62 protein-coding genes (2 of these 62 only partly in view) are annotated in these 55,344 nt (G+C 61.8%); 55 read left to right on the plus strand and 7 right to left on the minus strand.

From position 1 onward, the window contains the following. Nucleotides 1-4,976, minus strand: partial view of an RHS repeat-associated core domain-containing protein gene (locus tag AC6H4Z_RS20915; RefSeq protein WP_497547071.1) — the 5' portion only. The gene continues 2,746 nt to the left of window position 1, outside the view; 4,976 of the gene's 7,722 nt are visible here — the first part of the coding sequence; it begins with the start codon at nucleotides 4,974-4,976; its stop codon lies off the left edge, out of view. 186 nt (nucleotides 4,977-5,162) lie between these two features. Between AC6H4Z_RS20915 and AC6H4Z_RS20920 the strand changes: the two genes are divergently transcribed. Next, nucleotides 5,163-5,696 carry a hypothetical protein gene (locus AC6H4Z_RS20920; protein ID WP_497543907.1) on the plus strand — a complete coding sequence of 178 codons (534 nt, stop codon included), beginning with the start codon at nucleotides 5,163-5,165 and terminating at the stop codon, nucleotides 5,694-5,696. A 45-nt stretch (nucleotides 5,697-5,741) separates the two neighbouring features. Here AC6H4Z_RS20920 and AC6H4Z_RS20925 read toward each other — a convergent pair whose 3' ends face one another. Continuing rightward, nucleotides 5,742-6,029 (minus strand): 4a-hydroxytetrahydrobiopterin dehydratase, encoded by a 288-nt coding sequence (locus tag AC6H4Z_RS20925; RefSeq protein WP_497543908.1) that lies wholly within the window; start codon nucleotides 6,027-6,029, stop codon nucleotides 5,742-5,744. Here AC6H4Z_RS20925 and AC6H4Z_RS20930 point away from each other — a divergent pair. From AC6H4Z_RS20930 to AC6H4Z_RS21050, 25 genes are all read left to right on the plus strand, one after another. Next, nucleotides 6,028-6,648, plus strand: a complete 621-nt coding sequence (locus AC6H4Z_RS20930; protein WP_497543909.1) for a hypothetical protein — start codon at nucleotides 6,028-6,030, stop codon at nucleotides 6,646-6,648. The genes AC6H4Z_RS20925 and AC6H4Z_RS20930 overlap by 2 nt on opposite strands. 62 nt (nucleotides 6,649-6,710) lie before the next feature. After that, a complete protein-coding gene (locus AC6H4Z_RS20935; protein ID WP_497543910.1) occupies nucleotides 6,711-7,814 on the plus strand; it encodes an SPL family radical SAM protein in 1,104 nt (367 codons plus the stop codon). A gap of 144 nt (nucleotides 7,815-7,958) precedes the next feature. Then, a complete protein-coding gene (locus tag AC6H4Z_RS20940) occupies nucleotides 7,959-8,657 on the plus strand; it encodes a hypothetical protein (protein WP_497543911.1) in 699 nt (232 codons plus the stop codon). Beyond that, nucleotides 8,599-9,882, plus strand: coding sequence for a DinB/UmuC family translesion DNA polymerase (locus tag AC6H4Z_RS20945; RefSeq protein ID WP_497543912.1), 1,284 nt, complete (start codon nucleotides 8,599-8,601; stop codon nucleotides 9,880-9,882). The genes AC6H4Z_RS20940 and AC6H4Z_RS20945 overlap by 59 nt, the downstream gene beginning before the upstream one ends. A 2-nt stretch (nucleotides 9,883-9,884) precedes the next feature. Further along, nucleotides 9,885-10,298 (plus strand): DUF3224 domain-containing protein, encoded by a 414-nt coding sequence (locus tag AC6H4Z_RS20950; RefSeq protein ID WP_497543913.1) that lies wholly within the window; start codon nucleotides 9,885-9,887, stop codon nucleotides 10,296-10,298. A gap of 55 nt (nucleotides 10,299-10,353) precedes the next feature. Next, nucleotides 10,354-13,536: a DNA polymerase III subunit alpha gene (locus AC6H4Z_RS20955; protein ID WP_497543914.1), complete on the plus strand. Its 3,183-nt coding sequence runs from the start codon at nucleotides 10,354-10,356 to the stop codon at nucleotides 13,534-13,536. Continuing rightward, a complete protein-coding gene (locus AC6H4Z_RS20960) occupies nucleotides 13,533-14,000 on the plus strand; it encodes an SRPBCC family protein (RefSeq protein WP_497543915.1) in 468 nt (155 codons plus the stop codon). Before AC6H4Z_RS20955 ends, AC6H4Z_RS20960 begins: the two co-directional genes overlap by 4 nt. A gap of 9 nt (nucleotides 14,001-14,009) precedes the next feature. Continuing rightward, nucleotides 14,010-14,642, plus strand: coding sequence for an HAD-IA family hydrolase (locus AC6H4Z_RS20965; protein ID WP_497543916.1), 633 nt, complete (start codon nucleotides 14,010-14,012; stop codon nucleotides 14,640-14,642). Nucleotides 14,643-15,250: 608 nt separating this feature from the next. Then, complete coding sequence (locus AC6H4Z_RS20970) at nucleotides 15,251-15,469, plus strand: hypothetical protein (RefSeq protein WP_497543917.1); 219 nt, start codon at nucleotides 15,251-15,253, stop codon at nucleotides 15,467-15,469. 65 nt (nucleotides 15,470-15,534) lie between these two features. Continuing rightward, nucleotides 15,535-15,729 (plus strand): hypothetical protein, encoded by a 195-nt coding sequence (locus AC6H4Z_RS20975; RefSeq protein ID WP_497543918.1) that lies wholly within the window; start codon nucleotides 15,535-15,537, stop codon nucleotides 15,727-15,729. Nucleotides 15,730-15,826: 97 nt separating this feature from the next. Further along, nucleotides 15,827-16,660 (plus strand): MBL fold metallo-hydrolase, encoded by an 834-nt coding sequence (locus AC6H4Z_RS20980; RefSeq protein WP_497547072.1) that lies wholly within the window; start codon nucleotides 15,827-15,829, stop codon nucleotides 16,658-16,660. 66 nt (nucleotides 16,661-16,726) lie between these two features. Beyond that, nucleotides 16,727-17,305 carry an AAA family ATPase gene (locus AC6H4Z_RS20985; protein WP_497543919.1) on the plus strand — a complete coding sequence of 193 codons (579 nt, stop codon included), beginning with the start codon at nucleotides 16,727-16,729 and terminating at the stop codon, nucleotides 17,303-17,305. Nucleotides 17,306-17,473: 168 nt separating this feature from the next. Beyond that, entirely contained in the window at nucleotides 17,474-17,851 is a 378-nt protein-coding gene (locus AC6H4Z_RS20990; RefSeq protein ID WP_497543920.1) for a YciI family protein, read from the plus strand. 135 nt (nucleotides 17,852-17,986) lie between these two features. Continuing rightward, nucleotides 17,987-18,508, plus strand: coding sequence for a hypothetical protein (locus AC6H4Z_RS20995; RefSeq protein ID WP_497543921.1), 522 nt, complete (start codon nucleotides 17,987-17,989; stop codon nucleotides 18,506-18,508). A 700-nt stretch (nucleotides 18,509-19,208) separates the two neighbouring features. Beyond that, nucleotides 19,209-19,724 (plus strand): hypothetical protein, encoded by a 516-nt coding sequence (locus tag AC6H4Z_RS21000; RefSeq protein WP_497543922.1) that lies wholly within the window; start codon nucleotides 19,209-19,211, stop codon nucleotides 19,722-19,724. 106 nt (nucleotides 19,725-19,830) lie between these two features. Continuing rightward, the gene (locus AC6H4Z_RS21005) at nucleotides 19,831-20,328 is read left to right on the plus strand and encodes a YxiG-like protein (protein WP_497543923.1); all 498 of its coding nucleotides are present in this window, start codon (nucleotides 19,831-19,833) and stop codon (nucleotides 20,326-20,328) included. Between the two features lie 133 nt (nucleotides 20,329-20,461). Further along, entirely contained in the window at nucleotides 20,462-21,328 is an 867-nt protein-coding gene (locus AC6H4Z_RS21010) for a tetratricopeptide repeat protein (protein ID WP_497543924.1), read from the plus strand. 111 nt (nucleotides 21,329-21,439) lie between these two features. Further along, complete coding sequence (locus tag AC6H4Z_RS21015; RefSeq protein ID WP_497543925.1) at nucleotides 21,440-21,814, plus strand: hypothetical protein; 375 nt, start codon at nucleotides 21,440-21,442, stop codon at nucleotides 21,812-21,814. 127 nt (nucleotides 21,815-21,941) lie between these two features. Then, the gene (locus AC6H4Z_RS21020) at nucleotides 21,942-22,247 is read left to right on the plus strand and encodes a hypothetical protein (protein WP_497543926.1); all 306 of its coding nucleotides are present in this window, start codon (nucleotides 21,942-21,944) and stop codon (nucleotides 22,245-22,247) included. Nucleotides 22,248-23,246: 999 nt separating this feature from the next. Beyond that, nucleotides 23,247-23,627, plus strand: a complete 381-nt coding sequence (locus AC6H4Z_RS21025) for a hypothetical protein (RefSeq protein WP_497543927.1) — start codon at nucleotides 23,247-23,249, stop codon at nucleotides 23,625-23,627. A gap of 334 nt (nucleotides 23,628-23,961) precedes the next feature. Then, entirely contained in the window at nucleotides 23,962-24,285 is a 324-nt protein-coding gene (locus AC6H4Z_RS21030) for a hypothetical protein (RefSeq protein ID WP_497543928.1), read from the plus strand. A gap of 742 nt (nucleotides 24,286-25,027) precedes the next feature. Beyond that, on the plus strand, nucleotides 25,028-25,426 hold the full coding sequence (locus AC6H4Z_RS21035; protein ID WP_497543929.1) for a hypothetical protein: 399 nt from the start codon (nucleotides 25,028-25,030) through the stop codon (nucleotides 25,424-25,426). A 140-nt stretch (nucleotides 25,427-25,566) separates the two neighbouring features. Further along, nucleotides 25,567-26,310: a hypothetical protein gene (locus AC6H4Z_RS21040; protein WP_497543930.1), complete on the plus strand. Its 744-nt coding sequence runs from the start codon at nucleotides 25,567-25,569 to the stop codon at nucleotides 26,308-26,310. 51 nt (nucleotides 26,311-26,361) lie between these two features. Continuing rightward, entirely contained in the window at nucleotides 26,362-26,550 is a 189-nt protein-coding gene (locus AC6H4Z_RS21045) for a DUF7832 domain-containing protein (RefSeq protein ID WP_497543931.1), read from the plus strand. Between the two features lie 136 nt (nucleotides 26,551-26,686). Next, on the plus strand, nucleotides 26,687-27,184 hold the full coding sequence (locus AC6H4Z_RS21050) for a DUF1579 domain-containing protein (protein ID WP_497543932.1): 498 nt from the start codon (nucleotides 26,687-26,689) through the stop codon (nucleotides 27,182-27,184). A gap of 140 nt (nucleotides 27,185-27,324) precedes the next feature. Here the strand turns inward: AC6H4Z_RS21050 and AC6H4Z_RS21055 are convergent, their stop codons facing one another. After that, nucleotides 27,325-27,465 carry a hypothetical protein gene (locus tag AC6H4Z_RS21055; RefSeq protein WP_497543933.1) on the minus strand — a complete coding sequence of 47 codons (141 nt, stop codon included), beginning with the start codon at nucleotides 27,463-27,465 and terminating at the stop codon, nucleotides 27,325-27,327. Between the two features lie 423 nt (nucleotides 27,466-27,888). Between AC6H4Z_RS21055 and AC6H4Z_RS21060 the strand changes: the two genes are divergently transcribed. From AC6H4Z_RS21060 to AC6H4Z_RS21085, 6 genes are all read left to right on the plus strand, one after another. Further along, on the plus strand, nucleotides 27,889-28,278 hold the full coding sequence (locus AC6H4Z_RS21060) for a DUF6632 domain-containing protein (RefSeq protein ID WP_497543934.1): 390 nt from the start codon (nucleotides 27,889-27,891) through the stop codon (nucleotides 28,276-28,278). Nucleotides 28,279-28,630: 352 nt separating this feature from the next. Further along, entirely contained in the window at nucleotides 28,631-29,050 is a 420-nt protein-coding gene (locus AC6H4Z_RS21065) for a hypothetical protein (protein WP_497543935.1), read from the plus strand. A 39-nt stretch (nucleotides 29,051-29,089) separates the two neighbouring features. Continuing rightward, the gene (locus AC6H4Z_RS21070) at nucleotides 29,090-29,593 is read left to right on the plus strand and encodes a hypothetical protein (protein WP_497543936.1); all 504 of its coding nucleotides are present in this window, start codon (nucleotides 29,090-29,092) and stop codon (nucleotides 29,591-29,593) included. Between the two features lie 121 nt (nucleotides 29,594-29,714). Further along, nucleotides 29,715-29,885: a hypothetical protein gene (locus AC6H4Z_RS21075; protein ID WP_497543937.1), complete on the plus strand. Its 171-nt coding sequence runs from the start codon at nucleotides 29,715-29,717 to the stop codon at nucleotides 29,883-29,885. A gap of 423 nt (nucleotides 29,886-30,308) precedes the next feature. Further along, on the plus strand, nucleotides 30,309-33,089 hold the full coding sequence (locus AC6H4Z_RS21080; RefSeq protein WP_497543938.1) for a protein kinase domain-containing protein: 2,781 nt from the start codon (nucleotides 30,309-30,311) through the stop codon (nucleotides 33,087-33,089). 56 nt (nucleotides 33,090-33,145) lie between these two features. Further along, entirely contained in the window at nucleotides 33,146-33,451 is a 306-nt protein-coding gene (locus AC6H4Z_RS21085) for an HXXEE domain-containing protein (RefSeq protein ID WP_497543939.1), read from the plus strand. A gap of 23 nt (nucleotides 33,452-33,474) precedes the next feature. On the opposite strand, the gene AC6H4Z_RS21090 is transcribed toward AC6H4Z_RS21085, so the two are convergent. Beyond that, nucleotides 33,475-34,101: a DinB family protein gene (locus tag AC6H4Z_RS21090; RefSeq protein WP_497543940.1), complete on the minus strand. Its 627-nt coding sequence runs from the start codon at nucleotides 34,099-34,101 to the stop codon at nucleotides 33,475-33,477. Between the two features lie 235 nt (nucleotides 34,102-34,336). Here AC6H4Z_RS21090 and AC6H4Z_RS21095 point away from each other — a divergent pair, with 235 nt between their 5' ends. The 4 genes from AC6H4Z_RS21095 (at nucleotide 34,337) to AC6H4Z_RS21110 (ending at nucleotide 36,454) form a co-directional block, all read left to right on the plus strand. Next, nucleotides 34,337-34,921: a cupin domain-containing protein gene (locus AC6H4Z_RS21095; RefSeq protein ID WP_497543941.1), complete on the plus strand. Its 585-nt coding sequence runs from the start codon at nucleotides 34,337-34,339 to the stop codon at nucleotides 34,919-34,921. Nucleotides 34,922-34,966: 45 nt separating this feature from the next. Then, on the plus strand, nucleotides 34,967-35,515 hold the full coding sequence (locus AC6H4Z_RS21100; RefSeq protein ID WP_497543942.1) for a dihydrofolate reductase family protein: 549 nt from the start codon (nucleotides 34,967-34,969) through the stop codon (nucleotides 35,513-35,515). 237 nt (nucleotides 35,516-35,752) lie between these two features. After that, a complete protein-coding gene (locus AC6H4Z_RS21105) occupies nucleotides 35,753-36,013 on the plus strand; it encodes a hypothetical protein (protein WP_497543943.1) in 261 nt (86 codons plus the stop codon). A gap of 120 nt (nucleotides 36,014-36,133) precedes the next feature. Continuing rightward, nucleotides 36,134-36,454 carry a DUF4431 domain-containing protein gene (locus AC6H4Z_RS21110; RefSeq protein ID WP_497543944.1) on the plus strand — a complete coding sequence of 107 codons (321 nt, stop codon included), beginning with the start codon at nucleotides 36,134-36,136 and terminating at the stop codon, nucleotides 36,452-36,454. Nucleotides 36,455-36,534: 80 nt separating this feature from the next. On the opposite strand, the gene AC6H4Z_RS21115 is transcribed toward AC6H4Z_RS21110, so the two are convergent. Next, nucleotides 36,535-37,866 carry a glycoside hydrolase family 2 gene (locus AC6H4Z_RS21115; RefSeq protein ID WP_497543945.1) on the minus strand — a complete coding sequence of 444 codons (1,332 nt, stop codon included), beginning with the start codon at nucleotides 37,864-37,866 and terminating at the stop codon, nucleotides 36,535-36,537. Between the two features lie 59 nt (nucleotides 37,867-37,925). Here AC6H4Z_RS21115 and AC6H4Z_RS21120 point away from each other — a divergent pair, with 59 nt between their 5' ends. Further along, entirely contained in the window at nucleotides 37,926-38,525 is a 600-nt protein-coding gene (locus AC6H4Z_RS21120; protein WP_497543946.1) for a CGNR zinc finger domain-containing protein, read from the plus strand. Between the two features lie 57 nt (nucleotides 38,526-38,582). On the opposite strand, the gene AC6H4Z_RS21125 is transcribed toward AC6H4Z_RS21120, so the two are convergent. Further along, nucleotides 38,583-41,003 carry an ADOP family duplicated permease gene (locus AC6H4Z_RS21125; RefSeq protein ID WP_497543947.1) on the minus strand — a complete coding sequence of 807 codons (2,421 nt, stop codon included), beginning with the start codon at nucleotides 41,001-41,003 and terminating at the stop codon, nucleotides 38,583-38,585. 355 nt (nucleotides 41,004-41,358) lie between these two features. Between AC6H4Z_RS21125 and AC6H4Z_RS21130 the strand changes: the two genes are divergently transcribed. From AC6H4Z_RS21130 to AC6H4Z_RS21175, 10 genes are all read left to right on the plus strand, one after another. Next, entirely contained in the window at nucleotides 41,359-41,880 is a 522-nt protein-coding gene (locus AC6H4Z_RS21130) for a mycothiol transferase (protein ID WP_497543948.1), read from the plus strand. Next, complete coding sequence (locus tag AC6H4Z_RS21135) at nucleotides 41,877-43,439, plus strand: amidase (protein WP_497543949.1); 1,563 nt, start codon at nucleotides 41,877-41,879, stop codon at nucleotides 43,437-43,439. Before AC6H4Z_RS21130 ends, AC6H4Z_RS21135 begins: the two co-directional genes overlap by 4 nt. Before the next feature lie 85 nt (nucleotides 43,440-43,524). Continuing rightward, a complete protein-coding gene (locus AC6H4Z_RS21140) occupies nucleotides 43,525-43,932 on the plus strand; it encodes a hypothetical protein (protein ID WP_497543950.1) in 408 nt (135 codons plus the stop codon). A gap of 45 nt (nucleotides 43,933-43,977) precedes the next feature. Beyond that, complete coding sequence (locus AC6H4Z_RS21145; RefSeq protein WP_497543951.1) at nucleotides 43,978-44,262, plus strand: hypothetical protein; 285 nt, start codon at nucleotides 43,978-43,980, stop codon at nucleotides 44,260-44,262. A 107-nt stretch (nucleotides 44,263-44,369) separates the two neighbouring features. Next, entirely contained in the window at nucleotides 44,370-45,104 is a 735-nt protein-coding gene (locus tag AC6H4Z_RS21150) for a BPL-N domain-containing protein (RefSeq protein ID WP_497543952.1), read from the plus strand. Between the two features lie 221 nt (nucleotides 45,105-45,325). After that, nucleotides 45,326-46,315 carry an alpha/beta fold hydrolase gene (locus AC6H4Z_RS21155; RefSeq protein WP_497543953.1) on the plus strand — a complete coding sequence of 330 codons (990 nt, stop codon included), beginning with the start codon at nucleotides 45,326-45,328 and terminating at the stop codon, nucleotides 46,313-46,315. 80 nt (nucleotides 46,316-46,395) lie between these two features. Continuing rightward, nucleotides 46,396-46,809: a VOC family protein gene (locus AC6H4Z_RS21160; RefSeq protein WP_497543954.1), complete on the plus strand. Its 414-nt coding sequence runs from the start codon at nucleotides 46,396-46,398 to the stop codon at nucleotides 46,807-46,809. 28 nt (nucleotides 46,810-46,837) lie between these two features. Beyond that, nucleotides 46,838-47,323 carry a VOC family protein gene (locus AC6H4Z_RS21165; protein WP_497543955.1) on the plus strand — a complete coding sequence of 162 codons (486 nt, stop codon included), beginning with the start codon at nucleotides 46,838-46,840 and terminating at the stop codon, nucleotides 47,321-47,323. Nucleotides 47,324-47,353: 30 nt separating this feature from the next. Continuing rightward, nucleotides 47,354-47,758, plus strand: a complete 405-nt coding sequence (locus AC6H4Z_RS21170; protein WP_497543956.1) for a DUF1801 domain-containing protein — start codon at nucleotides 47,354-47,356, stop codon at nucleotides 47,756-47,758. Between the two features lie 5 nt (nucleotides 47,759-47,763). Then, complete coding sequence (locus AC6H4Z_RS21175) at nucleotides 47,764-48,588, plus strand: DUF3471 domain-containing protein (RefSeq protein WP_497543957.1); 825 nt, start codon at nucleotides 47,764-47,766, stop codon at nucleotides 48,586-48,588. A 6-nt stretch (nucleotides 48,589-48,594) separates the two neighbouring features. Here the strand turns inward: AC6H4Z_RS21175 and AC6H4Z_RS21180 are convergent, their stop codons facing one another. Then, entirely contained in the window at nucleotides 48,595-49,179 is a 585-nt protein-coding gene (locus tag AC6H4Z_RS21180; RefSeq protein ID WP_497543958.1) for a dihydrofolate reductase family protein, read from the minus strand. Nucleotides 49,180-49,390: 211 nt separating this feature from the next. Here AC6H4Z_RS21180 and AC6H4Z_RS21185 point away from each other — a divergent pair, with 211 nt between their 5' ends. The 8 genes from AC6H4Z_RS21185 to AC6H4Z_RS21220 all read left to right on the plus strand — a co-directional run. Then, nucleotides 49,391-49,828 carry a hypothetical protein gene (locus AC6H4Z_RS21185; protein WP_497543959.1) on the plus strand — a complete coding sequence of 146 codons (438 nt, stop codon included), beginning with the start codon at nucleotides 49,391-49,393 and terminating at the stop codon, nucleotides 49,826-49,828. A 238-nt stretch (nucleotides 49,829-50,066) separates the two neighbouring features. Continuing rightward, on the plus strand, nucleotides 50,067-50,708 hold the full coding sequence (locus tag AC6H4Z_RS21190; protein ID WP_497543960.1) for a DUF305 domain-containing protein: 642 nt from the start codon (nucleotides 50,067-50,069) through the stop codon (nucleotides 50,706-50,708). A gap of 23 nt (nucleotides 50,709-50,731) precedes the next feature. Continuing rightward, on the plus strand, nucleotides 50,732-52,591 hold the full coding sequence (locus AC6H4Z_RS21195; RefSeq protein WP_497543961.1) for an LVIVD repeat-containing protein: 1,860 nt from the start codon (nucleotides 50,732-50,734) through the stop codon (nucleotides 52,589-52,591). 75 nt (nucleotides 52,592-52,666) lie between these two features. Further along, complete coding sequence (locus AC6H4Z_RS21200) at nucleotides 52,667-53,665, plus strand: VOC family protein (protein ID WP_497543962.1); 999 nt, start codon at nucleotides 52,667-52,669, stop codon at nucleotides 53,663-53,665. Nucleotides 53,666-53,668: 3 nt separating this feature from the next. Next, nucleotides 53,669-54,088, plus strand: a complete 420-nt coding sequence (locus AC6H4Z_RS21205; RefSeq protein ID WP_497543963.1) for a DUF120 domain-containing protein — start codon at nucleotides 53,669-53,671, stop codon at nucleotides 54,086-54,088. Nucleotides 54,089-54,103: 15 nt separating this feature from the next. Next, a complete protein-coding gene (locus AC6H4Z_RS21210; RefSeq protein WP_497543964.1) occupies nucleotides 54,104-54,613 on the plus strand; it encodes a metal-dependent hydrolase in 510 nt (169 codons plus the stop codon). Between the two features lie 26 nt (nucleotides 54,614-54,639). Continuing rightward, nucleotides 54,640-55,020, plus strand: coding sequence for a VOC family protein (locus AC6H4Z_RS21215; RefSeq protein WP_497543965.1), 381 nt, complete (start codon nucleotides 54,640-54,642; stop codon nucleotides 55,018-55,020). Beyond that, a protein-coding gene (locus AC6H4Z_RS21220; protein ID WP_497543966.1) for a DinB family protein crosses the window boundary here: on the plus strand, nucleotides 55,017-55,344 show its 5' portion. The gene runs 206 nt beyond the window's last position; the window shows 328 of its 534 coding nt (coding positions 1-328); it begins with the start codon at nucleotides 55,017-55,019; its stop codon lies off the right edge, out of view. Before AC6H4Z_RS21215 ends, AC6H4Z_RS21220 begins: the two co-directional genes overlap by 4 nt.

Below are 55,344 nucleotides of genomic sequence, written 5' to 3' on the forward strand. Positions count from 1 at the left end.
CGTGAGCTACCACCGCCCTGCGGCATAGTCACGAGCGTCACGGCATCCCACTTCGCATCCCAGTCGTATGTCGTCACCGCATCGGCACCGCCATACGGCGCAACATCGGTCACAATGCGCACGAGTCCTCGACTCGGATCGTAGCTCGTTCTGACTTGATGCCCGTTGGGCTGTGTCACTTGCGTAGGCAGCAGCGGCCAATCGGTGTTACTGCGCTCGATGGTTGTGCGCTGATGCAACGCGTCTTCGATCACCGCGGGCGCACCATACGGTGTGAGGCGGAACCACGTCGTGTCACCATCGGCGCGCGGGCCGTCGACCCATGTGCGAACTGAATCAGTCCGAATCGGACCCGCCGCGCACCACGTGAGACTCGCCGTTTCCGTCGCGCAGAAGGTCCGCACGACGTTCGCACCACCGACAGCCAACGTCGTCGATCGGAGGCCCTCGGCCTCGTCATACGTGTATGTCGTTGCGAATCCACGACGATTGGTACGTGACATGATGCGATCGCTCGCGTCGAATCCAAACGAGATGCTCGACAGATCGGGATCCGTGATCGTCGTGACCAACCGTTGGCCGTGCGGCTGCGTGTACCCAATCGTTGTTCGTCTTGGCCGAGTCGGAGTACTGGGCGCATCTATAGCGACGACGTTCCCGCCGGCGTCGCGCGTGAACGTGTATGCACGTGGCGGCGCCCCGGCCGGCACGGGCATCACGATGGAATCGAGCAGGACATTGTTCGTGATGTTGTACACGAAGCGCGTCCGGTGGCCACGCGAATTGACGGTCGCTAGGTGCTGTCCCACTGCATTGAACTCGACGACTGCGCCGTTTCGCAAATGACGAGTCCAGAGCGATTGGCTCGGATTGGTGGTGATCGAGTCGACCCGATCCAACTGAGGAGTCGCAAGCCACGTTGTATCCGATTTCCACGCGTACATTCGCGCTGAGCCGTCGCCGCCGACCCAGAGTCGGTGCGTCGCGTCGAATACGATGAGCTGCTCGAGGCCATCGAGCCACCATCCTGGACCAAACTGGGTTGCCGCGCGGTTGATCACGGCGAGCGTGTCGGTCACACTGCTCGATGAGGTCGTGCCGCCTATGGTAGCGCGAACCTGGAACGTGTATTCGTACGCCCCAGTCCCCAGTCCCTTCGCACGCACATTCACCGGAACGGCAATCCGCCTCGGTAATCCATCACTCTGTGCTGCCGACCAAGTGAATGAGTACGAGTCCTCCGCCTGGCCGTTGATCTTGACGGTCGCCGTGATCGTTGCGCCCGCGGGCGCCGATGTCAGGCGAACCTCCGCTGGCACAAGGATGATTCCGCTCTGATGACGGTTGTTGTATACGAGCGTTGGCGCGCGCGACGTGTTGAGCGTCGTCGTCGCTGGCAGCGGGTGCGCCAGACGCAAATCGCCACACTCGTATGCCGCTGCGTCACCAGCGGCGACTGTAATGCACTGGTCGCGTAGCAGAGCTGTCCCACCAGTCACGCCGCGCGTTGCGACGGTGATCGGCGCTACCGTCGTGATGTTATCGGTGATCACGCCATCGTCGACAACCGACGAATTTGCAAGGCTCACCACATGAACCTTGACCGTGCCTACGGATCCGACGACGGAACCGCCGACGTGTCGCACGGACAGTGCAAAGGACTGCTGCGACGCGAGCGAAGGCGTCGAGTCGGGCGCGGTAGGCGTGCACGAAAGCGAGGCGCCGGTGCACGTCACGGTGTACAGGAATTTCGCCGGAGACGACCCCGTGTTCTTCACAGTGAACGTGTCGAATACGGTGGTACTCGCCGCGAGGGGCCGAGTGATCGCGTGAGGCGACACGAGCACTGAACCGGCATTCACGACGGTGCCCGTCAATAACGTCAGCGTCGTCGACGCAGACACCGCTCCCGCTGATGTCGAATAGCCGGCCGTCACCGCTGCCGTACCTTGCACATTGCTACCCGAAGGAGCAAGCGGCTGAAGCGGATACTGCACTGTCTGCCCTGCACCGACGCGCAACGAATCGACCATCACCCACGGCTGGGTCGAGAAGCCCCCGGTGAACACGACCGTCATGCGGTATGTCACCGGAGCGAACCCAAGATTCGTGACTGGCACCGGAAGCATCGACAAGGTTCCCGGTGGCTGCACGTGCGTCGACGGATCGGCAGGGAGCTGCGGCTGATAGAGCTGCGCAAACGTCGGGATCTGCGCTACGACAGTTCCAGTGTCGGCAATGGCGCGGTTCGCGAGATCCTGATAGCTCGCGATGACTCTGAAGGTCGCCGGGCTCGCCGGCAACGTTGGAATGCTGAAGGTGAGTCGCGCTGTATCTGTCTGGCCGGCGGCCAGTGTCAGTGAGGTCCGGTCGAGCTGACAACTCCCCGAAGCCACGACCGCCGCACACACGGGCGTGATTTGATACGACGCCGATCGCGTGCCGGCATTTCGAATCGCAAACGCCCACGTCTGCTCATTCGGAATCAGATAGACCGGCGACGCACGCGGCGTGACGCGCGGCTGGAAATCAGTGACCGGCGGCAGCGCGAATGTGAATGAGAGTGTGCTGTTGGTGACGTGACCGGCGACGTCCGTTGTCGTAGCAGCGATCGTATGTGCACCGAGCGTCACGGCCAGACTGTTCCAGCTCGATGTTCCGGCCGTCGTGCATCCCGACTGCGTGCTGCTCACGAACGTCTCCACTAGCGGAGTTCCGTCGAGCCTCACCGTGTGAGTTGCCAGCACACCGTCGGCGTCACACCAGGCGGCGCCAATGCTAGGCAGTACGCTGATGGTTGCATTTGGAACTACGCCGCTCAGAACCACGGTTGGCGCCGTTTGATCAAGCTGCAGTACCACATAGTTCGAGCTCGATAGTGTTCGCAGCGCGCCGACGTACGTCGCCGACAACACCACCGTCCCGGCGGTTCCGGTTGTTGGCGCCGTGTACGTAACCCACGCGTTCACAGTCTGACCTGGTCCAACCGCGAGTGTCGGCTGCGACGTCATACATCCCGATGCACCGCCAGGGCAGCTCGCCGACAACGTGTACTGCACACTGAGTGGGCCAGGATTCTTGACGGTGAAAGTATCCGTCCACGTTTGGCCGCCCCGTAACAGTCCGCTCGTGCGAAGCGGAGTAACGATCGCTTGCGCCTCATATGCATCATCGTAAGTGAAGTGCGACGCGAGGCTGGTCGTATGAATGCCATCGCTCAGCGAGACGTTCAGCGTATTCGCACCGGGACGCGCAACGCCTGTGAGGGTGCCAACCTTCGCCGTCGCACATCCCCCAATCGTGGTTGGCGCAAAATTCGCCGACAGCGCAACGCCATTGATCGTCCCACTCGGCGTCGCTAACACGCCGTCAGCGTCGCAGCCGGTAACCGGAATCGAGAGGCGCCCGCCGTACGCGATGGTCGACCCCTCTTGCGGCGGAGTGAACTGAATGAACGTCGGCGCGATGACGTCGCCGCCCATCACGGTCAGCGTCGCGGTGTCGGTTTCGATCGGAGTGTATGAACCGGTTCTCGTGGCAACGACGCGGATCGTTCCCGTCTGGCCGATTGCCGGCGCGGTGAACGACACCGGTGCAGATCCCATCCCGCCTGGACTCACGGTGACGTACGATGCCGCCACCGTGCAGTTGGCGACGTTCGTACACGACGCGGTGATCGCATACGTCGAAGTCGCGTTGCCGGAGTTCAGCATGACCGGCGAGTAGTAGCGCGCGGTTCCGGCCGGATCTGTTTCGACGGACGTTTTCGGTGTGAAGACCGGTTTGCCGTACGGAAGCAAGACAGAGAACGACGCAGTGTCGGCGACGACGACCTGCGTGCCGTTCATGACGCGCGCGATCAGGCCTGCAGTCGCCGGTGGCGTTGATGAACTTCCGATTGTGTTCGGAGCCGTAAAGCGAAGCCTCGCCCATAAACTCGATGGATCGTTTTCGTCTGGCTCGCCCAACTCGACGGTGCAGCTGGTCAACCAAGCGGTGCACAGCGGAACGATCGAAAAGTCCGACGGCCAGTTGAAACCACTCACCGTAAACCCCGCCCACTGCGGGCCATTTGCCGCCAATGTTGGCTGATTCTTCGGCGCGACCGTTGGACGAACGTTCGGCGTGGTGATCGTTCGAGTCCCTGTATCAGCCAACACACGATTGGTTGCATCGGTGTAGCTGGCAATCAGACGCACGACGCCACTGGTACTAGTCGTACCGGGCGTGATGAACGTTACGGCGACGGAATCGGTGACTCCTGCGCCGAGTGTGGTTGTCGTTTTAGAAGGTGTGCATGGCGACGAGGTGCAACTGGCAGTGATTGCATACGTCGCGGCCTTTGTACCGGCGTTTGTTACGGCGAATGTGCGACTGATCGTAGCCCCGAACGGAATCGTTTCGCTGACGCTCTTTGGCGTCACCGCGGGGCGATAGTCGGCGATGGACGCGCCCAACGTCGCGACGCCGTTGACGAGATTGATCTGAACCACATACGTATCCGCGACTCCCTGCAGCTGATACCCACTCGGCTCGTACTGATTGGTCGCAACGCTGTACCAGAATGGAGGGAGACCGACGGCACCGGACGCATTGAGCGCCACCGAGATTGCGCCCGACTGATACGACGGTACCACGACGGTGACACTGACCGCGCGCGTCTGCCCGGGCGCGATCAGGCCAAGCGATCCGTTCGTGCCATATGCCTCCCCAGGCCAACACCCGCATCCGCCGCCAGCAAAGAGATAGAGGTTCGATGCAGTCGTGTTTTTGACCGTGTACCACAAGGAGTAGTACCGCTGCGTGTACTCGTAGTACCCGTCGTCGTCATAGACGTCATAGACGCCACCGGCGGCCATGCCGTCGAACGACGTGATCACCATGGGCGTTGTCTGCGCCGATGACGCGCGAGGCAGCGCAACGACGGATAGTGCAGCGACGACAATGAAAAGCGCACGACGAAGCGCATGGGTCATGAACACGAGGCTGACTCCAGAGCAGGTGGGAAGCGGGAGAGAACGCCACTCGCTCGAAGGCAGAGACCGTGCTACATGCGTCGCGTTATTAACGTATTGTCATTGCACGATTTATATGTCATCGCGAGATCGCCGCATTCGCGCGGTCGCGATTAATCGGCGCGAACGTCGCGCTACCGGGTGCGAATGGCGCGCATCACCGTGACGCACCGCACAATCGACAGCGATCCTGCTCCCACGAAACGGAGCCCGACTGCCGTTCGTCCTATGGGTATGGTTTTGACCATCGTCGCCCAATCCCAGCAGCCGTGGCTCCACACGGCGCGCCTCATCCTGACCGACCCGGGATACTGGATGCTGGCGGTGGTGCCGATCGTCTTGGCGCTCTTTGGATTGCGCGTAACGCGGAATCGGCTGCCAAGGCGCCGAGTGCTCTACGGCGTGGCCGCGGCGGCGCTGTGGTGTGGGTTCGAGATGGCGCAATACTTCCGCGCATTCGACTGGATCCACGAGCCAACCATTCGCACGACGTGGTTCGCGTTCTTTCTTGCGATCTTCCCCGTCGTTGCCGCCGGCGCCACTGGATTGGCGATTGGACTCTGGCGGAGACTCACGCTCCGATTGGCGCTTCCGCTCGCGGTTTTTGCTGGGATGATCGCCACGGCCACAGGATGGACCGCGGCGTTCAGCATCATCGACGTGGTCAACGCAGCAGGCTGATTTCTGCGCCTGCCGTGACGCCGCGCTGGCTGACTCGTGATCAGCCTAGGCGGTCGCGGCGTCCTCGATCTTTTTGGCCAGGTCCAGATCCGACTGCGTGATTCCGCCGGCGTCGTGCGTCGACAGCGTCATCGTGATCTTAGTGTACCGGATGTCGATGTCGGGATGATGATTCATCGCATCCGCGGCCGCGGCTACCCGGTCGACGAACGCGATCCCACCCGCGAACTTGTCGAAGGCGAATGTCTTCGTCAGTACGTCGCCGCGCCGCGTCCAACCGGCAAGTGTACCGAGTGACCGCTGTATCTCGAGATCGGAGAGTTTCTGTCGCATGCGAGTTTCCTTCCCGTTCGGACTTCGTGGGGCAACACTGGCGCTGCTCCTTGGCGTAGCACCAGCTACCGTGCGCGCGCAGAGCCGCGATACGATACCGCTGTCCACAAACTACTGGAGCAAGTTCGCGCTCGGTTTCACGACGAGCATTTTGCTCCACGAGGCAGCGCATATCATGACGTCCATAGCCGTTGGCGGCCATCCGTCTTTTGGCTTTGACGAGTTCCGCCCAACGATCTACTCGGGGATCAGCTCGCAGGTCGAGCCTCACAAGCAATTCCTATTCTCCGTGTCTGGTCTCACGATGCAGACGCTCATCGACGAAGCCGTCCTCGACATTCCGCATCGCCGTGGTGCCGCGTTCGAGCGCGGCATACTCGGCGGCGGCATTGGGACAACGGTGTTTTACCTCACCCTCGGCAGGCGTGGATCGGTGAGCGATGTCGACTTCGTGGCGCGAACTCACGCCATGAACAAGACACAGATGACGTTGCTGTTTGGCGGGATCGCGGCCATTCACACCTTTCGGATTTCGCGCGACCCGCATTACGCCAACTTTTTCGCCCGCCCGCGCGACGACGGGGGAATGGACGTCGGAGTGAGCCTGAAAACACCGTGACTTGCGTGTTCGGGATTTCTTCGGTATGCTGAGATCCCGGGATTTTCGCGAGCTGGTGGCACATGGCGGTCCGAACGGTTGGCGCGGTTGGGAAAGAACGGCAGGGCGCACTGTTCGACGCGGACGTCCTTGGGCGTCCGCTCCCAGTCGTTGGTGAGCAGAAGGACATTCGGTACTTCGGCTCCATCGCGCGCAACGTTCTGAACGGGCCCGAGACCACGGGCATGGGATTCTGGTCGATCAATCCGTACGTGGGCTGCGCGTTTGGCTGCGCATACTGCTACGCGCGGTACGCCCATCGATGGGTGCTCGACCGCCACGCGACCGAGAATCCGGAGCACGCCGACCTTCAGTCGGCACACGATCGAATGCCGTCGTGGCTCGCCTTTGAGCGACGCATCTTCGTAAAGCAGAACGCGGCCGACGTGCTGCGTAGAACACTTCGTCACGGCTCCGAAAAACACACCGCACTGCTGCGCGGCGAAACGATCGTCATCGGCACGGCGACCGATCCGTTTCAGCCCGCCGAGCGACGCTTTCGCGTGACGCGGTCGGTGCTCGAGGTGCTGGCGGATCATCCGGGACTGCAGATCTGCATCATCACGAAGAGTCCGCTCATCACGCGCGACATCGATCTGCTGCGTCGGATCAATCGAATCTCGAAGCTGTCGATTCATCTCTCGCTCATCTCGCTCGACCGCGAGCTCGCGCGTCGCATCGAGCCGCGCGCACCAACGCCTGAAGCTCGGCTTCGTGCGCTCGCGCGTTTGCGTGAGAGCGACATCGAGACAGGCATCAACGTCATGCCCGTTCTTCCTGCAATCACCGACGATCCCGAAGATCTCGAGCGACTGGTAATGGCGGTGGCTGAACGCGGCGCGTCGTACGTGAATGCCTGTGCGCTCCGACTCCGAGCGACGGCTCGCGCGCGGTACCTGCCGTTCATCGAACAGGAATTCCCGCACCTCGCCAAGCGGTATCGGGCGACGTACGCGAACGATTTCAATCCGAGCGAGGCGTACAGTCAGCGCCTGCGCGACCAGATGCGCGCGCTATGTGAAAAGCACGGGGTGCTCTACGGTCGTTACGGTCGCGCACCAGATGCCGCGGCGGAGGCGGTGGCTGATCGATTCGCGGGGTCGGAGCAGCTGGCGTTCGACGTGTAGGTCTTGAACGGCCAACGACTTGAACAATCAGTTGACGCAGCCCCAGCCCAAATCACCATTCAAACAATATTTGTGATGTAGCCTCGGTCCCACTCTTGCTTTCGGTATTTATTCGGTATAAGATGCTGTCCCTTTTCCACACTCATGGCCACCTCTGTCGCCGCCCTTCGGGCCCTCATTCAGCAACGCTTTCCGGATGCGACGCCCCTCACGGGCGGCTCGCAGACCACGGAACAGATTGCCACGGGTATCGAAGCGCTCGACAAAGTCCTGCCCAACGGCGGACTGCCGCGCGGACGGCTATCGGTCTGGGCACCACAGGGCGGCTCGACTGCCATCCTCCGCGCCACCTGCCACTCCGTCGTCGCCAACGGCGAACGCTCGGCCTGGATCGACGGCGACAACACGGTGGCTGGTGCGTCGTGGGGCGACAACAGCGGCCTGTACCTCGTGCGGCCTACGTCGCGCACGCACGCACTGCGCGCCGCCGAGGAGTTGCTGCGGTCGGGGGGCTTTTCACTTCTCGTATTAGCAGGCACTGAACCACAGGGCACCGAAACCGTTCGACTCACACGCGCGGCGCGCGAAGGCGGAGCGGCGCTCGTGTCCATCGGGTCGGCGGCGTCCATGGCGAGCCTCCGACTCAGATCGCGCCTCATGCACTACCGCTGGCGGCGCACGCCATTCGGCGATCCGGCCGACGCCGAAGACGTCACCGTACGCGTCGGCGCCACAGCCGCGGGCTGGAGCACGCACACGACTTTTCCCATTCCGGTCATGCATCATGAGCTACGTCTGTCTCTGGAATCCGCGCTGGCCGACCGGCGCGGACTTCCCCGCTGATCTCGTCGCCAGTCTGCTCGAGTGCGCGCCGCGCGTCGCGGTGGGCGAACGCCATCTCGTGTGGGGCGACGCCCGCGGCATGCACGGTGGCCAACTCGCCGAACAGATGCTGCGCGTCGCAAGCGACTATGGCTTCGACGACACGCGCGCCGGCGTCGCTATGACACCCGTGGCCGCCGAAGTCGCGGCGACGCAAAGCTCCATCTCGCTCACGATCATCAAACCGGGACAGGACCAAGCATTCATTGCGCCGTACAAGCTCGCCGTACTCTCACCGCCACCAGATCTCGCCGCACTCATTCAAGGCCTGGGTATCGAAACTGTCGCTGCCTTCGCCGCACTCGACGCCGAGGCCATCGAGATCCGACTCGGCATCGAAGGCGTGCGACTCTGGCAGCGCGCGCGCGCCGACGATGAGCGTTTTCTCTTCAAGATTCCGCTTCGCTCGCTGCCCAGCGCGTCGATCGAGTGGGTGGAATACGGACTGAAAGATCCCGAGCGGTTGCTGTTCGTCATCAACTCGCTCGCCGGCACCGTGTGCACGGCGCTCGCCAATCGCGGCGAACGCGCGCGCGAAATGGCGCTCGTCTTCTCACTCGGCAATCGCACTCAACGCACGCACACCATTCGCTCATCGCGGCCGAGTGCGGAGCAGAAGCGGTGGATGCGCCTAGTGCGCGAGGCGCTCGACACGCTGACGCTGCCCGACGCAGTCATGGGTGTGACGCTGCGCGTGGAATCGGTCGTCGGCAATCACGGCGCACAGGGCGATCTATTCGATCGTGGTTTCGCCAGCGCGCCAATGGTAGAAGACGCGATCATCCAACTCACCGACGATCAGGGCGACGTCGTCGTCGAACCTGTGAACTCGGAGCATCCGCTGATCGAGCAGCGCACGAGTTGGATTGCGCGCCGAGAAACTCGCGTCGTGAAAAAGCAAAAGCAGCCAGCGCTCACGCTGCAGCTTCTCCCGTCACCCAAGGTGGTGACGGTGTCGACCGAATCACGTCGCGATCACGACGTGCCCGTGCGTTATCTCGACGGCAATGAATGGCACGACATCATCGAAGCGGCGGGACCTGACCGAGTGTCAGGCGGAGAGTGGGCCACGCAGTACGCGCGCGACTATTTCCGTTGTGTGCGCGAAGACGGAATGATGGTGTGGCTGTACCGCGGGACGCAGCAACAATCGGCGGACTGGTTCCTTCACGGATGGTGGGATTAACCATGGAAACGACATGGATGGGCGAGATGACGCGGATGACGGGAGCATTCAAGACGATGCACTGGGAGGAGAAGCCATATGATGTCTCCGCTGGTCAACCGCCACTCATGCACGCCGCGACGACGCACGAGCTCACGGGCGACATCGAAGGCGAAGTGTCGATCACGTATCTCATGGGCTACGCCTCCAACGGCATGGCGCGCTTCGTCGGACTCGCGCGCGTCACCGGTCGCGTCGCTGAACGCGAGGGCAGCTTCGTGATGCAGGATGTCGGCGCGTATCAGAACGGCGTCGCCAAGGGACACTGGACTATTCTCCCAGGCATGGGCAGCGGCCAGCTCGCGGACATTCGTGGCGACGGACACTTCGCCGCGAATGACGACGGCGCGTCCTACATGCTCAACGTCGAGCTCTGACAGCTCTGAGACGCGGAATTCCGAGCGTAGGTGCGAAGCGCCGAAGCGAGGAACCATGGTGACGATGACCTACGTCGAGCTTCGTGCGCATAGCTGTTTCTCCTTCTCCGACGGCGCAGTGTCGGCAGAAGATCTGGCTCGACACGCACGCACGCTCGGATACACGCATTTAGGAATTACTGATACCGCGGACCTCGGCGGCATCGCCCGGTTCGCGAATGAAGCGCTGACAGAAGGTGCGGTGCCCGTAAAGCCGATCGTCGGCGCGGAGCTGGTCGTCGACGGACACCCTGCGGCATTTCTGGCGCGCACGCCGGAGGGTTATCAGCACCTGTCGGCCCTCGTGACCATGGCGCGCGTCGGCCAGTGGGACGCGTGGGAGCAGAAGGCGCAGGGTAAGCATCGCGGCCGTCCGAAGGTGACCTGGGAGCAGGTCGCCGCCCATGCCACGGGACTCCACGCGCTCACCGGTCCGGCGACCGGAGATCTCGCTTCCCTGCTTCGCGCCGGCCGGAACAACGAAGCCACCCGGCGGCTGCGCCGATGGCGGGATGTCTTCCCGGACGGCGCCCTATCTATAGAAGTACAGCTCCACCACTCCGGCGGCCACGAAGCCGCCCTCGCCACCGTTCTCATCGAACTGGCCGAGTCGGAGGGGGTGCCGTGGGTGGCGACGCAGGACCCGAGATACGTAGACGACCGCGGGCGGCTCGTGCACGACATGCTCACCGCGCTGCGCTACAACCTGACGATCGACCAGGCGGCCGAACGCGGCCTGCTGCACCCGAATGGCGAGTGGAAGCTGCTGTCGCCGAGGGACATGGCGATCAAATGGCGCGGTCGCGAGGAAGGACTTCGGGAAAGTCTACGCGTCGCGGAACGGTGCGACGACTTCTCGCTCGACTGGATGCGGCCACCACTGCCCGACTTTCGCAAAGCGAAGTTGAGCGCTGCGTTGTCGCACATGGACGACAATGCGGCGTTGCGCGCCTGGACGAACGAGGGCATGCGCGAGCGATGGCGTGAGCCGAGCCGAGAGCAGTGCGATCAGATCGATCATGAGTTGAAGATGATCGCCGATCTGGGATTCGCTGGCTTCTTTCTCGTCATGGCCGACGCCGTTCGCTTCGCGCGCCACAAGAACATCCTATGTCAGGGCCGCGGCAGTGCTGCCAACTCCGCGGTCGCGTTCTGCCTCGGCATCACAGCCGTGGATCCGGTGGAGAACGGATTGTTGTTCGAGCGCTTCCTGTCGCCGGCGCGTGTGAATGGTCGCACGGAGCCGCCGGACATCGACGTCGACTTCGAGCACAACCGGCGCGAAGAAGTGCTCGACTACATGTACGCCAACTACGATCGGGCACACGCGGCAATCACGGCCGTCACTCAATGCTTTCACGCGCCCACCGCCGTGCAAGATGCTATGCGCGCACTGGGCTACACGGCGGAGCAAGCATTTGAGATCTCTAAGCGCGTCCACCACGCCGAGCCAGAAGGGTGCGCAGATGCCGTTCCTGCCATCGCCGAGGCGCGTGGCGTCGACATCAGTGGGGCGCGGGGGCGGGCGCTGCTCTATGCGCTACCGGGCTTCGAAGGGTTGGCGCGTCTGCGCTCGACACACGTCGGTGGCTTCGCCATCTCAGCCGTACCGCTCGGCAACTTCCTGCCTGTCGAACAGACGACGATGGGTCGGACGATCGTGCAGTTCGACAAGGACGACCTCGACATCATCTGCGTACCGAAGTTCGACTTTCTCGGACTCGGTGCGCTCGCGATGATCCGGATCGCCTTCGACGTCATCGAGGAACGGACCGGCAACAGGCCGACGATGTATGGCTTTCCGCTCGACGACGCGAAGTCGTACGACATCATCCAGCGCGGCGAAACGATCGGGATGTTTCAGATCGAGAGTCGGGCGCAGATCAATTCGATATTGCATACGAAGCCGGACCATCTGTACGACATCGTCGTGCAAGTGGCGTTGATTCGGCCGGGTCCCATCCAAGCGAGCTTCGTGCGACCGTACACCGAGCGGCGACTCGGCCACGAGCAGGTCATTTATCCGCACCCGGCGCTCGAGGCGGTGCTGCGTCGCACGCAGGGTATTCCGATCTTTCAGGAGCAGGCGATGGCGATCGCCATGTCGCTTGGCGGCTACACGGCGACGGAGGCGGATTTGCTGCGTCGCACGATGGGAAATATCCGCAAGAAGACTCGGCTCGAGGCGGCGCTCGAAGCGCTCGAGAAGCGCATGCAGCTACGTGGAGTCGACGAGACCACGGCAAAGAAGATTTGCCAGGACCTCGTGAGCTTCGCCAATTATGGCTTTCCCGAATCGCATGCGTGGAGCTTTGCGCTGATCGCGTATGTCACGGCGTATCTCAAGGCGCATTATCCAACGGAATTTTTCATTGGGCTGCTCAACGCGCAGCCCATGGGTTTCTATCCTGTGTCGACGTTGGTGCACGACGCCAAGCGTCATGGCGTGCAGGTGCTGCCGCCGTGTTTGCGAAAAGGCAGTTGGGATTGCACGTACGAGAACGGCGCGATGCGCGTCGGTTGGCGCTTCGTGCGCGGGATCGGCACCAAGGTGATCGATGTGATGAAGAAGGTGTACGAGACCGGCGGCCCGTTTGCGTCGATCGCCGACGTTGTATCGCGTGCGAAATTGAATCGCGGCGAAGTGTTATCGTTCGCTCAGGCCGACGCATTCGCGGCGTGGGCGCCGGACCGTCGGCATGCGGCGTGGGAGGGTTTGCGCGCGAGTGGCGACGTTCTCCCGCTCGCGCCGGCGACCGTGAGCTCGCACGACCCCGTACCGATCGATCGCGAGCAATTAGTATTCTTGGATTATCATGCCGTCGGTATGAGCGTGCACGGTCATCCGATGGAGTGGGCGCGCGAGCGACTGAAACGCGGTGGTGCGATCGACAGTCGCGAGCTGATGCAGATGCCAAACGGGCGCACGGTGACGATCGGCGGATTGGTGACGGTGCGGCAGCGGCCGGCGACGGCCGGCGGGACGATCTTTCTGTTGCTCGAGGACGAGCACGGATATGCCAACATCGTGGTGTCGAAAGCGTTGGTGGAGGAGAACGAGGAAGTGGTGAAGCGGGCACCCTTCGTGCTCATCCAGGGCCGAGTGGAGAACGACGGCTCGGCGATTTCGATTGTTGGCAAGCGATTCAGGGAGCTCGACGTCGGTCCACTCACGCACCGCGCCCACGAATTTCGATGACGGCAAAGGACTATCGCTTCACGACGCACATGCACGTGGACGCGCCGCGCGAGGCGGTGTTTGCCTTCTTCGCCGAGGCGGAGAATCTCGAGCGATTGACGCCGGCGGAGTTGGGTTTCGTGATTCGCACGCGTTTACCGATCGCGATGGGCGTGGGGACGCTCATCGACTATACGATTCGGTTGTGGCGTTGGCCGCTGGCCTGGCGTACGCGCATTGCGGTGTGGGAGCCGCCAACTCGATTCGTCGATGAGCAGTTGCGCGGACCGTATCGGTCGTGGGTGCACACGCATCGGTTCATGAGTGTTGCTGGTGGTACCGACATCGAGGATGAAGTGGTATATACGCTACCGTTCGGAGTGTTCGGGCGAGTGGCCGCGCCAGTAATTCGCATTCAGCTTGGCAGAATCTTTCGATATCGTCAGGAGCAGGTGGCGAAGATTTTCAGCGCGACAGGGCGATAGGGAGTGCGCATGCCTAGAGATATTCGAGTCGTCATCTTCGACCTCGCCGATGTCCTGCTCGAGTTTGGCGGGCCGGATTCACTCGCACGACTATCAAACGGCCGCATTGGCCCGGCGGAATTCAATCGTTTGTGGGCCTCCCCACTCGCGGACGCGCTCTACACCGGTGCTTCAACGCCCGACGCCTTTGCCGCTGGTGTCGTGGCCGAGTTCACGCTGCCTGTTTCTCCGGCTGCGTTCCTCCGCGAGTTTGGGGCGTGGTTTCGCGGCCCATTTTCTGGAGCGCTCGAGTTGGTTGAACAGGTTCGTGGCGCTTGCAGCGTCGCGTGTCTCAGCAACACCAATTCACTCGACGTTGCCCGTTTTCGTGCGGAACTCGACATTGAGCGGCGCTTTGATCGGTGCTTTTTCTCCAACGAAATGGGACTGCGTAAGCCCGATCGGGCATGCTATCTCCACGTCTTGAATGAACTCGGTCTCCTAGAGTACGCCGATCAAGCCATCCTGCTCGACGACAGCCCGACGAACGTTGCAGCCGCACGGGCCGCAGGACTCTCGGCGTACGAAGTTCGCGGAGTAGCCGATGCCGAAGCGTGCCTCAGAGCTCTGGACCTCCTTTCCACTCCAGCGCCTGGCGCTTAACGAACGTTGAGGCTGTCGCGCCTTGCCATCACTCTGGTAACCCTGGCGCTCGTCGCCGCGTGCGCGAGACGCGAATGGGTACCGGACTATCTCTCGCCTGACTGTCAGGGCTTTCATCGCCCGCTCAGTGCGGCCCCGCTCGAGGCGGAAATCAATACTAAGAATGACTCGGCGGCTCTTCTCGGTCGTGTCGTCGTAGCGGAACTCATCAGGCGCTCTCGGGGGCGGTCTTGACGCTCGCAACCACACCTCCGCGCGTAGTCCAGAGTGACTCCCTCGGGCGATTCCAACTTGCGGCGATTCCGAGCGGAATCTTCGCCCTCCGAACTCGGCGGATTGGCACTCGTGGGCGCGTTGATACGCTTGCGTTCCCGCTTCGACCCGCCCGGACGATTGTCCTCCCACTCGACCTCGACGTCTTGGATGGGCCCTGCAGCGGCTTCGGGCTCGTTGAAGTTAGAAAGCCGTGGTGGAAGCTTTGGTGAGCCCGCCAGCTAACGATCGTTGAACCCGACGAGCGAGCTATGGAAGCAACGCCTTCGGCGTTGCATTTTATGAATTCGCTCACGGGTTAACTCGGCGTTAGGCAGTCCATCTAGTCCCTACTCATGCAACTTGCCGAATTTCAGATTGGCTTGGAGTTTTTTACAGCCACGGGGCGATGGCGCTGCACTGACATCGGTACGCGGACAGTCGTTGCCATCAAACTCGATCGCCCGAACGATCCAAGCTGGTACGCCGGCCCTCCGTATGCCGTCGCTGAAACCGTCTTCGACGAAGACGACCGTGAAGGCTGCTCGCTCGATGATCGCAATCGAGCGCTCTGACCTGGCTGCCTAACGAACGCTGAAGATGTCGGGCGTTGGGCGGACGACATCATCACTAGGCGGGCATGATTCGCGAAGCGGAGATCTTCGGCCGACGCGTGCGCCTCGAACGCATCGGCGACACCTGGACCGTGTTCATTCCTTGGGGACGACGGCAAGCGGCACGCCTTGCCCGGCGCAACGAATTGCCCCTTGAAGGCTCGCAGCTTAGCTGGGCGTTAGGCGCCATAGACGATAGAGAGGTTACAAATGATCCGTAGCATCGCAATCGCATTCGCGCTGTCAATCGCCATCGCACACGCGGACGCGCAGGTCATTACTGTAACGCTACTCGGCACGGGCAATCCCCTCCCGGTGATGAATCGTTTTGGCCCAAGCATCCTCGTCGAGGCGGGCGGTCATCGGCTGTTGTTCGATGCCGGACGCGGTGCCCTTCAGCGCCTTTGGCAGGTAGGGGTGCCCTGGCATGACGTCGACGGCGTCTTCTTCACCCACTTGCATTCTGACCACGTTGTCGGGTTCCCCGACCTATGGCTGAGCGGTTGGACGACGGGCCGGGCGCGACCCGGTCGGGAACAAGCTGTCCGAGTGTGGGGACCAGCTGGAACGAAGGCCATGGCAACGCATCTCGTGGAAGCCTTCGACTTCGACATCAAGACCCGAATTGCAGACGAGAAGCTGCCTGCGGCGGGCGCCGCGATCACAGCCATGGACATTGCGGAAGGCGTAGTCTTGGACCAGGATGGTTTAACAGTTTCCGCGTTCGAAGTCGATCACGACCCCGTCAAGCCAGCCTTCGGTTACCGCGTGGACTATCGTGGGCGCTCGGTCGTGTTATCGGGCGATACACGTATCTCGGACAACCTCATCAAGCACGCGCAAGGCGTGGATGTCCTTATACATGAAGTTGCCGCACCGGCAACCTTCGTTCGCGCGCAAACGCCGGACGCGCGCGCGCGCGTTGTCATCGCGCATCACACTACCCCCGAGCAGGCCGGCGAAGTCTTTGCGAAGACGAAACCCCGCCTCGCCATCTACTCGCACATTGTGCTTTCGGATGCCGTCGAGCAAGACGTTATCCCTCCAACGCGCACGACGTATGCCGGCGCAGTCGAGTTGGGTGAGGATTTGATGGTCATCGGCGTGGGTGAGAAGATCGACGTGCGCCGACCCTCGAAGACCGCACCATGAGGCTTTGCCACAAACCTCGGTTCGGCCCCGTGCGCCAGGCGCACGACACCCTCACCTCGACAAGCAATGCGCATTGCCGTCTCCGGCAGTCATGCCACTGGGAAGTCAGCGCTCGTCGGTGAGCTCATACGACGCCATCCCAGCTTTGCGGCAATTGACGAACCGTTTCACGCGCTCGAAGATGAGGGTCACGCCTTCAGTGACCCACCGACTGTCGACGACTTTGACTTGCTTCTTGATGCTGCTCGCTCCGTCTTCGCGAAGCCTCAGCCGGCGAATGTCCTATTCGATCGGTCGCCAGCCGACTATCTCGCCTATCTCCTCGCGCTCCGCCCTTCGCTCGTGGCGAGAGATCGCGTACTCGAGGTAGCCAATGCCTTGGCGACGCTTGATCTCGTCGTCTTCGTCCCCATCGAGCAGCCTGACCGAATTCGGGGGGCTGAAGCCCCGCGACTTCGACTCCGCGTCGATGCGATCCTTCGCGAGATGTTCGTCGACGGAGCTTGGCCCTTCAACCCCTCGGTACTCGTCGTACAGGGCACGGTCCGCGAGCGCGCAGAGCAGGTGCTCGCCCGACTCGGCTCGGGCTCGGCAACCGCCGATCACAGATCTCGCACCGCGCAGCCTAACGAACGTTGCAGCTGACGACCGAGCCAAGGGTAGCGTACGGCTTCGCCGTGCGCTTCTATTGATTCGGTTGCAGCTGAACTCGGGCGTTAGGCAGTCACACACGCCCGATGGCACATCCTCGATGAGTCGCTGCCTGGCGTCATCGGCTCTTTCGTTCCGTATCGACTCAACGGCGAGCACCCTATGAAGTTCGTGGTTCTCATCTACAATGACGAGTCCCTGCTTGACGCGCTGGGCCCGCGCGAGTTCAGCGAAACGATGCGCGGTTGCATCGAGCACGCCGATGACCTGCGCAAACAGGGCCGGCTGCTCGACTCGCAGATTCTTGGGCCGACGACGGCAGCGAAATCCGTCCGCGTTCGCAACGGGAAGCAGACCATTCATGACGGACCGTTCGCCGAAACGAAGGAGATCATCGCGGGCTTCAATCTCATCGAGGCGGAAGACATGGACGATGCCGTGCGGATCGCGGCGACGTTTCCCTGGACGCGGACCGGCTGCGTCGAGATTCGCCCCGTGCAAGACTTTGCTCTCATACGGCAGCAGGTCGGCGCGTCCTGAGGAGCCCGTCGCGCTTCGTCGGGTTTGCGCCGCTGGCGCCATGGAAGCGGCAGCAACGCGGCGTCTACTGCGTAAGTCGACATCTGAGCGCCGCGCTGCCTAACGTGCGTTGCAGCCGTCAAAGGATTGCTATCGATGAAAGAATCCACACTCCGATATTTGCTGGGCGGATATCACATCGTTGCCGGCGTTGCCGGTATGACCACGGTGCTTGCGGTGATGCACCCAATCTGGCTGAAAACTCCGGACGAAAGCCGCCTAGCCGTTATTGGATTACTCGGCGGCATGTGTGCGCTGTTCCTAGTAGTCCTCGGTGTCGGCGTCTTGTTGGTGCGTTGTCACGTCCGGGCGATTCTTCTGGCCCAAGCAATTCAGCTGATGCAAATCCCGGTGATTGCCATTGGTGTATGGCAGTGGACGTTCTTCGCAGGCGCCTATGTTGTTCTTGCCGGGTCCAATGCAAGCAGCCCACTTGGATTCGATCTCGGACTGAAGTCGCTGGTTAACGTGTCATGGGCAGGCCAGCCGAGCGACGTGTCCTCCTTCGGCGTCAACATCGTACCATTCGGCATCCTGTGGCTTTTGCGGTTCCTTATGCGCGCCGCGAACGCGAGAGTTGCGCTCTCGAGTTCCAGCGCAGGAGCGCCCGCAGCCTAACGAACGCTGCAGCAGTCGGGCGATCGGAGGATTGCAAAGCTGCGCATTTGCTTTTATGTATTCGCCCGCAGCTGAGCTCAGGCGTTAGGCAGCACATCGCCCTTCTAAATCGTTCTGATCTTTTGATGCGGTGCCGTCTTCATGTTGCAGTGCTCGTCTTGCTCGGCGCCTTCGGTGGATGCGTACGATACGAGTACGTCTCGCCGGATTGCGGTCCCTTGGTCTTGGATTCAGGCCACTCCCAAATTGCCTGGCAGCACGCCGGGCCACCCGGCCGGATCAGTGGCTGGATCGTGGAACTTCCAAATGGGACGCCTCTACACGAAGCGCAGATCCGCGTTCAAGGCCGAGGCTTTCAGTCGGCGGATGCATCCGGCGCCGTGACTGCGGAGAATGTCCCACCGGGGAACGACACCTTGGTGGTCCGCGCATTCAACCACTCGATGGCGTCGACCGTACTCGATCTTCGCGGAGATACCGGCATCCTATTCATCGCTGTCATGGAGCCGCGATCGATGACTACGGACGGATGTGGTTTCGTTCTGGTGCAGCGTCGGAAACCCTGGTGGAAATTCCTATGAGCGCGCTGCCTAACGTGCGCTGCAGCCGACGGGCGATTTACTGAGTGCGCATGCTTCGCATGCGCTTTTGTTTGACTCGCCCGCAGCTGAGCTGGGGCGTTAGCCAGCAACACACTCCGATGCGATTTCTGGATCACACCTGGACCTGGGACTGGTGCCGCGAGCACGGCTTCCCACTCGATGAGCCTGAAGGACCGGTCGCGCCACGCCTCGCAGCGGATCCCAGTCTCGTGCACCGCGAGCGTCCCGTTCATTCGGCCGCGTCGGATCCAGCGAAGGCGCGCGAACTCGCCGCGCAACTCCGCGCGACTCTCGGCGAATGGGACGAATGTCTCGCTTGGGCAACCGATTGGGACGTGTGGCCCAACGAGGAGAACTGGCCGCGGTACTACGCGTGGCGTGACCGCTTCGGTGAACGCCGCTCGCTTGCCGAGGCACCCGGCCACGTTTTCGACAGCAACGATGTTGCCGAACTCACTGACTTCCTTGCTCACGTCCTCGAATGCGGCTGGGACGTTACACTGCTCCCATCGAGAGGGGGCCGCGCAACCGGACTTCGAGTTAAGACTTCACATGACGAGTGGATAGAGCTACTCTCGGTCGCGCCCATCAGCTTTGGCGTGGCTGCTGGCTAACGAACGCTGAAGCTGACGAGCGATCTATTGATTGCTCGCTTCGCTCCTTTTATTTGACTCGCTCGCAGCTTAGCTGGAGCGTTAGGCGGCTACGACTCCCCTATTGATGACGGAATCACTTCATCCCATCGCTCGGCTTCTTGAGTGGCTGCCCGAATCTGACTTCGCAGTGCTCGAGCATGGGCTGGCGCCGCATGGCCGCGATTACCAGCTGACGGTCGAACACTCCGGCAAACGCCGGCCGGGGCGCTACCGACTTGTTTTCACTCACGTTCCTGAATTCTCACTCGTAACCGAGGTCCGCGATGAGGTTTGGTCGGGGTCCTGGACCGAGGTGTTCACTGACTACGCAGCGTGGGAAAGAAACGCAGAGCCCGAGGGCTACGTCTGGGGCGTGAACTGGTCGCTCGCCTATCCCGGCATCAAGGCGATTGAGCCGTCCCCGAAAGCCGCTGACTGGTCGGATCGTCTGAAGCACACCATGTCCGAGGCCGAACTGACCACAAACCAGTTCCGCCTTCGTCTCGTTTTTCACGAGATTCGGACGCTCCATATCGATGACCACACCGATCTCATCTCGCAGGTCATCATTCCCCTGAAGTAGCTCCTCCTGGCAGCCGCCTAACGAACGTTGAAGCTGACGAACGATTTAAGGATTGCGCATGCTCCGCATGCGCTCTTATTTGATTCGTTCGCAGCTTAACTGGGGCGTTAGGCGGCTATCTCCTCACTCTCGAATGACAGAAGCTGAGCTTCTCGTTGAAGAAGGTAATTCTCGTAAAGACGCCGGCGACCTTCATGGCGCGGAACGCGCCTACCGCGCCGCGATCGCGAGCAGCCCCGAATGGTCGGTTCCCTACTATGACCTGGGCTTGCTCTGCAAATACAGTTGCCGCTGGCAGGAATCGCTCGAGCTCAATGCGCAGGCGTCCAGCCGTGATCCTGACGACGAAGCCGCGTGGTGGAATCTCGGTATTGCCGCAACCGCAGTCGCTGACTGGATCGAGGCGCGGCGCGCGTGGGCCGCGTGCGGCATGGTGGCGCCTCCTGGAGACGGACCGCCAGACTTCGGCTTTGGATTGATCCCTGTTCGCTTGGATCCGGACGATCAGGCGGAAGTCGTCTGGGCCCGGCGCATTGATCCCGCGCGTGCCAGAGTTCTAAGTGTCCCGCTTCCGACCAGCCGGCACAACCACGGCGATGTCGTGCTCACGGATGGCGCTGCAGACGGATACCGCGTCGTCGACGGGAAGGACATCCCCGTACTGAACGTGCTTGCCGTCTTGGAAGCCTCCCGGCTTCGCAAGTACATCATCGAGTTGGCCACGGTCGATTCGGAGAGCATCGACGCGCTGGTCGATCTAGCAGAAGCGAAAGGTGGCGCCGCCGAGAACTGGGGAGCAACGACAAACATTCTCTGCGCACAGTGTAGTCGTGGGACTCCTCACGAACACGATGATCAAGAGGGCGTTCCTGCTCATCCGCATTGTGGGCTCGCCGCTCGCGACCACGCCCACGCCGAGTCAATCATCGAGGCGTGGCTAGTCGGAAGCCCGCGGGCGGATCTCGTGCGCTGGTTTGAGGCCGATGCGCCAGCCGCCTAACGGGCGTTGAAGCCGACGGGCGCTTTAAGGATTGCGCATGCTGCGCATGCGCTCTTAGTTACTCGCCCGCAGCTTAACTTGAGCGTTAGGTCGCTACACGGTTCTCCTTCAATGGCCACCATGTCCGTTCGCATTCGGGACCGTGTGTTCGCAATTCTCGCAGCGTGGTATGGCCTCGGAGGGCTTGCCATCGCGGCGGTGTTGTCAGGTACATGGGTCTCCCGATGGCTCATCGCAGCGGGCGTCTCTCTTGGCATCTCTGGGATTGGCGCGGCGATTGGACTCTGGGCGCGGAAACCCTGGGCTCCGCCGGCGATCACGGCGTTAGGGTTCAGCGGCGCCGCTTTTCCACTCATCGGCATGGCGTGCGCTCGCAATTCAACTCACGATGGGTTCGTCGCAGCGGGCGTCGGTGGGGCAATCTTTCTGCTCATCTGCCTGCTGCTCGCGCGCGCCGCAGGGCAGACATCGCGACCAGCGACCTAACGTGCGCTGAAGCTGTCAAAGCATCGCTATTGAATTGTCGCGGCTGCGCCGCAACTCTTATTTTTGAATGCTTTGCAGCTTAGCTCAGGCGTCAAACGGATACATCGGCAACTCGAATGAGCGAGGAATGGGACTTACTGGTTGGTCGCTTCTCCTCGCGTTCGGCGGCCCGGCCCTCGGCATCGGTGCGATCCTCGCCGATTCCGTTTCCGGCGGCCGTCCTATTTCCAATTGCCGACTGATCATTGGCGGTGCGACCGGTGGCGCAATCACCTGGGGAGTGGGCGGCTGCATTGTCGCCATTGTTCCAGAAGGTGCTTCATTGGTCGGGCCGCTTGCCGTGCTTGCTGGCGGCGTTGTCGGTGCCATCGTGGGCGGCGCGGCATCACTCGCCAGACGCGCCGCACATCGGCATCACGACCGCGCCACCTAACGTGCGCTGCAGCCGACGGCCGATTTAACGATTGTGAATGCTTCGCATTCGCTCTTATTTGATTCGCCCGCAGCGGAGCTGGGACGTTAGGCAGACGATCCAGCCTTCTGTTCCCACAGCGCCAACGTCAATTGCGCGTTTTAGACTTCTTCGCTGGTGCCGGTCGCGTGCTTTCCTGGACTGGTGTTGGGCTGTCGGCCATTGGGGGCGCCTGCGCGGGACTTGGCTATCATGCGGCTCGCACAGCGCCCCGCGAATACGTCGACGCGAGCATGATACCTTACGTGTTGGGATCTGGCGCGCTGGCGGTAGGCATTGTCGCTCTCCTTCTGGGCCTCATCTTTCGGTTGGCCAGTCGCTACTTCGGTTCTCGCGCGCACGCCGCCTAACGCGCGTTGAAGCTGACGGGCGATTTAAGGATTGCGAATGCTGCGCATTCGGCTGTTATTTGACTCGCCTGCAGTTTAACCAGGGCGTTAGGTCGCCACACACTCTCTCCGCTAGCCAGTGTCTCGCACGCGCTTGCGCGCCGTCGCAAACATCTCGCTGCTCACAGCCGTGCTTTTCCGGCTATCGTAGCCGGATACCTCGTGCTCACGCTACGCGACGAGGACATTTCGATCGGCTTCATCTTGGCGATCCTTGCTACCGGAGCAGTGTACGGCGCCGGTGTCGGAGGTATCATCGCGTGAATCGTTGCGCGTTTGCCCGCAACTTGAGCGCCGCTGCATTCCAATCGCGCTCGCCGAGCGAGGCGACGCGCGCCTCAGTGCGCCAGCTCGACGGCGACCGCCCCCGGCATGTTCTACCGGCAACCTAACGATCGTTGAACTTGACGAGCAATCTGCAGATTGCTCGCTACGCTCCCTCTTATTGACTCGCTCGCAAGTTAACGCGGGCGTTAGGCTGACACACCTTTCTATGCCGTTTGAGTACGAGGAAGCTCAATTCCGATTGGGCCTTTTGCCAGGCGAGCAGCTTCCCGACATTGCCTGTGCAATGCTCGATGCAGGATTTGATAGTCAACCAATCCGCGAACTCGCGGGTCTGCATCGCCCGACTCTTCGTGACTCGGCGGAGTTGTTCGAGGCGGCGATCGAAGTGCTTGGACGGCCGGCGCTAAGCCCTGAGCAGGCCAGGTACTACCTGCGTCGCCAAACCCTGACAGCGGTTGCCTCCGGCGACTTGCCGCCACTTGAGGGTGCGCATCGGCTGTGGCGCGTTTGGCATGACACCGGGCAGCCTGACGATCTGTCTGTCTTCATCTACCTAGATGATCTTTGGCAGGACTATCCCGATCGGCGCGAAGCGATCGAGCAGGAAATCGTCGCGACCGCGCGAGCGATCCTGGCATCCGAGCCCCTACCGCCGTCAGCCTAACGAACGCTGAAGCTGACAAAGCATCGCTGTTGATATGTTGCGGCCTCGCCGCAACTGTTATTTGAATCCTTTGCAGCTTAGCTCGGACGTTAGCCGACAACCACACTTTCCGTTTAGCCTAGGCATGAGCGAAGAGATTCCGCGGGCCGCGCTCAATTCGGACGGCACGTTCGGCCCGCACTCGCGACTACGGTGTGCTTGTTGTGGCGCCCCATCACTCGATAGCGATATTCTATTGGATAGCGATACGCTATCAGAACGCGCCGTTATCCTGACCCCCGTCTGTCGGCTGTGCGAGTGGGAGAATCGCGATCCCGGGGCGATCAACACTCCGATGGACGACGGCATTTCGCTCGTGGAGGCGCAGGCGAACTACGATCGCTTCTGTTGGATGTACAATCCGGACGAGCCGCAACCGTGGATGCTATCGCTCCCCTCGAACGAGGAATTCACCGCGCGCCGATCTCTTCGGCAACTATATCGGAGGATTGATCACGCGGAAGAAGGCCACGAGCTCGACGATCTTTGGGGTGAGGCGCGCGTCGCGGAGGCGAGGGTTGAGCGGCTCGTCCAAGCCCGAGAGCGCGCTGTCGATGTGGACACGTCACTATCGGACGAAGACGTCGATCCGTTTGAGATCCAACCGCATGAACGCTGAAGCTGTCGGCATTAGGCGTCAATATCTATCTCGATGAAGCCAAGATACGTCGTCGTCGGATTGGGGTTCTTCTTTCCGTTCCCCCTCGTCGCACAATCGTCGGCGCGTTCGGCCAATGCATCCGCCGAACGCACGGCCCAATCGCTATATCAAGATGTTGAGGCAGCGTTGAGGCAGCGGCAGTTAACACGCCGCGATACAACCGTACATTGCCCGCCCGACAGTCTCGAGGCGCACGGCGCGATATATACTGATCGTCGACAGCGCGTCCGCCTGTTGGACACCGAAGGCGGTACGGACGATCATCTAGAACGAGTGGCCACGTATTTCGACACGGTTGGGCACGCACGCTTTGCTATCGCTCGACGAGGGGCTGTGAACGGCACGCATCAAGAGGAGCGCGTGTACTATGACGAGCATGGTCGCGTCGTTCGTCGCGTGGTTCGGAAAACTCACGGACCTGGTTATCCTTTCGATACCCTTTCCACCGTCCCGCGACTCGCGACATGGATTCGCGATCTGTGTGGCTGACGTCTAACGGACGTTGTAGCTGACAAAGGATCGCGATTGAGTTGTTTGGCGCTCCGCGCCAAACCCTTATTGGAATCCTTTGCAGCTGAACTGGGGCGTTAGCCGGACCATCTGACTTTGGATGAACTGAGAGCAACCCGAGACACGACGGCGCAGCCGAACCTGGTTCTGTCTGCGATTCACGACGCGTTTTCGCGAATGGCGAGAGTCCGTGATTCCGGCCAATCTCCGCGCGGCGGGGGTCTTGCGCGTGACCGCTCGGATCGACGCGCCGGCGTTTGAACTCCGCTTCGAGGGTGGTGAGGGGCGGATGGGCACGGTGCGGCTTCGCGGCGAGGTTCTCCCGCACGGCAACGGGGCCGTCGTCAAACTCCGCGTGACTCGCACTGCGACTGCTCGACCGGCTGCCATCGCCCTCGCCGCCTTCGGATTGTTCAGCATTGTACGAGGCGACTCTAACGGCTGGTTTCTCCTGATCCTCGCGGTCCCAATCGGCGCACTCGGATGGTTCCAACTCGGAACTGTTCCCGACTGGATGGTGCCGCGCGCCAACTATCTTCGCCTTCGCCTTTACGAGGTGCTCGATCGCCTCGAACATCCCACCGATTAGTCCGGTGACGCGGCCGGCTAACGAACGCTGCAGCTGACAAAGGATCGCTATCGAATCGTTGCGGCTTCGCCGCAACTCCTATTTGAATCCTTTGCAGCTTAGCTCGCGCGTTAGACGACAACCGGGGTTTGTCGCAAATCATGAGAATATCCTATCTGGCCGCTGCCATCGCCTGCATGCTATCGACGTCCACAAGCGCACTCGCACAATCCCGATCCGCTCCGCCAACCGCTCGCATCGAGCGGCATCGACTCGATCTCGATGGCGACGGCCTTCGCGACGAGATCATCGTGCATCCGACCACGCATCCGGACGGTCCGGGCGCGTATGATCGATTGGAGCTACGGCTTTCGCGCGCGGGCAAGCATGTCTTAACCGGAAACTGGGACGCTGCATCACCGGGAGATCAGAGCCTCCTCGGCAACCTGATACAGTCTCGCGTCGTCTTTGTTGGGCGATTTCCCGGCGCTGGCACGCTGGTCTTTCTTTTCGGCGAAGATCTCGGCTGCTGTGCCCAAGGCCTGGACGTGTACCGCGTTACCCAACGAGGTGTCGAGAAGTACTTCAGCCGACCGCAGTTCGTTTTCTTGCAGCCGCTCAACCTATCAGCAGCGCGAGCTCCGTCGCTTGTCGGTCAGGAGGGGCTCTCCGAGACGGCCGGCACTTCCGCCCCAGACGCCGAGGTCGCAGGTTCCTACGAGCCAGTGCTTGTTTTTCGCCTCGCTGAGCGACCGCAACTTGATACCGCAGCGACGGCGAGGGCAACGCGCGCGGCACTCGGCGGCTTCGCCGGGCTGTCGTCTCGCACGGACGTGATGGCAGTGATACGGCGAGACAAATCCCGGTATCTCTGGGACGAAGCCAATAAGCGCCGGATTCCATAGGGCCGTCCCCAAGCGCCTGTCGTCTAACGTGCGCTGCCGCTGACGGGCGCGGTGGGCAACGCGTTCGCGCGGTTCTACTTCGATTTCGAGCACGGCCAGTATCTAAAGGATTACGCGCGGGCTCTGCAGCGCACACTACCGTCTGAGTTTCATGTGGTGTATTCGGAGGCGAATTACCGGGGGCTCCGGGCGGTCATCGGCGCGCGATACGCGGCCTGGAAGTCGGCATCTCGACCGTGACGTCTAACGAACATTGCAGCTGACAAGCGATTTAAGAATTGCGCATGCTTCGCATGCACTCTTATTTGACTCGCCTGCAGCTGAACTCAGGCGGTACGCTGCCACATAGTGACGAATCCTTGGAAGGAACAACAACGTGGGACTTCGAACCGCAGCGAACGCCCCCTCCGATTTTGATTTCGCCGTCGGCGATTGGCAGGTAAGACACCGCCGTCTTCGAGAAAGGCTCGTAGGCTGTACTGACTGGGTCGAATTCGATGGCGAGATGTCGACCCAAAAGGTCCTGGGCGGGTACGGCAACGTAGAAGACAACCTGCTCCATCTTCCGGATGGGTCGTATCGGGCAATCGCATTGCGCTCGTTCGACCCGCGTAGCGGGCAATGGTCCATCTGGTGGCTTGATGCGCGAGCGCCTGGTCAAATCGACGTGCCGGTTGTGGGCTCGTTCGACGAAGGTGTCGGCACGTTCTACGCCGATGACACGCTTAACGGTGCGCCGATCCGAATTCGTTTCAACTGGTTCACTGCGGACCTCACCAACCCGCGATGGGAGCAAGCATTTTCAGGCGATGCCGGCACCAGCTGGGAAATCAACTGGACCATGGATTTTCGTCGGGCCGGCGCGCGGCTATAGGTCTCGCGCTGCCGCCGGCGCAGTTCGGAGTCCCTTGCGTCAAGCGCCTAACGAACGTTGAAGCTGCCAAAGGATCGCTATTGATGGTGCGCGATTGCTCGCGCACTCGTATTAGAATTCTTTGCAGCTGAATTTGAGCGTTAGGCCAGCGCAATGTCCCGCTCGGCATGCACGACGGTTCTCATCGTCACGAGGCGCTGCGTCGCCTCGGCAAGTCGCACCTTTGGACTTTGATCTGGTGCAACAGTGAGGCGGATTTCGACGAAGCGCGACCGCTGCATGGCCCCCGTGTACCTGCGCGCTAACGAACGCTGAAGCGAGGGCGACTATTTTGTCGCCCAGGGCGCGGTGCAATCCCACCGCGCACTTTTGTGTCGGCGCATATAGTGTTCGTCTCCAGCTCCGATCAGGGACGCGCGGTCGGGTCCGAGCGATGCGCGTCGCTCTATTTCGCGAGCAACTGGGCGTGGATACGACGGAGGTAGACACGTGGAGGCAACGCGCTTGTTTCGGCATATTGCGCGCGACAACAGGCAGCGACATGTCCGGAACGATCCGCACTGGCGCGGGATGGCCTTCGTCCTCGACGTGGCCCGTTATGGCCTGGTGCCCCAATTTTTAGTCGCCCACGCCTCGGCGGGCGGTTCGTTGCCGGTCACAAGTGATTTTAAGGATCGCGAATGCTTTGCATTCGCTTCTCAACCATGAAACCTCGCCGACTGCAGGCTCTACGAATCTCGCTCCTCGCGCTCGGAATCGTCTGCATGGCGCTCGGCCCTTTGATGCTCATTTGGCCAGCGGGGTGGAGGTGGGAACCTCACCACCCTCGCTATGAGCAGATGATAGTCGGCATTTACTTCACGCTTGGGATCTTCCTGCTGATCGCCGCGCGAGACCCCCTCCGTCATCTCAGCCTAATCTGGTTCGCCATCTGGTCGAGTTTCGTGCACGGAACCGTCATGGCGGTTCAAGCGCTCTCGGGTTCGCAGGATCACGGTCACCTCGTCGCCGACGTTCCTGCGCTATTCATCGCGGCCGCGGTTTTGGCCATCTTAACGCCGCGAAGAGCGCCCAAGCCGCCTAGCGAACAATGACGCTGTCAACGGGCCATTAAATGGTGGTCGCCCCACGAGCACTCTTATATGATTCTCTTACAGCTTACGTAGAGCATTGGGCGAGCGGAGGCCACGCGAATGTTGGAGTCGATTGGCGACGCTCTTGTGATTTTCCTCGAGATCTTTGGGTGGATGATTGATTTCACCCGTCGGCCCGAGAAGGCATCGCTCGATGAGCAAGACTCGGCGCCGGGGGATACTGATCCGAATTCACCGGACCGTCGCTCGCGACCTCCGAGATCCGCTCACTAACCCAACGCTGCAACCGCCGAGCGCCGGAGCTGCGCGTTAGGTAGCCACATTTGAAGTACGGATGAAAGGCAGAACAGCGATGACGTTACACTCTCGGAATCTCGCCACGATATCGTTGCCAGCCCTTGCGAATGCACTGCAGGATCAGGGTCTTCAACTCGATGCGATTAGCGCGGATGTCGTTCGATGCCACGTGCCTGCCAACCCGGCGGCGGGTCGCTTCACGCTCGTAAACTGGATGCGAGCGGGCGAATTGGTCATTCAACGGCGGCACGAGCGATTGATAGTTCGGACAATCCCGGCATTCTCGCGTCTCTGGGTCAGCGCGGCCGGAATAGGCGTCACAGCCTTCGGGCTCGTGCCCGGCGCAGTTGTTGAGCGGTTCGTATTCGCCCTCGGTTTCGCCGGCGCCGTGTTCGCCGTGCAGTATGCATGGGCCGCGACGACGGTGCCGCCGTCAGTATTGCGCGCAATAGAGACGCTCATTGCACCGGAGTGAGCGGCGGGAGTTCGATGCACCGGCCACTCTATTCGAGTCGTGACTGACGCGGCTTGGATACTCGTTGCGCTGGGCACTGCCGGCTTGGCCTTTCTCGTTCGGGCTCACGTTCTTCGCCGCTTCGGCCGGCATCGATGGGGACGGTTCGCGAGTGAGCTCATTGGCTGGTACGGATACTTTCTCGCGCTCGCAATCGGCATCATTGAGACGAACGGCGGCTGGCACACCGGGCGAGGATCAAATGTCGAGTTCCGTTCGACGTGGTCCGGAGAGGGGCTATTCTACCTCTTCATCGCGTCGGTAGTCGCCGTTTTCAGCTTCAGCCAACTTGAACGGCGCGGGCGCTCCTGGCTGGGAGATGAACAGGTGCTCCGGTTTCCTCCGACGTACATCGCCGAGGTACTTGATGCTGAGGCGGAATCGACGCCCGAACGATGCCGCCAAATGGCGAAGCGCCTCCGTAAGCGTGCGCGCAGGAGTGGCCAACCCCTTCCTGAGGCACTTGCGGAGTTTGTGCATCGACATCTCGATCGCACGGTCTAACGTCCGCTGCAGGTGCCGAGCAATTTAAGGATTGTGAATACTGCGCATTCACTCCTATTTGATTCGCCTGCGACTAAGCTCGGGCGTCAGACAGGCAAACAAGCCACTCAAAGGCGACCTCATGAACGAATCAAGCAACTATGCCGTTGGATGGGGCACGTTGGCGTTGATCAACGCAGGCCTAGCGCAATCACGGCGACGATCCGGAGTGAATTGGTTTCTGCTGTCGTTGCTCCTTGGACCGATTGCCACGTTGCTGTTGGTGTCTGCATTCCGGACGCCGCCAACGTGATATCCGCACCCCGACGCTTCCACGCGCGCCCATTGGCCAGAACGGGCGGATCGTCAGTTCGGTCGGCGCAAGAAGCCTCGGGTGATCGGACGATTCGCCTACCGCCGCCGCCAGTCGCGGTCGGCGACTAGGCGAGCTAAGGATGGCGCGCGGCTCCGCCGCGCGCTCTCTTTGGTTCGCCCCGAAGGTGACCTAGGGCCTTAGGCCTCACCGCGCTACTCTAAAGGGGGGAGTCTCCGTGCCAGCGGTCGTCGAGGCCGGTGACGAACTCTCCGCCCTCGAGCTTGGGGGGTGTTCGAAGACGATCGGCACACGGGCGTACTCCGCACGGTGGACCGGAACGCTCCCCGAACTGAGTCCCTGGTCAACCAACGAGTAGACCGGACCACAACGCAGTGTCACGCTGCACGCTGAACGAGGCGCATGGCTGAAATCACCGAAACCCTCTCCATCGCGCTCGCCGACCGCTACCGCATCGAGCGCCGACTCGGCGAAGGCGGCACGGCCACCGTTTATCTCGCCGAGGATCTGAAGCACGACCGCAAAGTTGCGCTGAAGGTCCTGCGGCCCGAGCTCGCCGCGGCCCTCGGCGCCGACCGGTTCGTGCAGGAGATCAAGACCACTGCACAACTCCAGCACCCGCACATTCTGCCGTTGTACGACAGCGGCAGCACCACGACGGTGCACGGCAGCACGGGGTTCTTGTACTACGTCATGCCGTACATCCAGGGCGAAACGCTCAGAGAAAAGCTCAACCGCGAGCAGCAGCTCGGTATCGACGAGGCGGTGAGGATCACCACGGAGGTAGCGGCTGCATTACAGTATGCGCATGAGCAAGGTGTTATTCATCGGGACATCAAACCCGAAAACATCCTCTTGCGCGACGGTCGCGCGATCGTCGCAGACTTCGGAATTGCGCTGGCGGTGAGCGCCGCGGCCGGCGGCCGGATGACGGAGACGGGGTTGTCGTTGGGCACGCCGCACTACATGTCGCCAGAGCAAGCGACGGCGGAGAAGCACATCACCAGCCGCTCGGACATCTACTCGCTCGGCTCCGTACTGTTCGAATCGCTGACGGGCGAGGCGCCGCACACCGGCTCGTCGGCGCAGATGATCATCATGAAGATCGTGACCGACGTAGCCCGGCCGGTCAGAGAACTGCGCAAGGCGGTACCACCGCACGTCGCGGCAGCGGTAGCGAGATCCCTGGAGAAGCTACCAGCGGACCGTTTCGACAGCGCAAAAGCGTTTTCCGAAGCGCTTCATAATCCCGCTTTCACGGTGCCCGTCGCGGGTGCCACGAACATCGGCGTCGCGCGCTTCGCTTCCCGACGGATCGCGCTGCCTGCGTTGATCGCCGTCACCATGCTGATCGGCGCGTTGGCCATCTGGGGTTGGGTTCGCCCGAGTCGAACGACATCCGTCGCCCGTTATCTCACCACACTGGGCGCTGCCGGTAACCTCGACGGACTCACGTTCGCGGTCGAGGCAGCGCTCTCACCCGACGGAGCGTCTTTAGTATTTCGTGATCCGTTGACGGGGCCGGGACAACTCTACATCAAGGGCCGCGACGAAGTGGCCGCGCACCCGCTCGCCGGCACGGAAGGTGGCTCTGGACCTTTCTTCTCGCCCGACGGTGCGTGGATCGGATTCGTCGCAAACGGCCAACTGCGGCGGATCCCGAGCACGGGCGGAACGTCCCTGAAGCTCGCGGATTCAGTCGACGCGACCTTCAATCGTGGAGCGTGGCTGGAAGACGGTTCGATCGTGTACTACGACATCGGCGGCCACGCGCTTCGTCGCGTGCGCTCCGGAGAACCCACGTCGAAGGTGATCGTTTCATCCGCGATGGTCGGCGACCGCTACCCGTGGTTGCCCACACCACTCCCGTCCTCGCGCGGCTTCCTGTTCTCGGCACACATGACGACGTGCGTGGGGAGCGTCAGTTGTCGTCCGAGCCGAGTGTACGTGTACGACGCGCGGCGGGATACGGTTCGGGCGCTGTTCGATGATGCCATCGGTGCCTGGTACGTTCCCTCCGGACACGTGCTGTACCTGACGAGCTCCGGCACTCTCATGGCTGCGCCGTGGGACAATTCGGCGCTTGCCCCGAGCGGGAAGCCGGTGCCTGTGCTCGACGGAGTTCAGGCTCCGGGATTCTTAGTCTCGGGCGACGGAACCGCATATTATCTACTGGGCCGCCAGGAATTCGCGCCTGGGCCAGTGCCAAATGCCGCCCTGGTGTGGGTGAATCGAACGGGGCAGGTCGAGCCGGTGGATTCCTCGTGGCACGTGAATACGGGAGGAACGTACGCCGGCCCTATAGAGAATGACTGGGGACTTGCACTGTCGCCGGACGGACGCCGCATCGCACTCACGCAGCTGACTGAGCTTGGCACTGATATCTGGATCAAGCAGTTGCCGACTGGGCCGGTGTCGAGGCTCACGTTGCACCCCGGCGAGGATCGATCGCCCGCTTGGACGCCAGACGGACGATCCATCACGTTTCTCTCGGACCGGCCCACTCCGACCGGCACGACTCGGCCGGCGAAATCGTTCAACGTCTGGGAGCAGCCCGCCGACGGCACCGGAGAACCAAAGCTCCTCTGGGCGAAGGACGGTCCGACTGACGCGTTCTCGAGTCCTGACGGCCGGTGGATCGTGCTCGGCGAAACCAAATCGGCCGGGACTTCGGTACAGGGAGACATCCTCGCAGCGCACCCAGGAACCGATAGCGCGGCGCGCGCGATCGTGGCAACGGGATTCGACGAAAGGGCCGCGGCGCTATCGCCGGATTCCCATTGGATAGCGTACGTGTCGAACGAGCAGGGCACGAATGAGGTGTTCGTCCGCCCATTCCCCGATGTGAGCGGCGGCAAGTGGCAAGTTTCAAGGGGCGGTGGCAGTGCTCCGCTCTGGGCGCACAACGGGCACGAGCTGTTCTTCGTCGCTGGCGGGAAGATGAACGCAGTGAGGATCAATCCGGGTCCGCCCTTTTCGGCGGAGCCGCCCCGCGTGCTATTCGCGGTGCCCGCTGGAGTCCGCTACGGCTCCCTTTCTCCGGGCACGTTTGCGATCACGCCTGATGATCAGCGTTTTCTGATGGTGCGAGATAACAGCTGGGCCGAGATGGCGGGGACGCCGAAGCTCGTGGTCGTGCAAAACTTCTTCGACGAGCTGCGCGCGAAGTTGAAGCGGCGATGAACAGCGTCGCCACCAAATGACGATGGAGACTCTAGCTTGGTTGGGGATGGCGGCATATGCGGCGCATATCCTCGCTCCCCTTGGCCGTGCTGACCTACGCCGGATTGGAACTGATCAATGCAGTGCTGATGCACATCTTCCCATTCATCCGCACACGAGGGCGATATTCTCCCGGCCTGTTCACGGGAACGTTCTTCTTCGTCCCACTTAGCATTGCCACGTATTGGACCGCACTGAGCACCGGTGTCGCCGACATTCGCACCGCACTGCTCGGCCTCGTGATCGGCGGCCTCACACTCGCGTTTCCAATCGTGATGTTGCTCGTGAAGTCGCGACCGTACTTTCGACAGGAAGGACGGTAGCAACCGTCCTCCCTACGAACGCGCTAGTTCCCCCCGCGCCCCGGCCTCGGCAACGCACTCGGCGGCAAGATGTTGTTCAGCCGCATGTAGTTCGCCAACTGACTGTAGTGATCCGCCATGTCGAGCGCGTGGCCGAGCACCATCTGCGCCCGCGATGATTTCCGCGACGTTCCGCCGAACGTCATCGTGATCTCATCCGCCAACTTCGCATCATTGAGTTGTGCGAATGCACTCTCGCAGAAGGCGAACGATGCTTTAACCTTCGCGACGAGCGTGTCCTTTGGCCACTTTGCCTTGATCGAGTCTGCGGTCGTGGTGTCCTTCGCCGCGATCGTCGCCTTCATCGGGCCAAAGTTGTTACAGAACAGATAATTGTCGCTCGCCAAGTGCTGCGCGATGTACCCGATCGTCAGCTGCGCCGGCGTCGGTTTGTAACCGAACTTTGATTCTGGAATTGAATCGAACGCCTGTGCCAAGTTGCGCTGGAGGCCCATTGTCCGAACACGGAACGCCGCCGTGATCGGATCCGCTGCGGGCGCAGCCGGTGTCTGAGCAAACAGGCCAACGGGAAGCGCCAACGCCAAAACTGCCGCAAGCATCTTCATATTGTTCTCCGAGTTTCCGTAAAAGACTTTCTCGATGCGATTCATGATGCGCGCGGCCAACGACGCGCGCTAGTACACTCGGAAAGCCCTTCCCGCGGACTTGCAGCGGTGTCGGGCTCGGCATCGCCAGCCGCTCCTCCCCTGCATCTGGTCAACGCGCAAAAAGACTTACTCGATGATGTTGCGGATGTCACGGAGGCGGGTTTCTTCTAGCAGGACCTAGGCGCGAATAGGCCGAGTCGCCACCCGAATACGTCACTCTTCCTCATAGGGAGTATGCATGATCAGCCCGGGATTCGAGACCACGGACCCAGTTACGCAGACTCGTACTGTCGTGCTGCAAGGCGCTCGAGAGACATCGGGCCGCGGGTGGGTGCTCGAAGTTCATTGTCCGGAAGGCGCCGCGGCTGCATTTATAGCGCACCTGCATCGAACATGGACGGAGACCTTTGAGATTCTCGAGGGCTCGGCTGCCTACCGACTGGGAGCCAAGGAATTCCGGCTCGCGGCTGGGGAAAGTGTCGTCATGCCGCCGAACGTTGCCCACTTACATCCGTGGAACGTGGGATCAGGCAAAATGGTCTACAGGCAGACGAGTGATTTCGGCGCTTCGGCCCCGGGGGCGGTGGACGAGATGCTCGGAGCCTATGCGACAATCCATGGACTCGCGCGCGAGGGGCGCATCGGAAAGAAGGGGATGCCGAGAAACCCGTTGCAACTCGTTGCGACGGGACGCGCGTACACGAAGCACGGCAGCTTTGACGTCGGCATGCCAATCCCACTGCAAGTGGCTCTAACTGCCACGTTCGGCCGACTTGCAGAAGCGTTGGGATATAGGGCGGTCTACGACCGGTATTTACGCTGAGCGTTTGTCGATGCCGTGCGGACACCGACGTGGAGGTATGAGGGAATGGCTAAGCTTGTTTTCGGCATGATGCAGTCCCTCGACGGCTACGTTGATGGCGTTGCGGGCCTGCTGGATGAGTTGCCTCCGCCTGGCGTAGCGCTTGGCCGTCATTTCACGGATCACGTCCGAGGCCTGGCCGGCTGCTTGTACGGCCGACGGATCTACGAGATCATGCGCTACTGGGATGAGGATCGACCGGAGTGGGATGCGGACGATCACGACTTCGCGGCGGCGTGGCGAGCGCTGCCGAAATGGGTCGTCTCACGTACGCTGAAATCGGTCGGCGCGAACGCCACCCTCGTCGGGGAAAACCTCGACGCGTTTGTCCGCAGACTGAAGCAGGACGTCGACGGTGAAATCGACGTCGCAGGACCTGTGTTGGCGGCGAGTCTCACCGACCTCGGTCTCATCGACGAGTATCGCCTCTACTTCCGTCCCTTCGTGCTTGGCGGCGGCAAGCCGTACTTTGCTGGCGCCAGGCCGCCGCTCCGCATTATTGCCAGCGATCGTGTTGGTGAGGATGCAGTGCGCGTGACGTGTGTCCCAGGCTGATACTGTTCCGCCGGCCGTGTGAGTCTTCTATTTAGACTTTCGCGTTGCTCATCGCGATCAATCCATCTGCTGGCTATCGATCGTTTCAGCTGATAAGGAATCACTGTGCATTTCGCGCGACTTACTTCTCTTTGTCGGATTTACAATCGTCGCAGGTGACGACGGAGCTAGTACTGATGCCAAGTGTGCGCCGGTTTCAGCCCGATGAATGGCAGCAAACTCTCTAACGGAGCACAGGTGACCTATACCAAGCTGGCGATCGTGTTCATCCGGGCGATGGGAATCATCGCGCTAGTCTATGCGACGCCGATGATTCTGTGGGGAGTCCTAAAGGCCGCCTCCGGCGCAACCAAGGCATCCGACGGCGCCACGGACATTCGCAGCGTCCTTTTTGCCTGGGGCGTGTATGCCCTCGCCGGGGTGCTGCTCTTGCTTCTTGCGCGCCCGTTGGCTCATGTGGCGTCGCGTGGACTCGAGGATTCCGCCACACCGACGTAAACCGCTCCGCACATCGTTGTGACACCCACATTGATGACCCTCCTGTTGGCCATTGTACCTCTGCTGCCCATGGCGAATGCCTCGCCTAGGCCTGCTTGCCTTCGGTACGAACCCGATACGGTGAGTCTTACGGGCCAGCTCACGCGACGGACGTTCTACGGCGCACCGGGCTACGGAGAGGATCCGAACCACGACGAAAAGGAGACTGGCTTCTATCTCCAACTCCCGCAAGCAGTTTGCACAGTCGCCGACCGTGACAACGAAGCGAAAGCCGACGTGCGGCTCGTGCAGCTTGTACTCGATTCTGCCGGCTACGCTCGACTCCGACCATCACTCGGCAAATCGGTCGGTCTCCGCGGTACGTTGTTCGCGGCAATCACCGGCCACCATCACGCGCCGATACTCTTGATGGTTTTCAAGCCTGTGCGCGGCGAGCAATGACGTGGCCTCGCTCCAACGAGCGCCGAATAATCGTGGCGCACATTTCCACCGTTGACGAACCCGGACGGTCGCCAACCTGTTCATCGCGTGCTAACCGGGTCGGCATTCGCGATTGAAGTCGAGGTGCGTACGATCAATACGGCCAGGAGCGGGATGACTATGGCGTAGACGTACTGCGTCCGAGAGACGCCTATGCCGAACGGAAACCAGATGCCCGGCACGCCGATCGGATCGAGCAGTTCGCCACCGAATAGCCCGACCACAATTGACGCCAACGTGGCGAGCGCCAGAATTCGCATCGTCCCGCCCCGCGCCATGCGCACGCCGATCACGACAAACAGCGCGATCAACCCGAGTCGCGCAACGCGCGTTACGCTCGCAGAATGGAGCACAGCCCCGATCATCGCTGCGGCCGCCAGTAACACCGCCGACAGATCGATGCTTCGCCACGGTCGCGCGCACCAACGGTTCCAGGCTAGGGCCCATGCAGCCACTGCCGGCACCCACATCCACGACGCGAGCCATGCATACGTCCTCAGGTCCTGCAGGTCGGTCCACGCGACGATCGCATTGTTGAGGCGCCGCTCTGCCATGAACGCGAGTGCAATGCTTGCAATGATGAGAAAACCATCATAGTTGTTCCGCGACCGATACGCGAGCGCCAAGCCCACGAGCACCAACATCGCGAGCGGCTCGACGGCATCGGCGATGTAGCCTGCAATGGTTCGCCCCCAATGTGCGCGGTGGAGCCCATCGCTGATCGGCCGCGGCGCTAGAATCGGCGCGCTATGCATGCCGCCGCCGTCTGCGCTGGATCCGGAACCAGGAAGCATGTAGACACGGATGGCGAGAACACCGCGAGTTCCCGCTGCATCAGCGGGGAGCGCAAAGCGCAGCGGCCGTGTGCCGACGACTCTGGGAACCGCGCCGATCCGGCCAGAACCGCCCAACAACTGGCCGTTCCAATAGAGCTCGTAGCCGTGCTCGACGAGTGTCGGCCCGAGAATGTCCCACGATGCGCGCCCTGCCGGCACCGTCACCGCACGCCGGTACCAGGCGTAGCCGTGATAGCCGGAGTGACCATGCGCCATCCAGCCGCCGACGTAATCGGGCAGCCCCACATCGTCGTCGTGGCTACCCGGCGAGGCGGTCATATCGATCGTCTCCCAGCTACGATCGTCGGTATTGCTTTCCGCCCCGTGCAGGTCATCGCCGGTCCGAAATCGCCACGTGCCATCGAGCAACGTCGCTGTGGCGCGCAGCGTTGGCGGATCAGGACGGCCGCCTATCGCGAGGTCGGCAACCACGACGACGAAGATCAACAGCGCCGCGATGACGATCCAGGCGATCTGCTTTCGTTGAGTCGGATCGGTTGATGCTCTTGGCGTGTTAACCATACGAAGTCGCTTCATGCGGTTAGACTACCATAACCGCATAGAATATGATCATACGGTTGAACAGGACGGAAGCCATGGACAGCGGGGTTTACAGATTCCAGTTCGTCGCCGGACATCTCGCGCTCGATTTCGTCAACACGGTGGCGTTTCGAGCGGATCCGGAGAAGAAGCATGACCATCTGCAACGCGCCGAGGATGTACATCGGTGGGCGAGTCAGGCTCAGTTGCCGGAGCGGGCGGCAATCAACCTAGGCCCGCGGCCGGGAACCGCGGCACTGCAGCACATTCGCGCCGTCCGCGAACAGCTCTTTGCCGTATTCCATTCAATTGCCAGCGGTGACCCGATCCCGACCGACACACTTGCTCGGGTTGGCAATGCATTGCACGTCTGCTCCGCCAAGCGGCGTTTATCCGTCGACGGAGCAGAAGTTGGCTGGGCTTGGCGAGCGAATGCGCGGTCTACCGACTATCTGCTCTATCCTGTCCTCACGACCGCAACCGATCTTCTCACGTCCGCTTCGCGCGGCTTGGTCCGCCAGTGCGAAGCCGCAGACTGCGGCTGGCTGTTCTTAGACCGTTCTAACGCGCGGAAAAGGCGGTGGTGCAGCATGGCCGACTGTGGCAATCGGAATAAGGCCCGCAATTACTACCGGCGCGAAGCTGGCTTGGTCTAACTAAGTCCTCCGCCGCACATCCGAACCGTACGTTGAAGTCGATCGATGTCGCTACGCTCAGTCCGCCCGCAGCACTTCGATCGGATCCACGCGCGTTGCCCGCCAAGCGGGGACGCAAACCGCAAGAAGTGCGATCGCAAGAAGCGCGAGGCAAGCGCCTCCGATCGAGAGGGGGTCGGTGGGCTGAACACCGAACAGTTGCGATTCGAGTAAACGCCCCGTGAGGAGAGCGATGACGAGACCAATCACGGCACCGGCGCCGACGATGCGAGCGGCGTCCACCAACACGAGTCGGCCGATGTCCCGCGGGGACGCGCCCAACGCGAGGCGCACGCCGAGCTCGCGCTGCTGCGCGCGAATCGACGCGGCCATCACCCCGTAGAGGCCGATGGCGCACAGAAGGAGCGCGATCACACTGAATGCGCCCAACAAGAGCGCATCGAGTCTCGGTTGTGCCAGCGGCGCGTCGAGCAACTGATCCATCGTGTGCGTCTTCCAGATCATCACTTCAGTCGGACTGATGTCCGCGGTCGCGCGGCGCAGCGCTGGGAGCATCGCGGCGAGTGGAGCGGTCGTACGCACTGCGATCAATCCGCTCCAGAAGGGATTCACCTGTTCCCAATCGAAGTACACCACCGACGTCGCACTTCGGAGATCTCGAAAGTGCGTGTCGCGCGCGATGCCAACCACGGTGGCAGCCTTGCCGCTCGTGTCGAACGGGCTTCGCAATCTCATCCCGATCGGATCCTTCCCAGGCCACGTCTTCTGCGCGAATGACTCGCTGACGATTACCACATACGGCGACGACTTGGTGTCGCTCGATTGGAAGGCTCTGCCCTTGACGATTGCTACGCTGAACGTCCGAAAGTAGTCCGGTCCGACATACTCGAACGGGACGAGTGGGGCCTTGTCGGCCTCGGCTTGGGGCAGGTCAGCACGCGTTAGCCTTGCGATAAAGGTATCAGAACCCTTGAACGGCATGCTCTCGATCGGGGTGGCCGCAACCACTCCGGGCACGGATGAGAATCGCGCCGTCAAATGGTGGCCGAGCTCGAAATCCTGCTGCACACTGGCGTCGATCTTCGGCGTGGAACTGAATAAGAGAACGGACAGATGACCCGGATCGTAGCCGAGGTCGATGCGAACGAGGTGGTTTAGAGTTCTCGCAAGTAGGGCCGCACCCCCAAGGAGCACGACGGCCAGCGCGACTTGCGAAGCCACGAGGACCCGCCGTCCTCGGGCCGCCGTCTTGCCTACCCCGGCGCGGGAGTCCGCGCGAAGAACGGAGTAGGGCGCGACGCGCGCGGCGACGAAAACGGGCAACGAGGCGAACACCACCATCGCGACGAGCGTCGCCGCGACACCTATTCCAATCGGCGTTCCGGCGAGCTCGATCGCATCGAGTCGCGGGAGCTGAGCGGGAGCAGCCATCGTGAGAACACGAAGTGCGGCACTCGCTACGCCGATGCCAAGCGCGCCGGCGAGAAGCCCGACGATCGTGTTCTCGATCACGAGCAGTTGCATGAGATCCGCGGCGCTCGCCCCAATGGCTCGGCGAACAGCTAGCTCGCGACTCCGGCTGCCGAGGCGCACGAGCACGAGGCCGCCGACGTTGATGCACGCAATGAGGAGAAGAACGGAAACTGCCATCGCCAACACGATGAGTGCCGGGCGAGCGTTGCCCAGCACGACTTCATGCAGCGGAGCGGCATCGACGCCGGAGAATCGTGGCGTAAGGCGGATGCCCGGGATAGCTGCGAACGGGTTGGAGCGTTGGATCAGGGCAAGAATCTCATCACGGGCGACAGCAACCGATCGTCCCGACTGCAATCGCGCAATGATATCGACGCCCACGAATTTTGCCGCGCGTGGTAGCGGAACCCAAGCATCCGCGCCGGCAGGAAACACGAGACCAGCCGGGGCCACACCGATGATCTTCATCGTGAGCGCCCAATCTGGCACGGTGACGGTGCGTCCGATGACGTTCGGATCCGAGTCGAACGTTCGACGCCATGTCGCGTAGCTGAGTACCATGACGCGCGCGCTGTCGCTCTTCGCGTCGTCTTCAGTGATGAAGCGTCCAGCTGCCGGCTTGGCGCCAAGCAACGCGAAAAAGTCGCCGGAGACCGGGACGGCGGTCAGCGAGACAACCCGATCACCGTAGCGGTATGGGAAGGGGTTGCCCGGGCGTTGAACACCGGCGACGCCGCGCACGACCGCGCTGTCGCGTCGAATCTCATCGAGGTATTCCTGCGGGACACCGAGACGTTTTCCGCCGACATCCATCGGCCGCATCACGACGACCCGGTCTTCATCCGCAACAGGGAGGCGTTCGATCAGTACCGAGTTGCAGACCGCATATATCGCAGTGGCGGCCCCGATCCCGAGGCCAAGGACCGCGATCGCGGCTAATGCGTACGCCGGACTGCGCACCAAATTTCGCGCGGCGTATCGGATGTCCTGAGGAAGTCGGCTCAAGCGTGCACCCCTGTGTGGGAAGCGTCCGGACGGGCAACGAAACGTGCGGCGCCCGTCCTTCTAGGCACTCACCGTCTGAACGTTACTGCGCGGTCGCCGCATGTGCACGGCCTCGACCGTCAAACGCGTAGCCGATCGCGACCGACTATTGATTGTGCGCGCTCGGCGCGCTCTTATCTGATATGAACTTCGTCCTTCTGCCGGCGCGCGCCGCCGCGCTCCTCTCAACCCGCAAAAGACACGAGTGCTTCTCACTCTCGCGTTGACGCGCACAACCGATCGAGCGGAGATTGGGCGCATCTTCGACCGCAATCAGTGAGGCTCGCCGTTAGGTGACACCAACCCTTTCTTGTTGATGCCAGAACCGCTGCGGATCGAACCACTAGCAGGCTACGCGCCGGCAATCGGGAGACTCGTCGGCATGCTCACATACGCCCGGTCCACCACGATTGCCGCCGTCGAGGGAATGACCATCCCTGAACTGGATCATCTGCACGATGATCGGAGTAATTCGATCGGTGCACTCCTGGCCCACGTGGTCGCGGTAGAACGCGCCTACCAGATCCTCACTTTCGAAGACCGCAATTTGTCGTCGCAGGAGAACGTGACGTGGGCGATCCCGTTGAAGCTCGGATCCGAGGGCCAGCGAGCATTGCGCGGCGAGCCATTGGAGCACTATCTGGAACAGTTGGCGAAGGTACGCGAGGCGACTCTAGAAGCGCTCGCCTCACGCGACGACGCTTGGTTGGATAGAACCGTCAGCGCCGCGCCGAGGATCAACATGCATTGGGCGTGGTTTCACGTCGCCGAAGATGAGATCAACCATCGTGGGCAGATGCGCTGGTTGCGAGCCCGCCTTCCGCACCGATCGCCATGACAACGCCAGACAACGAATCTTCAACGCGTCCAGCAACGGCGATGTCTCGCCGCAATGCACTCGGACTCCTGGCCGCCGGCGCGCTCATTCCATTCGATCGGTTGTCATTTGTTCGGTCGGACGCAAACAGCGGTGCTGACGCGCTGCACTACCTGAGTCTCCGCGAAGTCGCACAGCTCATTGCGACACGCAAACTCTCGCCGGTAGAGCTCACGCAACACATGCTCGATCGCATCGCGAAGCTCGATCCGATCCTCGAGGCCTACGCGGCGATCATGCGCGGTCAGGCGCTCGCCGATGCACGCGCCGCGGAGCGCGAAATCGCCGCCGGCAATTACCGCGGGCCGCTCCACGGCGTGCCGATCGCGGTGAAGGATCTCTTCTATACGACAGGCGTCCCCACGATGGGTGGATCGTTGGCGCACAAGGACTTCGTGCCGAGTTTCGATGCGACGGTCGTCTCAAAGTTGCGTGCCGCCGGCGCTGTGATCCTCGGAAAGCTGAATCTCACGGAGGTCGCGTCGGCCGGATACAGTCCAACCTTGGGCGTGCCGCGTAATCCGTGGAATACCGACTACTGGCCCGGTCTCTCGTCGAGCGGGTCGGGCGTCGCGACAGCGGCGGGACTCTGCTTCGCGTCGCTCGGCACCGATACCGGTGGCTCAATTCGGTTTCCGTCTTCGGCGAATGGCATCGTCGGACTCAAACCGACGTATGGTCGTGTGAGCCGATACGGCGTGCTGACGTTCGCCGACTCGCTCGATCATGTGGGGCCGATGGCGCGCACGGTGGGCGACGTCGCCATTTTGTTTGATGCGATTGCGGGACGCGATCCCAACGACGCCACGTCACTGGACGCGCCGCCGCCGAACGCTTTTAGAGATCTCACACAGGACGCACGCGGCGTCCGGATTGGCATCGATCGGAAGTACGCGCTAGAAGGTGTTGACGCAGGCGATGCGGCCGCACTCGAAGAAGCGCTCCGCGTGCTCGCGTCTCATGGCGCGCGGATCGTCGATGTCCGTATGCCCGACCTGTCGGCGTTGCTCGATACCTGGCGGACCATCGCGGCAGCCGAGATGGCGCAATCACAGGCGGCGACATATCCGTCGCACGCGTCCGAGTATGGTCCTTACATGCGCGACTTTCTCGCGGATGGAGCGCGTGTGGCGCCCGAGCATCTCGCCCAGGCCCGGACGACGCGTTCAAAACTCAACGCACAATTCGCCGCAGTGCTCGACTCGGTTGACGCTATGGCGTGTCCGGCCGGCGGCGCTCCCGCATGGCGCGTGACGCGAGCCATTCAGACAGGTCCGGCCGCCGGGCTTCACCAAGCTTGGGGCGCGGCCGCGCCGCGCGCGATGGACTTTACCGCACCGATGGACCTGGCTGGGACGCCAACGATCTGTCTGCCATCCGGATTCTCGCCGGGCGGCCTGCCCTACAGCATCCAACTTGCTGGCCGCCGGTTGAGTGAACCACTGCTCTGCCGTATCGCCAACGCATACGAGGAAGCGACGAGCTGGCACGGACGACACCCCGACCTGGATGCGGTGTGATGTTCGACCCCGAGGTCCAGCCATCCTCGACGGCCGGTTGGCTGCGCTCGACACATCCCAAGTGAGCATGAGAGTTTAGTAGATTATGCGAATTATAGTTGCCAGCGTTGCCGTCGCGAGTCTGCTCGCGGGTGCGATCGGCGCTCAGTCGCCATCCCCACAACCGGCGGCGCGGACCCTCGTAGGCACTTGGCGCGGCACCTCGACGTGCTTGGTTCGCCCCTCAGCGTGCAATGATGAAGTCGTCGTCTATCGAATCGCGCGCACGAACGCCGCGGACAGCCTCACCGTGGACGCGCGAAAGATCGTACGTGGCGAGGAAGAAGAGATGGGCGTTCTTGCCTGCCACTTCATCTCGCCAGCTGGATCGGTGGCGTGTGCAATCCCGCTGGGCACCTGGCAGTTTCGCGCACACAACGATAGCCTCGTTGGTGAACTGCGACTCTCCGACAATACGAAGGTGCGCGACGTTCGGGCGGTTCGCGCACCATAAAATATTGGCGAGGGGTTGCGCGACACTGCTTGAGGGGGACTATCCATGCACGATCTTCGGCATGGCGACACACGCCGCTTCGCGAGTGCGAGCGCAGTATGGCAATCCGTCGCGTGGCTCATCGAGGAACTCGACTGCGCTGATCGGTGCGTCGAGTACTCGGTCGGCGACGCAGTACGGACGTATGATTGGGTCGATGCTTGGTTGACGCAGGCCATCGCCGACGGCTACGACACCATTCGCTATGTCGTAAACCCGGACCATACTGGTCTGGTGCGCGTGGACCTTGCTGCGATCGAACCGCCTCGGCGCGCGTCAGCGTCGGACTAAGTCTTTTGACCCGGCCGTGCGACAGCTTCTGAGGAAAAGGGGCGTCGGCCTTGAAGCGAGTGACCACCGCCACCACAATGCCCGCACGAGACCACGCGAGTCCCCACATGCACGCTGTTTTGGTCCTGCTCGTCGCCATTGGCATGATTGCCTGCGAGCCATCGGCGCGGAGCACTCATGCTCCGATTCTCCTGTTCACGGGAACGGGAACGTCGGCCGGAGATGCGGCGGCGGTCGAGAGAGTCCTCGAACGCGGCCATCTCGAGTTCGCCACCGCAACGTCATCGCAACTGAATCGCATGAGCGCGCCCCAGCTCATGGCGTACCGCCTGATCATCGTGCCGGGCGGGAACTTCATCGACATGAGCGCCAGCCTCACGCCGCGCACCACGGCCGCGATTCACGATGCCGTGCAGGGCGGCGTGAACTACCTCGGCATCTGCGCCGGAGCTTTCCTCGCTGGAAATGGCCACGGCTACTACAACAGTTTTGACCTTACCTCGGGAGTACGATTCGGCTTCTACAGCGCCGAGAATCGGGGGATTCGGAAAGCCATCATTCCGATTGCCGGCGTCAACGCCGCGCCGATCGAGCAATACTGGGAGGATGGTCCCGAACTCTCGGGCTGGGGAACGGTGGTCGGGAAGTATCCTGATGGAACACCCGCCATAGTCGAAGGGGCGTCTGGCCAAGGATGGTTGATTCTGGCGGGCGTTCATCCCGAAGCGCCCGAAGCTTGGCGACGTGGCTTGTCGTTTACGACGCCGGCAAGTATCGCGAACATGTACGCCGAGACACTCGTGAAAGCCGCGTTGACTCGTTCCTCTCTGCCGCGCTACTGATCGGCATCCTCCGTGTCGTCGAAACTACTCCGCGTTGTCGCGTGCGGATTGAACTCCGCGCTTAATGAAAGTGTAACGCGCATCTAATGCCCGCCGGATTTTGATAGCGGTACATTCGCGCGACGCGCCACGGCAGCGCGACGAGGACAGCACACGTCTTCCTTGCGGCCGCACCCACCTCATCGACGGCGCGGACGAAGAACAAAACAGAGGGCGTACAAATGCGATTGCTGCTGATTTGCGTCAGCATGGTTGCCTCGCTCGCGGCGTCGGCAACAAAGGCACAGAAGGCGCCAGATACCTCGCCGCACCAAACACGATTCGTCCGCGTCGAGAAAGACGTGCAGTTGGAAGTGCTCGACTGGGGCGGATCAGGACGTCCGGTTGTCCTGCTCGCTGGTTTGGGCGGCACGGCTCACGACTTCGATACGTTCGCGCCGAAGCTTGCGGCGAACTATCACGTCTACGGCGTGACGCGTCGGGGATTCGGTCGCTCCGATTCGCCACCGTTCGGGTACGACGCCGACACACTCGGCGACGACGTTCTGGCCGTCATCGATTCGCTCGCGCTGCGGCGACCTGTGCTCGCTGGGCACTCGCAGGCCGGGGAGGAACTCAGTTCCGTTGGGTCTCGCCACGCCGAGAAGGTCTCTGGTCTCGTGTATCTCGACGCCGGCTACGATTACGCGTTTTATGATCCGTCGCACGGCAATCCGACGATCGATGCCAACGAGATCATCCGGCAGCTCGGCACATTGCGATTCGGATCGGGCGTCGGTCCACGGGAAAGGCGAAAGACGATGGTCGGACTGGCTGACACCGTCCTCCCGAAGTTCTTGAACGAACTTCGACTGCTCCTGCAGGAGCCGTCGCCGCCAAATGGCCCGGCACAGCGTCCGCTTGCACGGATTCCGTACGCGATCATTTCCGGGCAGCGAAAGTACACGGAGATTCACGGCGCCGTACTCGCAATCTTCGCATCGCCTCCAGCAGCCCCGCCCGGTGCGGAGAACGACCCGTCGATGCGTGCGATCGTTGCGGAGGTGGATTCGGCGACCGCGGTGCAGGTCAACGCATTCGAGCGCGGCGTTCCGCAGGCACGGGTCGTACGGCTTTCGCGTGCGAACCACTTCGTGTTTCGGTCCAACGAGGCAGACGTCCTCCGCGAGATACGCGCCTTCATCGACGGCTTGCCGAGCGGGCCGGACTGACGAGTCCTTGAAGCACATCAGTTCGTGGTATTTTGCATCGTCATTCGAGATCCGATCCAACACCCATCCCAGGAAGGTTCATGATTCCTGAACTGCCGGGCGCGGTGCCAGAAATTCCAGTGTCAGACCTCGTCGCGGCCACGGAGTACTACCGTGACAAGCTGAGCTTCAGCATCGATTGGCTCGCGTCGGACATCGCGTTGGCGGGAATCTCGCGCGATCACTGCCGGCTCTTCCTCGCCGGCCCAAGCTTCCGCGAAGCATACGGCAATGCGAGTCCCGTGTTGACCTGGCTGAATTTGCACAGCAAGGGTCAGGTCGATGATCTGCATCGCGCGTGGAGTTCGACGAACGCCATTCTGTTGTCCGAGCCTGAGTCGAAGTCGTGGGGCCTGCACGAATTCACCGCAGCGGATCCGGACGGGAACCGATTTCGCGTATTCTACGATTTCGCGACGCCGGAGCGCGAGCGCGTCAAGTCCGCGACATCCTAGCATCATGAACGCCTGATGGAGACCTGACGTGGTGAACCCAGCGAAGAATACGATTTGCCTGTGGTACGATCGCGACGCTGAAGATGCGGCGCGGTTCTACGCCAAGACGTTTCCCAATTCGACCGTCGGCGCGGTGCACCGCGCACCGGGAGATTTTCCGTCCGGGAAGAAGGGCGACGTGTTGACCGTCGAGTTTACGGTCATCGGCATTCCGTGCATCGGACTCAATGGCGGACCGGTGTTCGAGCACAGCGAAGCGTTCTCGTTTCAAGTTGCGACCGACGACCAAGCCGAAACGGATCGCTACTGGAACGCGATCATCGACAACGGCGGCGAGGAAAGCCAATGCGGCTGGTGCAAGGACAAATGGGGATTGTCCTGGCAGATCACGCCGATTGCGTTGACGAAAGCCATCACGGATCCTGATCCCGCCGCGGCCAAGCGCGCGTTCGATGCGATGATGCGGATGAAGAAGATCGACATCGCGGCAATCGAGGCAGCGCGGCGCGGTTAGCGCTGAACAATCATCATCGTAGAGGAGTTCATGGTGCCTGCATTGCTGCGATTCACCGGCGGCGTCGAACGCGCTCCCGCGATTGATGCGTGGTTCGATGTGGAACCGAAGGAGCTTGGCTCAATCGCGCGGACGTGGTTTGCCGCCGTTCGGCGGGCTGGCACCGACGTTCGAGAACTCATGCATGATGGGCTTGCCACCGCATGCGTAAACGATGCGCCGTTTGCCTACGTTGGCGTCTTCAAGGATCACGTCAACGTTGGGTTTTTTCATGGCGCAGCGCTGCCGGATCCGGCAGGTCTGTTGCAGGGTACTGGCAAGCACATGCGTCACGTGAAGATCAGACCTGGCGTTGATCTCGACTCGCCATCGCTCGACGCGCTCATCGCAGCCGCGTACCGAGACATCGTCACTCGTCTGACAGTGGCCGAGTAACGGACGTGCTCAACCAATCGAAGCTTGTCGCGTACCGTCGCGCCCTACTCATTCTCGCATTTGCGCTTCCGTCGGCGCTCGCTGGTCAGTCGACGCCAGCGCCGAATGGCGTGATCCAGCAATTCGTCAGGTTCGCCGACATCTTCGGCGGCCGACTCGTCGCAGCGTTCGACTCCATTCCGGCGGCGCGGTATGACTATCGGCCAACGCCTCCGCAGCAGACCGTCGGCTACATCGCGCAACACCTCGAGGACGCGAATTACAGTCTGTGTGAGCGACTCGGTGCCGCGAAGCGCGCGAGGACCTCGAAGGATTCGTTGGCGGACACCATCAAGGCACGGTGGCCGAAAGACACTCTCGTCGCCCGCCTCGAGGCCTCACTGCGCTTTTGCGACGCGGCCCTGGAGCGCGTGAGCAAACTCGACTCGCCGGCGCTCGCCAGCACTCTGCTCGCGTTCGAGACTGACCTAGCAGAACACTACAGCCAGATCTCCGGGTACATGCGCCTCCTCGGCATGGTGCCGCCGTCGGCGCTGCCTCCGAAAGTGCGTGTGGCGATCGAGGTGCCGGTGTCGACGCTGTCGCGATACGTCGGCGTCTATGAGTTGGCAGCGGGCATGGAACTCGACGTCACGCTGCAGAACGGTGCGCTCTTCGTTCGGTCGAGTCTGGGAGGCGAGCCGGCGCAGCTTTGGCCCGAGAGCAACGCCGACTTTTTCGCCAAGAGCGTCGATGCGCAGATCACGTTCGTCCGCGACGCGAGCGGATCGGTGTCGAGCCTCGTGCTTCACCAATTCGGGCGCAACCGATCCGCGAAGAAGCTTCGATAAGAAGCGTTAGCTGCGCTGCCGAAGATAGTGTAGCCCAACGACACCGCTCGGATACGGCCTCACCGACTCCAGCGTGAATGTCGCATGCAACCCGTGTGGCAGCACTCGCTTGCCGCCGCCGAGCGTGAGTGGGTAGAGGAGTAGGTGCAACTCGTCGACGAGATCGTGCGCGAACAAGGCATGCACGAGTTGACTGCTGCCATCCGTCAGAATGTTCTTGCCCGGCTCTGCTTTGATCGCGCGGATGGACTCGATCACGTTGTCGCGAATGATCGTCGTGTTACGCCACTTGGGTTCTGTGAGCGTACGAGACACGACGTACTTCTTTGGCGCGTTCATCAAGTCGCCGAAGGGATCGCCCACGGGCATGGGCTCGAACGCGTCGGCGTGTGTCACATAGGTGCGGCGACCGAGGAGGAATGCATCGGTGTCCTTCATTAAAGCACCGAAGCTCTGGCCGATGTCATTGTGCCAGTAAGGCATGGTCCACCCGCCGTGTTCGAATCCGCCGTCTCGATCCTCATCTTTCCCTCCGGGCGCCTGCATTACTCCGTCGAGCGACATGAACTCGGACACAATCAGCTTTCGCATTCAAATCTCCGTTGATGGGCTTGTAGTCGGGTCCGCCTCGCGCCGCGAGCGTCGCGCAGTTGATGGCGAATCGGGCCTTCACTTATGCGTCGAACGAGCCTGGCCAGAATCGACATGTCGCGTGGCGATTTTTACCGCCGGCGCCGACACGGTAGCGGCGATCGCCGGAGCGCGATCTATTTGGCCGCTGCGACTGACTCGAGTCATGCCGATGACCACAGACTGGCAGCTATTTCGCGAACCTCTTCGCAGCACGATTACGCGCACATTTGCGATCGCGCTGATTGTGGGTGCGCTGCTCGCGCGCCTGACGGGAGGCGGACTCGCGCGCTGGCCGGTCGCGATACTCGTGGTGCTGTGGGTGTCGCTCGGAGGTCATTGGCTCGAGCTGTGGTTCCTCAACTGGCTGCGTCCGCGCCTGTCCACGGCGCGCGCGGTTCAGGTCGGTACGCGCATCGCAGTGTGGTTCGTCGGAGGCAGCGTGATGGGACTGGGCATGTGGCTGACGGCGATGACGCTCGCGCATTTCGAGCCCGGGCAATGGGCGGCGTGGTGGATGGGTGGAATCGGCTTCATTGGCGTCGAACTCGTGGCGCATCTCGGGTTGCAGCTACGCGGACAGCCCAGCTTTTACAACGGGCGCGGCTAAGCTCGGACTTCGCGCGTCAGGACCGATTTTTCACAGGCATCCTGACCGCTGACGGCGCAACGTTCGGGCGTCGTGGCACGTTCGTCTTTCAGCAGGCATCTCGAAGCGGCCGGCGGACGTGCGATTTCAGCCGCGTCGCCCCGCGAGGTGAGCGCTCTCGCGCTAGCCCGGGTCCTGTCTGAACGATACCGTGGCAGTTGGCCCCCCGTGCGTCCCCATAGCGAAAAGACGTCGAAGCATGAACACACCCAAGGCTCGCAGCGCAGTCGCTGCACTCCTCCTGTCCCCGCTGGTTTTCGCCTGCTCGTCGGGAAAATCGGCTGACAAACCCGCTGCCGCTGCGGCGACCGCCGCACCGATGCAGCAGAGCATGGCCGGCATGTCGATGCCGGTGACCATCCCCACCGGCGCAACGTATACCGCGGCGGACGTGCACTTCATGCAGGGCATGATCGCGCACCACGCGCAGGCCATCTACATGTCTCGCATGGCCGCGGCGCGCCAAGCCAATCCGCGCGTCCTGAAGTTCGCCAACAAGATCGATCAGTCGCAGCAGGCGGAAATTCGGCTCATGCAGGAATGGCTCGTCGCCCACAAGCAAGCGGCGCCCGACACCGGATCCTGGCGAACGATGACGATGCCGGGAATGCTGACGGCGCAGCAGCTCAAAGACCTCGACGCCTCGAAGGGCGCCGATTTCGACAGAGAGTTTCTCAACCTCATGATCCAACACCATGAGGGCGCGCTCAAGATGGTGGAGGATCTCCTTGCCTCACCGCTGGCAGCGCAGGACGTCGACGTTTCGGTGTTCGCGAACGACGTCGTGACAGTTCAGACCGCCGAGATCGACTTAATGCACCAAATGCTCGCCAACCTTTGAGACCACCACCGGAGATCCACCTGATGGGAAAAGCTCGCAGGACTTCCTTACTTGCCGCCACGTTGACGCTCGCAGCAGCGACGATGCTGTTTGCGCAGACCTATCCGACCGGCAACGATCCGCGTAACGGACTCAAAGCCGGCCGTCTCGATGCCGGAACGGCTGCCAGCGGGATGCGCCTCGTCTCGTTCACGCCGAAGCCCGCCGAGTTCGACTCGGTCGCAGGCCTCACGTTCATCAACTCGGATCTCGCGTTCCACGGCAACTACGTCTACCAGGGCAACTTCTCCGGCTTCTCGATTTGGGACGTGAAGAATCCGGCGAAGCCCGTGAAGGTCGCTGTGGTACCGTGCGTCACGTCGCAGGGCGATCCGTCGATTTACGGCAACCTGCTCTTCGTCTCGGCCGAGGGCAACGGCAACCGTACGGATTGCGCGAAGGGCGGCGTGAGAGACACGGCTGACCACAAGAGCCATATGGCCGGCGTTCGCATCTACGACGTTTCGAACCCGAAGACGCCGAAGCTCATCAAGAACGTGCAGACGTGCAAAGGCTCGCACACGCACACGATCATCCCGAGCCCGACCGACAAGGGTGTCATCTACCTCTATGTGTCGGGGAGTCAGGGCGCTCGTCCGGAAACCGAACTTGCTGGTTGCAAGAACGGCACTGATCCGGCCGACGAGACGAACTCGATGTTCCGTCTCGACGTGATCAAGGTTCCGCTCGCGCACCCGGAGAATGCCGACGTCGTGACTGGCGCGCGCATCTTCACGGGCATGATGCCGGCTCCCACGGCTGCGAGTCGTGCAGCAGCGCGTGCTGGACGTGGCGGTCGTGGTGGCCGTGGCGCAGGACGCGCCGGTGCGGCACAGGCGGGCGCCGCTGGCGCACCGGTTCCTGATCCGACGCCGACCGGTCCGAGAAACTGCCACGACGTGACGGCTTACCCGGCCATGCACCTGCTCGCCGGCGCATGCGGCAGCTATGGCTTGCTCGTCGACGTTTCGAATCCGGAAAAGCCGGTGCGTCTCGACGCCGCGGCTGACACGAACTTCTCGCTCTGGCACACGGCGGTGTTCAGCAACGACGGTTCGAAGGTCGTGTTCACGGACGAATGGGGCGGCGGTACGGCTCCGAACTGCCAGGCGACGAGCATGATGGAAATGGGCGGCAACACCGTCCTCACGATCGAAGGTGGCAAGAAGTACACGGAGCATGCGTACTTCAAGATTCCGACGGCGCAGAGCGCGCAGGAAAACTGCGTGTCTCACAACGGCGGACTCATTCCGGTTCCTGGCCGCGACATCATGGTTCAGGGCTGGTATCAGGGCGGCATCGACGTCAGCGATTTCACTGACCCCGATCATCCGTTCGAAATTGCGTTCTTCGACCGTGGACCAGTCGATGCGCCGGCTGACACCGTCGCCGCTGGTGGCCGCAGCCGCTACACGACGGGTGGCTCGTGGGGCGCGTACTACTGGAACGGCTACGTCTACTCGTCCGAGTTGGCTCGCGGTTTCGACGTTCTCGAGATGCTGCCGACCGACAAGCTGTCCGCGAACGAACTCGCCGCAGCCAAGCTCGTCCGAATGACGGAATACAATCCGCAGAGCCAGCCGAAGATCGTCTGGCCGGCGGCGTTCCCCGTCATCCGCTCGTATCTCGATCAGCTCGTGCGCAACAACGGCCTCGCGACGGCGCGTACGACCGCCATCTCGGCGTCGCTCGCCGCGGCTGAGAAGCAGACTGGCGCTGCGCGTGGCAAGTCGCTGACCGCGCTCGCAGCGGAAGTCGACAAGGACGTCAACGGCGCCAAGGACTCGGCGCGCGTGAAGGCGATGTCGTCTGAGATCAAGCGTCTCGCGGCGGCTTCGAAGTAAGCGCTTCGTTACGGTAGGACAGAATTCAAAGAACCCACACTGTCATGGTGTGGGTTTTTTGATTCTATTCAAATCATGAATGTAAGGCGAAGCTTCGACGAACACGTCCCGCTGTTCGTCGAATTCGGCAATCGAGTTGCACAGTTGCCCCCGGATGCGTGGAGTCGCATCGACGCGAGGTGTGCAGCGCTCAACGGCCCTTCGTTCAGCGCGCTGATCGACCGTGCACTCATCTTCGCGAAGTCGTTCGGGCCGTTCACGCTGCCGGAACCACCCCTGTTTATGCGAATCATCAACGGGGCTGGGCGAGCGGCGATTAGCGGTATGGCGATCGTTGGCGAGCTCGCACTGGAATTCGAAACCGCCGATCCGGCGACATCCGTCAAGCCATTGCGTCGCCGAACGAAGAGCTACGGTCCGAGAAACGACGCCTGCATCGACGCCAACAATTTCATCGAGTCGGCGCTCGATTCGCTGAGTCGAGATCAACCCGGAGTTGCTACTGTCGTTCGCGCGGCGGGACACGCGGTCTTACGACACGATTGGCTACGACCAGAGGATTTTCACTCCGTATACGCGCCGATCGAGCCCGAAATCCCGTTCGCCGAATTGGAGTCTCCGCCGTCCAAAACCCACGCCGCAATCCACCGAGGATACTCGATGAAGCTCTACACGTATCTCAACTACGGCGGCAACTGTCGGCAGGCGTTTGAATTCTACGCCGAGCACCTCGGCGGAAAAATCACAATGATCACGACGCATAGCGAACAGCCAAACGCCGACAAGGTTCCGCCGGAGTGGAAGGACGCTGTTCTGCACGCACGCATCGAACTCGGCGACACAATGCTCATCGGCGCAGACATTCCGCCGCATCGCTTTCAGCCAATGCGCAGCGCGTATCTCACGCTCATGCTCGAGAGCGTCGAAGAGGCCGAGCGGATCTATGCGCTGCTGTCGGACGGCGGACAGATCTTCATGCCGATGGAGGAGACGTTCTTCGCACGGCGCTTCGCGATGCTTCGAGATCGGTTCGGAACGTCGTGGATGCTGCTTCACGAAGCGGCGACCGCGTAGAACGTGTCGACGACAAATCGATTCGTCGGGCGAGTGCAGGCGGGCAAGGGAGACGCTTCGCATTGGCTAGCGCTTTTCAACGAGGCCTATTCGCGTAAGGTCGCCACCGCGGTCTTTCCTGGCTCGTTGAATCTTGCGTTGCCGGAATCATTCGACTGGTTCACGCCTGACATTCAGCGTCGGACAATCTGGTTCGGCCGCGCCGAGTATGGCGGTGAACGCGACATCCTCCTGGTGCCGTGCGTGCTGGTGAATCTCTCTAAGGAGCCAGCCTGGCTATGGACTCCTACGACAGCGGCGAGGGAACGGCCCGACCCGTGGGTGGTAGAAGTCATCGCGGGCAGGAATCTGCGTTCGACGTACGGTCTCGTGGATGGATCAATCGTCGAAGTGGAATTGAGCGAACGCGCATTAGCCGGGTGAGCAACAAGGAATTCAATGCCCTCTTCGATCGCGCACGGATCCGTTGCCGTCTTACTGACCCCGATGTTGAAACACACACCGGTGTCGCGGGCAACGCTGATCGGCGTCGCAATCGCCGCCGCCCTACCCGACATCGATGCGATCGGCCGACCCTTTGGCCGAGGCGACTTGATGTTTCTCGGCGGGCACCGTGCAATCACTCACTCCGTATGGTTTGCGATCGCGGTTGGTGGACTGGCTTTGGCATTTGTCAGGATGCGCGGACTGGGCGTCAATCCTTGGCGGTTCGCGGCATATGTCACACTCGTGGTGGCGTCGCACGGCCTTCTAGATATGCTAGCGGACTACGGCGAAGGCGTTGCCTTCTTTGCACCACTGTCGGCCACGCGATGGAAGTCGCCATGGCAGCCGTTCGCCGAAGTTTTGCCGGAGATCCTCATTCTCTGGCTTCCGGGGCTATTGATGTTTCGGCTGTGGACGAAAGGATGGCTGCTCAGAACTGAGGCGGCCCCGAAGACAGCGTAGCACTCACGCAGCGAGGAATACCTCCAATGCCGCCGACACTCGCGAACGGAAAGATCTGCTATCTCGAGATACCTGCAGTCGACATCGCTCGCTCCGCAGAGTTCTACGCAAAAGCGTTTGGCTGGAAGATTCGCCAGCGCGGCAACGGCAGCACTGCATTCGATGACGCAACGGGCGAGGTTAGCGGGAGCTGGGTAGTGGGTCGTAAGCCAGCGACTGAACCCGGCTTGATGGTTTACATCATGGTCGACAGCGTCGGGGCAACGATCGACACAGTGATCGCCCTCGGAGGAGAGATCGTGCAACCGATTGGCGCAGACGCTCCCGAGATTACTGCGCGCTTTCGCGATCCGGCCGGCAACGTGATCGGTCTGTATCAAGAACCGTCGTCCATGCACGCCTCATGACATCGATGGAATTCGACATCACCACCGGCGTTGCCGTTCTCGAACGCACTCCGCCGACACTGCGCTCGATGCTGTCAGGTCTTCCGCCAGAATGGATCGACGGAACCGAAGGCCCCGAGACGTGGAGTCCGTACGTGATCGTGGGTCATCTCATTCACGGTGAGCGATCAGACTGGCTCACGCGTGCACGCATCATCCTCGCGCAAGGCGAGGACCGACGCTTTGAACCCTACGATCGGTTCGCACAGTTCCGCGAGAGCGAGGGCAAGTCGCTCGGTGATCTGCTCGACGAATTCGCCCGCGTCCGCGCTGACAACCTGAACA

The organism is Leucogemmata humicola (genome assembly GCF_055379415.1).

Excerpts from the sequence above, each read along its gene's own strand:
- AC6H4Z_RS20920 (WP_497543907.1), top strand. The coding sequence starts at position 5,163 with ATGGCGCGCATCACCGTGACGCACCGCACAATCGACAGCGATCCTGCT.
- AC6H4Z_RS20930 (WP_497543909.1), top strand. The coding sequence starts at position 6,028 with ATGCGAGTTTCCTTCCCGTTCGGACTTCGTGGGGCAACACTGGCGCTG.
- AC6H4Z_RS20925 (WP_497543908.1), bottom strand. The coding sequence starts at position 6,029 with ATGCGACAGAAACTCTCCGATCTCGAGATACAGCGGTCACTCGGTACA.
- AC6H4Z_RS20935 (WP_497543910.1), top strand. The coding sequence starts at position 6,711 with ATGGCGGTCCGAACGGTTGGCGCGGTTGGGAAAGAACGGCAGGGCGCA.
- AC6H4Z_RS20940 (WP_497543911.1), top strand. The coding sequence starts at position 7,959 with ATGGCCACCTCTGTCGCCGCCCTTCGGGCCCTCATTCAGCAACGCTTT.
- AC6H4Z_RS20945 (WP_497543912.1), top strand. The coding sequence starts at position 8,599 with ATGAGCTACGTCTGTCTCTGGAATCCGCGCTGGCCGACCGGCGCGGAC.
- AC6H4Z_RS20950 (WP_497543913.1), top strand. The coding sequence starts at position 9,885 with ATGGAAACGACATGGATGGGCGAGATGACGCGGATGACGGGAGCATTC.
- AC6H4Z_RS20955 (WP_497543914.1), top strand. The coding sequence starts at position 10,354 with ATGGTGACGATGACCTACGTCGAGCTTCGTGCGCATAGCTGTTTCTCC.
- AC6H4Z_RS20960 (WP_497543915.1), top strand. The coding sequence starts at position 13,533 with ATGACGGCAAAGGACTATCGCTTCACGACGCACATGCACGTGGACGCG.
- AC6H4Z_RS20965 (WP_497543916.1), top strand. The coding sequence starts at position 14,010 with ATGCCTAGAGATATTCGAGTCGTCATCTTCGACCTCGCCGATGTCCTG.
- AC6H4Z_RS20970 (WP_497543917.1), top strand. The coding sequence starts at position 15,251 with ATGCAACTTGCCGAATTTCAGATTGGCTTGGAGTTTTTTACAGCCACG.
- AC6H4Z_RS20975 (WP_497543918.1), top strand. The coding sequence starts at position 15,535 with ATGATTCGCGAAGCGGAGATCTTCGGCCGACGCGTGCGCCTCGAACGC.
- AC6H4Z_RS20980 (WP_497547072.1), top strand. The coding sequence starts at position 15,827 with ATGAATCGTTTTGGCCCAAGCATCCTCGTCGAGGCGGGCGGTCATCGG.
- AC6H4Z_RS20985 (WP_497543919.1), top strand. The coding sequence starts at position 16,727 with ATGCGCATTGCCGTCTCCGGCAGTCATGCCACTGGGAAGTCAGCGCTC.
- AC6H4Z_RS20990 (WP_497543920.1), top strand. The coding sequence starts at position 17,474 with ATGAAGTTCGTGGTTCTCATCTACAATGACGAGTCCCTGCTTGACGCG.
- AC6H4Z_RS20995 (WP_497543921.1), top strand. The coding sequence starts at position 17,987 with ATGAAAGAATCCACACTCCGATATTTGCTGGGCGGATATCACATCGTT.
- AC6H4Z_RS21000 (WP_497543922.1), top strand. The coding sequence starts at position 19,209 with ATGCGATTTCTGGATCACACCTGGACCTGGGACTGGTGCCGCGAGCAC.
- AC6H4Z_RS21005 (WP_497543923.1), top strand. The coding sequence starts at position 19,831 with ATGACGGAATCACTTCATCCCATCGCTCGGCTTCTTGAGTGGCTGCCC.
- AC6H4Z_RS21010 (WP_497543924.1), top strand. The coding sequence starts at position 20,462 with ATGACAGAAGCTGAGCTTCTCGTTGAAGAAGGTAATTCTCGTAAAGAC.
- AC6H4Z_RS21015 (WP_497543925.1), top strand. The coding sequence starts at position 21,440 with ATGGCCACCATGTCCGTTCGCATTCGGGACCGTGTGTTCGCAATTCTC.
- AC6H4Z_RS21020 (WP_497543926.1), top strand. The coding sequence starts at position 21,942 with ATGGGACTTACTGGTTGGTCGCTTCTCCTCGCGTTCGGCGGCCCGGCC.
- AC6H4Z_RS21025 (WP_497543927.1), top strand. The coding sequence starts at position 23,247 with ATGCTCGATGCAGGATTTGATAGTCAACCAATCCGCGAACTCGCGGGT.
- AC6H4Z_RS21030 (WP_497543928.1), top strand. The coding sequence starts at position 23,962 with ATGGACGACGGCATTTCGCTCGTGGAGGCGCAGGCGAACTACGATCGC.
- AC6H4Z_RS21040 (WP_497543930.1), top strand. The coding sequence starts at position 25,567 with ATGAGAATATCCTATCTGGCCGCTGCCATCGCCTGCATGCTATCGACG.
- AC6H4Z_RS21055 (WP_497543933.1), bottom strand. The coding sequence starts at position 27,465 with ATGCAGCGGTCGCGCTTCGTCGAAATCCGCCTCACTGTTGCACCAGAT.
- AC6H4Z_RS21060 (WP_497543934.1), top strand. The coding sequence starts at position 27,889 with ATGAAACCTCGCCGACTGCAGGCTCTACGAATCTCGCTCCTCGCGCTC.
- AC6H4Z_RS21065 (WP_497543935.1), top strand. The coding sequence starts at position 28,631 with ATGACGTTACACTCTCGGAATCTCGCCACGATATCGTTGCCAGCCCTT.
- AC6H4Z_RS21075 (WP_497543937.1), top strand. The coding sequence starts at position 29,715 with ATGAACGAATCAAGCAACTATGCCGTTGGATGGGGCACGTTGGCGTTG.
- AC6H4Z_RS21080 (WP_497543938.1), top strand. The coding sequence starts at position 30,309 with ATGGCTGAAATCACCGAAACCCTCTCCATCGCGCTCGCCGACCGCTAC.
- AC6H4Z_RS21085 (WP_497543939.1), top strand. The coding sequence starts at position 33,146 with ATGCGGCGCATATCCTCGCTCCCCTTGGCCGTGCTGACCTACGCCGGA.
- AC6H4Z_RS21090 (WP_497543940.1), bottom strand. The coding sequence starts at position 34,101 with ATGAATCGCATCGAGAAAGTCTTTTACGGAAACTCGGAGAACAATATG.
- AC6H4Z_RS21095 (WP_497543941.1), top strand. The coding sequence starts at position 34,337 with ATGATCAGCCCGGGATTCGAGACCACGGACCCAGTTACGCAGACTCGT.
- AC6H4Z_RS21100 (WP_497543942.1), top strand. The coding sequence starts at position 34,967 with ATGGCTAAGCTTGTTTTCGGCATGATGCAGTCCCTCGACGGCTACGTT.
- AC6H4Z_RS21115 (WP_497543945.1), bottom strand. The coding sequence starts at position 37,866 with ATGAAGCGACTTCGTATGGTTAACACGCCAAGAGCATCAACCGATCCG.
- AC6H4Z_RS21120 (WP_497543946.1), top strand. The coding sequence starts at position 37,926 with ATGGACAGCGGGGTTTACAGATTCCAGTTCGTCGCCGGACATCTCGCG.
- AC6H4Z_RS21130 (WP_497543948.1), top strand. The coding sequence starts at position 41,359 with ATGCCAGAACCGCTGCGGATCGAACCACTAGCAGGCTACGCGCCGGCA.
- AC6H4Z_RS21135 (WP_497543949.1), top strand. The coding sequence starts at position 41,877 with ATGACAACGCCAGACAACGAATCTTCAACGCGTCCAGCAACGGCGATG.
- AC6H4Z_RS21140 (WP_497543950.1), top strand. The coding sequence starts at position 43,525 with ATGCGAATTATAGTTGCCAGCGTTGCCGTCGCGAGTCTGCTCGCGGGT.
- AC6H4Z_RS21145 (WP_497543951.1), top strand. The coding sequence starts at position 43,978 with ATGCACGATCTTCGGCATGGCGACACACGCCGCTTCGCGAGTGCGAGC.
- AC6H4Z_RS21150 (WP_497543952.1), top strand. The coding sequence starts at position 44,370 with ATGCACGCTGTTTTGGTCCTGCTCGTCGCCATTGGCATGATTGCCTGC.
- AC6H4Z_RS21155 (WP_497543953.1), top strand. The coding sequence starts at position 45,326 with ATGCGATTGCTGCTGATTTGCGTCAGCATGGTTGCCTCGCTCGCGGCG.
- AC6H4Z_RS21160 (WP_497543954.1), top strand. The coding sequence starts at position 46,396 with ATGATTCCTGAACTGCCGGGCGCGGTGCCAGAAATTCCAGTGTCAGAC.
- AC6H4Z_RS21170 (WP_497543956.1), top strand. The coding sequence starts at position 47,354 with ATGGTGCCTGCATTGCTGCGATTCACCGGCGGCGTCGAACGCGCTCCC.
- AC6H4Z_RS21180 (WP_497543958.1), bottom strand. The coding sequence starts at position 49,179 with ATGCGAAAGCTGATTGTGTCCGAGTTCATGTCGCTCGACGGAGTAATG.
- AC6H4Z_RS21185 (WP_497543959.1), top strand. The coding sequence starts at position 49,391 with ATGACCACAGACTGGCAGCTATTTCGCGAACCTCTTCGCAGCACGATT.
- AC6H4Z_RS21190 (WP_497543960.1), top strand. The coding sequence starts at position 50,067 with ATGAACACACCCAAGGCTCGCAGCGCAGTCGCTGCACTCCTCCTGTCC.
- AC6H4Z_RS21195 (WP_497543961.1), top strand. The coding sequence starts at position 50,732 with ATGGGAAAAGCTCGCAGGACTTCCTTACTTGCCGCCACGTTGACGCTC.
- AC6H4Z_RS21200 (WP_497543962.1), top strand. The coding sequence starts at position 52,667 with ATGAATGTAAGGCGAAGCTTCGACGAACACGTCCCGCTGTTCGTCGAA.
- AC6H4Z_RS21210 (WP_497543964.1), top strand. The coding sequence starts at position 54,104 with ATGCCCTCTTCGATCGCGCACGGATCCGTTGCCGTCTTACTGACCCCG.
- AC6H4Z_RS21215 (WP_497543965.1), top strand. The coding sequence starts at position 54,640 with ATGCCGCCGACACTCGCGAACGGAAAGATCTGCTATCTCGAGATACCT.